Here is a 57,671-nt window from a genome sequence, read left to right as displayed (position 1 = left end):
CCAATCCAAACCTGAAGGGCTGGGTTGCTTCGGATGCGGCTGGTCCGATCGGCATTGGTCAGGCTATCGTTGAAGCTGGCAAGCAAGGCAAGGTTACGCTGGTCGGTCTCGACAATCTGCCGGAAATGCTCGACATGATCCGCAATGGCGTGGCTGACAGCTCGTCCGCATCACAGCCTGAATTGCAGGGCTACTGGTCGGTTATGACGCTCTGGGCACAGGCAACCGGCGCTCCGGTTCCTGGCTATATCGACACCGGCAATGCTTTCCTTACCAAGGAAAACGTAGGCAACTGATCCGTTCCGATCTCGTTGCTGGAGCACGGGCTCTCCCGTGCTCCCTTTTTTCCTGTTCTATCGGCTATGACCGGCAGCTTGTCGGAAACGCAGCGATAGTTTTCCAAGGTGTCCATCATGGCTTATCTTGAAACAAGCGGATTAGGCCGGGACTTTCCGGGCGTAACCGCGCTGGATGGTGTTGACCTGAAAATCGAGCTGGGTCGCACACATATTCTTGCTGGTGAAAACGGTGCTGGCAAATCAACCCTCGTTAAAATTCTGACCGGAACCGACAGCGCTTCGCGCGGTCAGGTGCTGATCGATGGGCGCGATCCGGTGGCGGATCCTGCACTCTATAAAAACGTCGCCTATGTCCCGCAGGAACTGACCTTGTTCCCGCAGATGAGCGTTGCGGAAAATCTATTCATGCCGTTCAACAGAACTGGCCATGGCGGCTTTACCGTCAACCGCAAGGCTTTGCTGGAAGAGGCAAAATCCTATCTCGACCGTTTCGGCATTGAAGCGCAGCCGGATGATTTGGTTGCCAATATTTCCGTATCCGATCAGCAGCTCTTGCAGATTGCACGCGCCTGCACCAATGCGCAGATGAAGGTGCTGATCCTTGATGAGCCAACCTCGTCGCTGACGCGTGTTGAAGTCGAGCGTGTCTTCAAAGTCATTCGCGGCCTGCTTGATCGCGACCATGCAATTGTTTTCATCAGTCATAAGATGGAAGAAGTCTTCCAGATTGGCGATGATTATACCGTTCTGCGCAATGGCACGAAGATTGAAAGCGGTCAGATCAAGGACATCACCGAAGCCGATCTGATCCGCGCCATGTCTGGCCGCGATCTTTCCTTTGATGAACATTTCCGCCCGTCAAAACCGACCACTGAAACCATCATGGAAGTGCGCGGGCTGTCCGGTTCGCGCTTTGAAGACATCAGTTTTGATCTGCGCAAAGGCGAGATTTTGGGCTTTGCCGGACTGGTGGGCGCTGGACGCTCCGAAGTGATGCAGACGATCTTCGGCTTTTTGAACGCCAAAGCGGGCACTGTGAAGATCGAGGGCGAAAGCTGGACACTCAATGATACCTCGCGCTCGGTTTCCGGCGGCATGCTCTATCTTTCAGAAGAGCGCAAGCATCACGGCATTCTGCCGCTTCTGTCGTTGCGCGAAAATATCGGCATTTCGATCCTGGAGCTGACCAGCGGCAGGTTCGGCATTTCCGACGCCCGTGAACGCAACATCGTGCAGACGATTATCGATGATTACGGGATCCGAACGTCTGGCATGGGCAAGCGCATCTCCCAGCTCTCGGGTGGCAATCAGCAGAAAGCGATTATCGGTCGCGCCATGGCGACGCGCCCACGCGTGCTGATCTTTGATGAGCCGACGAAGGGCATCGATATCCGCACCAAATCCGAGATTTATCGCATCATGAAGAATCTCGCCGAAGAAGGCGTCGGTGTCATCCTCGTCTCCTCGGAACTCAACGAATTGCAGAAATGCGCAAGCCGTATCATCACCATGCATAACGGCCATATCACCGGTGAGTTCTCCACCACCGATACCAACAATGAAACACTCGTGGGCGCGATCTTTGGAACAGAGGTAAAAGCCGATGCAAACTAATCCCCTTTCCAATCTCATCCGCACGCCGCTGGCCGGTGTCTTTGTGGCCCTTCTGGTGATCTTTGGCCTTTCGGCCATCATGTCGCCTTACTTCCTGACGCCCTATAATCTGTCGGTTGTTGCACGCGGCCTCGCCTTTGTCGGCCTCATCACCATTGCACAGTCGATGTTGATGGTGCTGGGCGAGCTCGATCTGTCGCTTGGCGTGATCGGTGGGCTTTGCGGCGTGGTCTCCGGAATCTTGATGGTCCGCATGGGTTTTGAGCCTTATTCGGCAATGTTGCTGGCCATTCTGCTTGGCCTTTGCCTTGGTTTATTTAACGGTTTCCTCGTCACCTTCCTCCGCCTGCATTCACTAGTGCTCACCATTGGTACAGCGGGCATTTTCGGCGGAGCCAATCTGGTGCTGACGCGCGGTGTTGCCATCACAGGTATTCCGCGGGATGTGCAATATCTTGGCCGTGGAGATTTGTTCGGCGTGCCGGTGCCATTCATCATCATGTTTGTGGCCCTGTTGATCGCGACATTCGTAATGCTGAAAACTCCGTTTGGACGTTACATGTATGCGATCGGCAACAATCGTGACGGTGCCCGCATGCTGGGCATTCGCGTGGATCGTGTGCGTCTGATGGTGTTCGGCGCTGCTGGCGCCATTGCAGGTCTGGCTGGTGTGTTGATGGTGGCGCGTCTCGGAACTGCACAGCCGTCGATTGGTGATAGCTGGGTTCTGGCTCCGATTGCAGCATCTGTCATCGGCGGCGTTGCCACAACGGGTGGTATCGGCAGCCCGATTGGTGCGATATTCGGTGCAGGTATCATCGCTATTATTGAAAACATTATCGTTCTGTTCGGTGTCTCCCCTTACTGGCAGGGCATTGTTTCGGGTGCAATCGTCGTGCTGGCCATCTCTTTCGATGCCATATCGCGTCGCTATCTGCGCCGGGATGCCCACTGAGCTGAACACGCGACGAGTTTTAGAAAGCTAAAGACATGAATGAAGAAGTCAAAACGAAGAAGCTGATCAACGCGCCTGAAAACATCATTGCAGAAATGATCGAAGGCATGGTTGGTGCGCATCCTGATATTCTGCGCGTTGAGGGCGAAACCGGTCGTGCGGTTGTGGCGGTCGATGGCCCGCGTGAAGGCAAGGTCGGCATCGTTGTGGGTGGTGGCTCAGGACACGAGCCAGCTTTTGCAGGCTATGTCGGACGCGGCCTTGCAGATGCAGCAGCCGTTGGCAACGTGTTTGCATCTCCATCACCTGCACATATTGCGGAAGCGGCACGCGCTGCCGATGGTGGCGCTGGCGTTTTGATGCTCTATGGCAACTACACCGGCGATGTTCTCAACTTCACCATGGCTGCGGAAGAACTCGCACAGGATGGCATGGATGTGCGTCACGTCGCAGTGGCCGACGATGTGGCCTCAGCGCCGCTTGATCGCAAGTCGGAGCGTCGCGGCATTGCCGGTGATTTCTTTGTATTCAAGGTGGCCGGTGCTGCCGCTGATCTCGGTGAATCGCTGCCGCGCGTTGAAGCGCTTGCTCAGGCTGCCAATGAAGCGACCCGTTCGATGGGCGTGGCTTTAAGCCCCTGCTCGCTGCCGCAGACCGGCAAGCCGAATTTTTCCATCGGCGACGATGAAATGGAAATCGGGATGGGATTGCATGGCGAGCCCGGCATCCGTCGCCAGAAGCTTGCACCTGCGGATGAAGTCACCGACGAATTGATGGCTTCGGTGCTGGAAGAGCTCGCGCTCAAGGCTGGAGATCGCGTAGCGGTTCTGGTCAATGGACTGGGTGCAACAACCCATATCGAGCTTTATCTGATCTTCCGCCGCGTAAAGCAGATTCTGGATGGCAGGGAAATTCAGATCCATGCTTCGTGGGTGGGCGAATATGCAACATCGCTTGAAATGGCTGGTGCGTCGGTCACGCTGATGAAGCTCGATGCGACGTTGCAAGCGCTGCTCGATCATCCATGCCATACCCCAGCCTTAACGGTTGGTGCTGTGCAGTCAGCGGATCGTGAACCGGCTTCAAGCCGCAAGGTAGCACGCGCTGTTGAACATAAGGAAGCAGCATCGGACGCGCCGCGCAAGCTCCTCACCGATGGTGATGTAACGCCTGCGCTGTTCAAAGCGATGATGATGAATGTCGGCAATCAGATCATTGCCGAGAAGAACTGGCTTTCGGAGCTCGACGGCGTGATCGGTGATGGTGATCATGGCATTACCATGGAAATCGGCTGGAAGGCCGTGCAACATGCGCTTGAAGACGAACAGGGCGATGAAACCATTGAAGCTATCTGCAAGCGCATGGCCAAGGCGTTTCTGGATGCGGTTGGCGCTTCGTCAGGTCCGCTTTATGCAACCGCGTTCCTGCGTGCGGGTACGGCTGTCAGCAATCGTCTGAATCTTGATGGCAATGGCATTGCCGAATGGTTAGCTGCGGCATCGCAGGGTATCCAGGATCGCGGCCGCGCTGCACCGGGCGACAAGACGATGATTGACGCATGGGTTCCAGCGGTCGAAGCTGCCAATCAAGCCGCGAAAGCAGGAAAATCCACGCTCGACGTGCTGATTGCGGCACGCAATGGCGCAGAGGCGGGAATGAAGGCGACGGCTGCAATGGAATCGCGTCGTGGCCGTTCCGCCAAGCTTGGTGAACGCTCGATCGGCCATATCGATCCGGGTGCAGCGTCTACATTCGTAACATTGCGCGCCATGGCAGAAGCGCTTCAAGCAAAGGCTTAATCAATTAGAACAGGGGCCGTGTTTAACGCGGCCCCTGCAACAGTGCATGCGCAACACCTTCATTCGTGACGAGACGATTGACATAACCACCGCGCAGAATGGCCCGGATAATTGGGATTTTGCTCAGCCCACCTGAAACCAGAACCGATGCCGGTTTGAGTTTGAGCTTGTCCGGTGGCAAGGCAATGATTGAATCATTGAGGAAATGGCCAATCGGTTGACCTTGAGCATCAAGAAAATATCCCAGAAACTCTCCAACGGCTCCGAGCTTCAGCACTGCATCAAGATTGTCTTTTACCACCCGGATATGGGTGAGCGACGTTTCCGATGTCAGTGCGCCACATGAGACAAGGCCGATATCGGCAATTTCGGTGCGGGCAAGCACGTCTGTCAATTCATCGCTCAGGAGTATGGCCTCGCGGCTTTCGCGGTTGGCACAATAGATCGGAGCAGTCAGATAGTGGCACTCAACACCTAGCGTGCGGGCAAAATCGGTCGCAACTTCAAACGTATTGGTTGAGGAGCCGCTGGTCACGCCGCCCGTCAGACTGACGACCCAGCTTTCCGGCTTGGGACGCGAACGCAGACTCCTGACTGCAAAGCTCAAAGTGCGGCCTGAAGCGATCCCTATCCCCATATCGCGTCCTGCAATCAGTTCGCTTGCCATGGTTCCTGCAGCTTCACCGATCACGCGTTTCTGCTCAAGATAGTCATCAAGGTCTGGTACAACTACGACATCGGCAAGGCCGTAGCGGGCTGCGACCTTTTCCGCCAAGACGATGCAATCGACAAGCGGAAGGCTGACATTGACCTGTATCTGTCCCGATTCGCGGACCTGACCAATGATCTTGTTGACCTTTAGTCGCGTTATATTGAGCCGTTGCGCGATTTCCTGTTGGGTCTGGCCACCAATGAAATAGAGCCAAGCTACGCGCGCGCGCTCCTGCTCGTCATCGACTGATGCAAAACTCTCGCTCATTGACCGCCTTTGCCCGTGGTGAAATCCGGTGCATCATCTTTTTGAAAGATTGGCCGGAGGAAACCTTTTCCTTTTGATTTCTCAACTCATTTCACAAGTTGGGGTTCGCTCGCAAGGTCTTTTTGGACATAAGGATGATGGCCATCAAAAGCGATCAGGCCGCTTCTGCCGGCGGTGCCATCGCGCCTGTCATCAGTGCAACAGCGTCCGACATGGAATATTGCTTCGGATCGACCACCGTCAGACGGCGACCAAGGCGATGAATATGGATGCGATCAGCCACTTCAAATACATGCGGCATGTTGTGCGAAATCAGCACAATCGGCATTCCACGTGCTTTCACATCCTGAATAAGCTCAAGCACACGGCGTGATTCCTTCACGCCAAGTGCGGCGGTCGGCTCGTCCATGATGACAACTTTCGAGCCGAAGGCTGCAGCGCGAGCAACGGCAACGCCCTGCCGCTGACCGCCAGACAGGGTCTCCACCGCCTGGCTGATGTTTTGAATCGTCATCAGGCCGAGTTCGGAGAGCTTTTCGCGCGCAATCTTTTCCATCGCCCCGCGATCAAGCATCCTGAGTAATGAACCAAGCGGACCCTTGCGGCGAATTTCGCGCCCAAGAAACAGGTTGTCTGCTATGGATAACGCAGGTGAAAGAGCGAGGTTCTGATAAACCGTCTCAATGCCTGCATGACGCGCTTCCATGGGAGAATTGAAGCTGACTGGCTTGCCATCAAGCAGGATTTCACCCTCGTCAGGGCGAATGGCTCCCGAAAGCGCCTTGATCAGCGACGACTTGCCCGCGCCATTATCACCAATGACGGCAAGAATCTCCCCCGGATAGAGGTCGAAATCGGCACGGTCGAGCGCCGTAACACGTCCATAGCGCTTGACGAGACCTTTAGCAGAGAGAACAGGCGTGGGTGAGGTTTTCATGCTGCAGCCTTTCTGATCCACTGGTCAATGGCAACGGCGGCAATAATAAGAACACCAATCAGGAGGTAGGTCCATTGTGGGTCTGTGCCCCACAGACGTAGCCCCAAGGAGAAAACACCAACAATCAATGCACCAAACATCGTACCAAGGATGGAACCCCGCCCGCCAAAGAGCGAAATCCCACCGATCACGACGGCTGTAATGGATTCAATATTGGCAAACTGCCCTGCCGTCGGTGATACGGAGCCAAGGCGCCCAATCATAGCCCAGCCAGCAAGCGCACAGATAAGCCCCGCCAGAATATAGACTGACATGAGGATAGGCTTCACCGAAACGCCCGACAATTTTGCGGCTTCGGGATCATCACCAATAGCATAGACGTGACGTCCCCATGCCGTATGGTTGAGCACAAACCAGAGGAACAGGACCAAAAGCACCATAGCGATCACGCCATAAGTAAATACAGCTCCGCCAATACGAATGCTTTCGCCAAAGAACTGCAAAATCGGAGCTTCTGCCGTGATTTCCTGTGCGCGAATGGTTTCATTGGCGGAGTAAAGGAAGTTCGTAGCAAGGATGACCTGCCACATGCCAAGCGTAACGATAAAGGGTGGCAGACGCACATAGGCTATCAGAAACCCGTTGATGAAGCCACAAAGCGCGCCGGTCGCAAAACCGCACAGGATGGAAAGCTCCGCCGGCAAGCCGTAGCGGAATGTGAACTGTCCCATGACAACGGAAGAAAGAACCATGATTGCGCCGACCGACAGATCGATACCGGCGGTCAGGATCACCAGAGTCTGCGCTGCGGCGACAATGCCTGTGATCGCGACTTGCTGGAGAATGAGTGTCAACGCAAATGCTGAAAAAAATTTGCCACCCAGCGTGATGCCGAAGACCAGCAACGAAATCACGAGCACAATCAATGGCACCGCTGCCGGGTTGTGATGCAGAAAATGTCTGACGCGATAAAGCACGGAATGATCGCCTGCATCGAAGGAGGCGACATCGCTTGCACTTTGCGAGAGTGATTTTTCATATTCCTGCATTGATGATTTTACGGCAGTGGTCGTTGCCTGCGGCTCACGCATGTCTGTCTCCTGCTTTATGGCGCAAGAGCATCCGGCAAAAGCTGCCGGATGCAGATTGTCACACAGCTTTTAGCCCCAGCACTTGCCCAGCGCCGTCTTGGTGTCGATTGACTCCACACCTTCGACGGGCTTGTCGGTGACAAGAGCCACACCCGTGTCGACGAAGGTTTTACCTTCGGTCGGCTTAGGCTTTTCGCCTGTATCTGCGAATTTTTTAATGGCTTCGATGCCAAGCGCTGCCATTTGCAACGGATATTGCTGCGATGTCGCGCCGATCACGCCAGCTTCGACATTTTTAACACCAGGGCAACCACCATCAATCGAAACGATCAGAACGTCCTTCTCACGACCCAAGGCCTTCAGAGCTTCATAGGCACCAGCCGCAGCAGGCTCGTTGATCGTGTGAACGACATTGATGGTCGGATCTTTTTGCAGAAGGTTTTCCATGGCACGACGGCCACCTTCTTCATTCCCGTCAGTAAGATCACGGCCCACGATACGCGGATCGTCTTCATCGCCGAGCTTCGTTCTGTCTTTCGGATCAATACCGAAACCGACATCAAAGCCCTGATCACGCAAAACATCAACACTTGGTTGCGCTGCCGTCAGATTAAGGAAGGCCACACGCGCATCCTTGGCCTTGTCGCCGAGGGTTGCAGCCGCCCATTTTCCGACCAGCTCACCCGCAAGGAAATTATCTGTTGCGAAAGTTGCATCAGCCGCATCAGCTGGTTCCAGCGGTGTATCGAGAGCGATAATCAACGCACCGGCCTCGCGGGCTTTTTGCAGTGTTGGCACAATACCTTTTGTATCTGAGGCGGTAATCAGAATGCCCTTGGTGCCATCTGCGATACAGGTTTCGATGGCGGCAACCTGACTTTCTGAATCGCCGTCGATCTTGCCGGCATATGTCTTGAGATTAACCCCAAGCTCCTTCGCTTTCGCGATAGCACCTTCCTTCATCTTGACGAAGAACGGATTGGTATCAGTCTTGGTAATCAGGCATGCGCCGACATCAGCCGCGCTGGCTGGGGCTGCAACGGAAGCAGCAACACCGAGTGTCAAGGCAGCAATCGCTGTCGAAAAAACTGTCTTCTTCATGAACTCCTCCCAGAGTGAAACCGGTTCCTCTTTCCCCCGGCGTGATGAAAACAAAACACGGCTTCATAGCAGAGTCAATTAATAAATCCACTTGATTTATTAATTTGCTGTGTCACTCTCTTGATTGAGAAATAGAAAACCCTCGTCAGCATTGGGGGTGAGAAAGGCCTCTAACCCTCTGTTTTGATTAATATGTTCTTTAAGTTTAGGCTTTCTCGACACCGAAGTTTGGGATAGGCAGGTTCAATAAATTTGCAGGATTCTGGGAGAGGATATGGTCAGGCACACTTCAGAACGTGGTTCTGAGCAACACGGCGATCTCGCCGCCGCAGGGCCAGCTTTGCCGGAATTTGCGCAAACAGGCGTCAACATCAATCGCGGGTCCAATCAGATCGGTGTCCGCGCTTATAACGAGCGTCTTGTGCTTGCTTTGGTGCGCCGACACGGTGCAATGGCGCGTGTCGATATAGCACGGAAAACAGGCCTTTCGGCGCAAACAATTTCAGTGATTATTCGCGAATTGGAGAAGGACGGCCTTATCACGCAAGGCGAACGTGTACGTGGGCGTGTCGGACAGCCTTCCATGCCTATGCGACTTGCCGCAGATGGCGTCTTCTCGTTCGGCCTTAAGATAGGCCGCCGGAGCGCTGAAATAATCCTAATGGATTTTCTGGGCCAAATACGCAAGCGCCGCCACATCACCTATGCATGGCCTGTTCCTGATATAATCCGGACCTTTGCTTTCGATAGCATCGCTGAATTTACTGCCGCGCTTGATGCTGACAAACGCGATCGGATTGCGGGCCTTGGGATTGCTCTCCCGTTTGAACTTTGGAATTGGGTTGAAGAAGTGGGCGCACCCGTTGCTGATATGAACGCCTGGCTAGATGCCGATCTGATCCATGATTTCGGTTCATCTCTGCCTTTTCCTGTCTTTTTGCAAAACGATGGCACAGCCGCCTGTGGTGCAGAACTGACTTTCGGACGCGGCCCTGAATTTACGGATTTCGTTTATTTCTCAATCGGATCATTCATCGGCGGCGGCGTTGTGTTGAACAACACACTGTATCCAGGAAGAACCGGGAATGCTGGCGCTCTGGGTTCCATGCCGATGCGGATGCGTGAAGCAGACGATAAACGTGAAGCAATCCAGCTTATTGATACAGCATCGCTTTTCGTTCTTGAACGAATGTTGCATGAACATGATATCTCGTCCGACGAGCTGTGGCTTTCGCCGGAAAGCTGGCCGGATTTCGGCGATGTGTTAGACGAATGGATTGCGCTGGCCGCACGCGGACTAGCCCATGCAGTCGTTGCCGCCGCATCGGTGATTGATTTTCCTGCTGCGATTATTGATGGTTGGCTGCCGCAAAATGTTCGGCTCAGAATCGTCGAAGCAACGAAATTGGAGCTTAAACGCATCGACCTGCAAGGGCTTTCGGCGCCCGAAATTCTGGAAGGCAGAGTCGGCATTCATGGAAAGACGATGGGCGCGGCAAGTCTGCCGCTTTCTCACCGTTATCTTTTCGATCAGAGCGTGCTTTTTAAAGAGAGATCATAGACGGGAACGATAGCTGATAGCTTTTCGGGATGCGCTACAGGGCTAAGTGCATGAATCTCGAGCCTCAGTATTAAAAGCTTCTTCTTCAGTTAATCCGTGTTTCATACACTTAAAAATTTATAAGCACCGCTGTGATAAAGCAGCGGCTCGCCCTCGCCCGTGACGATTTTAAGTGCACGGCCAATGATGATCGCATGGGTATGGCGCTCCATGACATCTTCAACAGCACAGTCAATTGATGCCAATGCGCCGTGGAGAGCTAACGCACCGCTTTCAAGCCGGTACCATTGAGCATGTTCATAGCGATCAGCGCCCTTAACGCCCCCCCTGCCAGCGAAGCGATCAGCAACCGCCTGCTGGTGAGCGGACAAGATATTGACGCAGAAATGGTTATGACGATTGATCACCGGCCAAACCGAAGAACCCACATTAATGTTCACGATGATCGTGGCTGGCTCGACCGACAAAGCTGTCGCTGATGTTACTGTTGCGCCAGTTCGGCCTTCTTCAAATCCTGCGGTGACAACACTCACTCCCCCAGCAAGATGACGCATTGCAGCTTTAATCTCAGCAGGAGCAACCCCAACATCCGATACTTCTTCAACAAGCTGAGGAAGCGGTTCGCGCAGATATGTTACTATCGAAGCCATGAGTGTCTATTACTCCAGATAATTCATTTCACACTACGGTAGCAGCCCCATTTCGATCCACCGAGAATGGGGGTTCTATATTCGATTGATTTTGTAGAAAATTAAAATCAGTGCGCTGCGAGAAAAGAAACATCAAACGGCACAAGGACGCGCCGCCCGATTATATTTCTAATAATATCAATCTGATAGGCCCAGATTGCCTTTTAATGTGTGCGTAGAATAGTCTTCACGGTATACGCCCTTTTCCTGCAAAACAGGGATGACCTTTTCGACGAATTCATCAAAGCCGCCCGGCGTGAGATGTGGTGCAAACACAAATCCGTCGGCCGCATCCGCCTGAACATAGGTATTGATTTCGTCTGCAATAGTTTCCGGCGTACCAACAAATTCCTGTCGCGCTGTCACCTTTATAATCAAGTCGCGGATACTGAGCTTATCGCGTTCAGCAAGTTCACGCCATGTACGTGCCGTATTGATGCGATCATCAAAACGGTTGGCACGCCCCAAAGCCAATTGTTCATGCTCAACGTCCGGCTCAAGTTCCGGCAGAGGGCCGTCCGGGTCATAGCTGGAAAGATCACGGTTCCAGACTTGCTCCAGAAACGTAATTGCAGATTTCGGGCTGACCTGCTGAAGACGGATTTGGCGCAGCTTGTACTGCGCATCCTCTTGCGTATCACCCAAAACAAAATTGGCTCCCGGCAAAATTTTGAGTGAATCCGGGCTGCGTCCATAATGTGCAAGGCGCTGCTTCACATCGCGATAGAACTGTTGACCGGCTTCAAGTGTGCCATGGCGCGAATAAATGACATCAGCATGACTGGCGGCCAACTCCCGTCCTTCCTGCGAGTCGCCAGCCTGCGCAATAACTGGTGCCCCTTGCGGCAAGGGTGCCAGATTTGAATGACCAGCAATGTCAAAATGCTTGCCCTTGAAAACAAAGTCACCACCGGCCCAGATTTTCCGCGCTGCATCCAAAAACTCGCGGGCACGTTCATAGCGTTCCTTGAACGGCAAATGATCACCTCGCCTAAAATTCGCCCCGGTAAATGCGCCGGGCGAAGTCACCACATTCCAGCCCGCGCGACCACCTGAGAGAATATCAAATGTCGCGAGCTGACGAGCGAGTGCATAAGGCTCGTTGAATGTAGTTGTCAGCGTGCCGATGAGTCCGACACGCTCAGTGATAGAAGACAATGCGGTGAGAATGGCCAGCGTATTCGGACGGCCTGCGACATCGAGTTCGTGCAACTTTCCTTTTTGCTCGCGCACCCGCAGGCCTTCCGCCAGAAAGATAAAATCAAACTTTCCACGTTCAATTGTTTCGGCAAAATGCCTGAAAGATGAAAACTCGATCTGGCTCCCGGCTGCCGGATCGCTCCATACGGTGAAGTTGTTGACGCCGGGAAACTGTGCTCCGAGAATTACCTGCTTCAGCTTTGTCATTGTATCCGCTCCTTCGCTCAAACCGCTGCTGAGTAACGATTGATTGCTTCCGGCAGACCAAACCGCGCCCGCAACGTGGTGCTTTCGGCCTTACGAATGAGGTCTTGAGCACGCAGTGCTGGCAGCAGCTCATTTAAAACAAAATCGCTTTGTGATTGCGGGTCGGACAACACCAGCCTTATCCCCTTCACACCGAACGCTTCGCCATGGAGAATGTTTTCAATAACGTTCTCTACAGTCGGTGCGTGTGAAAGCTCGATATCTCCAACCACGACCGGTACAGTCTCGCCTATAGCCTTGGACAAGGGGCCGCTCACTGGAACAAAAACGACATCAACGTTGTGTGCTCTGGCAACATCTTCATGGCGAGTGAGCGTTGTCGCGATAACAGGCTGTCCTTGCGGGGGGCGCGGTGTTATCGACGGTCCAAGAACCCGGAAATTATCGCTTTCAAACTTGATGTAATGAAGCTTCGAAGCATCAAGAAAGCGGTGGGTTTTCTTATCACGGATGACAGCATCATCTTCCCAGCTATCCCATAGCCTGCGAATGACCTCGATTGCGTCCTGCGTATCGCGATCAAGTGCGTCATGTTCAAGCGAAGGATAGCCATTCAAAGCGCCCAGAGCTTCGCTCGCTTCGATATTGCGTTTTTCACCAAGTGCTTGCACCAGAATGCCCGCCCGGCCCTCACTGATATAATCGAGCGTTGCAACGGCCGTTGAAAGGTGAAACGGCTCAAGAAAATTCGTTGCCGCACCGGCGATAATTCCGATATTGGCCAAGCGCGGCGCAAGCCAGTTTGCCAGCAATATGGCATCCAGCCCATCGCCATTGCCGTTGGCGAAACCATCCTCCTGTGTTAAAAATGAAAACGCGTCGTCAAATGGTTTTGTCAGCTCGGTCCAGAACTGACGCGATGGTTTCTCACTGTTCTGCGAAGGGGTGGAAACATCGATGCCGACACCGAAGAGTAAGCCTTTGGATTGCGTCATGTTATAATTCCGATCATCATTGAATAGATTGGTTGGCTAGGCGGTTCTGACCGCAGCGCCTTTGCCAGTTTTTCTGCGCGCCTATGGCTGTAATCAGCGATGGGAGCGGCATCGACAAAGTCCTCAATCAGATGCGCAAACAGCGGCACACCAACTGAAACGCCAACATTCAGCCTGCGGTTTGAGAGCAGGTCCACAGTTGCAAGGTCTTCGGCCAGACGAAACGGATTTTCATAGCCTAGCTGGATAACCGCTGTACCAAGGCCGATATGTTTTGTTCGCCGCGTTGCCGCTGCAAGAAACGTTGAAGCCGAAGAAATACCGCGTTCCAGATGGCGCTGGCGCACCCAGCCGCTGTCATAACCCAATCGCTCTCCATGTTCGAAAAGCTGAAGCGTGTCCTCTAAACCCCGTGCGGGATCATACTCGTGATGACTGCCGGGAATGAGAAAGGCGAAATGTTCGATATGTGAAAGGGGCATGGCTTGTTTCCCTTCTCACGCAGCGGTTTCGCGATAGCTTTGAAGTCGCGCAAGAATCTTTGCTTCCTGCATCGCCTTCCGTTCCCGTACGCGCTGGGTTGCCTCTTCAAATGATGTCGATGGAGGATAAAGCGGCGAAGAGCCTTGCTGACCCAGTCTGGCGCCAATGTGCTTTTCAAACGGCAGCGAACGGTAGTGCCGGACATCTGAAGATGTGTCGAAAAGCGGACGATAACCGAGTGAAATATACAGCGCTGTTGCTTCAGGCTGGCGAAAGCCGGTTGAGAGATAAGCCCGCGTATACCCCAGTTTGCCAGCTCTTTCTTCAAGAGCCAAAACGATGCGGCGCGCCAGCCCCTGTCTACGCATATGCGATGCCGTCCAGATGCGCTTAAGCTCAACCGTTTCATCATCGTGGCTCATGAAAGCGCCGCCAGCAATGGTCACGCCATCACGCTGCAAGAGCAAAAAGCCACCTAGCGGCGGCGCAAAAGCCTCAATTGGGTAGCGCAAAATTTCCGTACGTGCACCACCTGGCCGATCCAGATTCGCATAACGGCTTTCATATTCATGAACCAGACCATCAATGAGGGGATCTGCAGCAGGGTCCAAAAGCGATGACTGAGTAATAATATCTACCATAGAAGACCTCTAGAGAAATAAATACTTCTTCATCGGTGCTTTGTAGACAGCAATAACCAATGATGTGAAAGCATATTTCTCTTACGGTGCATCTTTATTGGTAAGTTTGCACGACACGAACATTTAATCATACAATAAATATTAGAAGAATATTGCTAGATTAAAACTATATAAAAAACATAGGCTACAACTTCATTGAATTTACTGATGAGGACAACATGCCCTATGTGCTTAGCTTTCTGGATAAGAGCCCAATTCACGACGGCGAAGAAGCCAACACAGCTCTTGGCCGCACGATAAAGCTTGCGCAGAAAGCAGAAGCCGCAGGCTTTCACCGTTTCTGGGTGGCAGAGCACCACAACACACCGGCGCTCGCCAGTTCGTCACCGGAGGTGCTGATCGGCTTTTTGCTGGCTCATACCCATCATATCCGGATTGGTTCGGGCGGCGTGATGCTGCAGCATTACAGCGCTTATAAAGTCGCTGAGAACTTCAATCTGCTTGCATCACTTGCCCCGGGACGGGTCGATTTGGGTGTTGGAAAAGCGCCGGGTGGCCTGCCACTTTCAACACGCGCCCTGCAAGGCGCTTATGACCCGGACCGAAAGCCAACATTCATACAGCAGCTGGCAGAGCTTGATGGTTTTCTCGATCATGGTTCTGATAAATCAGATGATGAAAACGGTATTTCCGCCTATCCGGTTCCGCCGCAAAAACCTGAACGTTTCCTGCTGGGTGCGAGCGTCGAAAGTGCTGAACTTGCGGCGCAGCTCGATTGGAACTTCGTTTATGCCGGACATATTCAGGGCGATCCGGCAGCCATCAAAGAAGCGGTTGAAGCCTATCGGACAATTACGAACCGCCCTGCCATTTTAGCGGTCAGCGTTATTGTTACTGAGAGCGATGCCGAGGCGGAAAAACTGGCTGGTGATATTCGCCGCTTCCGTGTTGCGGTCGAAGGCCTGCAGCCGGTCAATGTCGGCAGTCACGAACAGGCGCTTGAATATGTGCGACAGGCAGGTGCCACACAATACAGCATCGAAGAGCGCACGCCTCGCGTGGTCCATGGCACAGCCTTGCATGTTCACAGTGAACTTCAACGCCTGCATCGTGAACTGGGCGTCACCGAGTTCGTGATCGACTGTCCTGTTTCAGAAGGCGGCCATCGTCTCAAAACCATTGAGCTGCTCGCCAATAATCGCCCGGCAATCGCGGCATAAACTCTCCCAATTTCCCGACACTGGATATTCAACGTGGTAACAAGACGAGCTTTTCTGGCTGGCGCCAGCGCCCTTACTCTGATCATTGCTGCTGGAGCCGAAATCACTTCGGCCAAAGCAAATGCTGAACCCGTCAGCGGTGGTTCTCTCACATGGGGTGTGGAGACAGAGCCAAGCACACTGAATCCCCATTTGAACGGTCAGGCCAAAGCCAAGCTTATTCTGCGCAACAGCTATGAATCCCTTTTGGCCCGCACACCGGAGGGTAGTTATGTGCCGTGGCTCGCCAAGAGCTATGAAGTTTCAGAAGACGGCAAAACCTACACGTTTAAACTGCGCGACGGTGTGAAATTTTCGGATGGTGAGACATTCGATGCAGCAGCTGTTGCTCTCAACTTTAGCAAACTCAAAGAACCCACTTATTCGGGAAGCATCAGTGCAGGCCATGTCGCGCGTGTCAGCGAAGTCACGGCCGCTGATCCACTGACTGTCGTTATAAAACTCGACCGCGTTTACGCACCTTTTCTGGATGGTGCGGCAGGCATTGAACTGATCTCGCCCAAAGCATTTGAATCTACACAGCTGAAGGCTGGTGGAACAGAAGTCGCAGGAACCGGCCCCTTTGTTATCGACCACTATATCAAGGGTCAGGAAATCCGCTTCGTTAGAAACCCGGATTATAATTGGGCGCCCGAAAATGCCGCGCATCAAGGCCCGGCCTATCTCGACGATGTGACCTATCGTTTCCTGCCGGAATCCTCAGTGCGTATCGGCGCACTCACTTCCGGGCAGATCGATGCCGCAGAAGGTATCTCCGGCAACGATGCGCAACTTTTCAAAGATAATCCGGAATTTAGCTACCAAACTTCAATCAACACCGGAACGCCTTATACGCTCTACCTCAACATCACCCGCGAACCCACTTCCGACGTCAATGTCCGTAAAGCAGTGCTGGCTGCCGTCGATGTCGAACGCATTATTCAGTCGGTTTATCGCGGTGAACGCGAGCGTGCCTGGGGCATTCTTACGCCTGCCGATACCGACTTTTACGACAAGTCGATTGAAGGCACTTACGGGTTTAATCCAGAACTTGCCAATAAGCTTCTCGATGACGCGGGTTGGACGGAACGCGATGCCGACGGCTTCCGCACCAAAGACGGCAAACGTCTGACAATCGAGGTTGTGCAGTCACAATCCACCGTGCGCGACCAGCGTGATATTTTATTGCAGGCGGTACAGGCCCAGGCCCGACAGAATGCGGGCATCGATATTGCGCTGCAATATGTCGATGCGGGTACCTATTCCAACCGTCAGAAAGACGGCGAATACGGCATCATTCCAAACTCGACCACGACGCAGGAAAACGGCGTCACCATCTATTTCCATTATCTGCCACGCGATAAGGGCGGCTCGATCAATTATAGCCGTACGGAAGACCCTAAAGTCTCCCAATGGCTGGACGAAGGCGCTTCCACGCTCGATCCCAAAAGGCGCTTTGAGACTTACGCAGATCTGCAACGTTTTGCGTTGCTCGAACAGGCCTATGGCCTGCCGCTCTACGTGCCTGCCGATCAAATCGTCGCATCATCACGCGTTCAAGGCATTGGTTTCCGCCCTTTCAAGCGGCTTCCGGAAAACGCCTACGACATCTGGCTTCAAGATTAATTCCATCTTTTTGACGAGAGACCGATACATGCTTAATCGCCGATATTTCCTGACACTCGGAACCGCAGTTTTCGCAGCGGTCGCACTGCCAAAAATCGCATTCGCGGAAGACGCCAAACCCGTTGAAGGTGGCAAACTGGTCTGGGGCGTTGAAACCCAGCCTGCAACGCTCAATCCACAACTCAATGGTCAGGACAAAACCAAACTTCTGCTGCGCAATGCTTATGAATCGCTGCTCGCACGCACCGCTGACGGCGGTTTTGTATCCTGGCTTGCGAAAGATCATAAGATTTCAGACGACGGCAAAACCTACACATTCACACTACGCGATGATGTGAAGTTTACGGACGGCGAAAAATTCAATGCGGAAGCGGTCGTATCCAACATTACGGCGCTCAAAGACCCGGCCTATTCTGGCAGCACAAGCACCGGGCCAGTGTCGCGCATTGCAGAAGCGAAAGCGCTTGACGAAAACACCGTCAGTTTCACGCTCAAAGGCATTTACGCGCCATTTCTCGATTATATTGCCAGCCTGGAAATTCTCTCACCTGCTGCATTCAAGTCTGAAGAAATCAAATCCGGCGGACCTCAGATTTCAGGAACCGGTCCTTTCATTTTGAAGCGCTATACCAAAGGACAGGAACTCACCTTCGTCAAAAACCCGGATTACAACTGGGCACCGGCAAATGCCGCTCATCAGGGGCCAGCCTATCTGGATGAAGTGACCTACCGTTTCCTGGGCGAGTCCTCGGTCAGAACCGGCGCCCTTACGTCTGGTCAGGTTGATGTCATTGAAGGTGTCCCCGGCAATGATGCGGCCTTGTTCAAGGACAATCCTGATTTCACCTATCAGACGGCCTTGAATACCGGCACACCTTATTCGCTTTTCCTCAATGTCGAATGGGGGCCAACGCAGGAGCTGAATGTTCGCAAAGCGCTGGTTGCAGCCATTGATGTCGATGCCGTTCTCAAGTCTGTCTATCGCGGGGAGCGCACCCGCGCATGGGGCATCACCTCGCCTATTGATCCGCAGTTCTACGATAAAAGCATCGAAGGAAAGTACGGTGCCAATCCAGAGCTTGCGAACAAGCTTCTTGATGAAGCGGGCTGGACGGAACGCAATGCGGAAGGCTTCCGCACCAAGGATGGCAAGCCGCTGACCATCGAAGTTATTCAGGCACAGGCAACCGTGCGTGATCAGCGCGACGTTCTCTTGCAGGCTTTGCAGGCGCAGGCGCGTCAGAGTGCGGGCATTGATCTCAAGATCGTCTATGTGGATGCCGGAACCTACACAGATCGCCGAAAGACCGGCGAATTTGGCTCGATTGCCAATTCCAACACGCCAACCGATGCTATCGATATCGAGCTGCATTACCTTCCACTCGATAAGGGCGGTTACATCAATTACAGCCGCGCTTCAGCACCTGAATTAGCGCAATGGCTCAATGAAGCCGCCTCAACGCTCGATCAGACCAAGCGGTTTGAGCTTTACAGCAAGCTGCAAAACTTCGCCATTTTGGATCAGGCCTATGCCTTGCCGCTGTACGAGCCTGAAGATCAGGTAGCGGCTGCAAGCTATGTCAAAGGGATCAGCTTCCGCCCATTCAAACAACTTCCTGAAAGCGCTTACGACATCTGGCGCAGCGAATAAACACGCCGTCCTGCGGACTTCGGCACAGAGGAGCTACAGATCATGGATGCTGAAAATACCACGACCATCGGTCGCGCACCCGCAAGCTGGTTGCCCCGGCGTTTCGGAGTCCCGCGTAACAGCCTTACGGGACAAATCACCCTGCGCATAAGCTCAGGCCTGCTGGTTCTTTGGGCGGCGATCACTCTGAGCTTCATCAGCGTGCATTTGGCACCCGGCGACATTGTCAGCATACTGATTGGCGAGCAGTTACGCACGCCTGAAGTCGAAGCTGCCATTCGCGCTGAATGGGGGCTGGATGATCCCATATTCATGCAATACCTGTCCTATCTCGGACGTATTCTGCATGGCGATTTTGGCCGTTCCTATTATCTGCAAACAGGCGTTTCACAGCTTTTGTTTTCGCAGATGTGGCCGACGCTGAAGCTCGCGGGGGCAGCACTTTTTGTGGCAATCGTCTTTGCTGTGGGCAGCGCTGTTTTGACAGCCGGTAAAAAGCTGCCGCGTTCAATTGCTGCGGGCACAGAACTGGTGCTGATTTCAACGCCATCCTTCTGGCTTGGCATCGTTCTGCTCTTCGTCTTCTCCTTCACGCTCAAGCTGTTTCCGGTGTCGGGGGACAGGAATTTCGCAGCACTCGTTCTTCCAGCTCTATCGCTTGGTTTGTCTTTAGGTGCGGTGATCGGACAGGTTTTGCGCGAAGGTCTGGAACGCGCACTGGAAGAACCCTTTGCGCTCACAGTGCACAGCTGGGGCACCAGCAATCTCGTGCTGCGTTTAAGACATGGTTTGCGCCACGCATCACTGCCAGCCGTGACACTGACCGGCTGGCTGATTGGTGGGCTTCTTTCAGGCGCTGTTATTACCGAAGCCGTGTTCGGACGTCCCGGTCTTGGCCGCATCACGGTTGATGCAGTGCTTTATCACGACCTGCCGGTGGTGTTGGCTGTCGCTATTTTCTCGGCGTTTATCTATGTGGTGATGAGCACCATCGTTGATGTGCTCTATCTGCTGATTGATCCGCGCCTGAGAACCGAAGGCCGGAGATAGATCATGAGTGTCACCCCCGCACTTGAAACGCACTCGACGGCAAAACCAGCTGGTACAAGCTTACGTAATCTGGCGCGATTAGTCCTTTCGCGCCCGGCACTGGCATTACCATCAATCTTTCTAACGCTCATTGCCGTTGCAACGCTCTGGCCGGGTTTACTCACAACAGCCGATCCATTGCTGGCCGATCCGCTACAGGCACAATTGCCGCTTTCGGCAGAACATTGGTTTGGCACCGATCATTTGGGCCGCGACGTGTTTTCACGCGTGGTTCACGGTGCGCGCTATTCCGTTCTGATCGGCTTTAGCGCTGTGGCTATCGGAGCTACAGCTGGCTCCATTCTAGGGCTGCTGGCTGGACTATCGCGCGGCCTGATTGATGAAGCAATTTCCCGCTTTCTCGATGTGGTGTCTTCGTTTCCCGATCTGCTGCTGGCTCTTGTTTTCATCTCGTTCACAGGACCGGGCACCGTCAATCTGATCTTTGCACTTGGAGTTGCCATCATTCCACGTTTCGCCCGTGTCGTGCGCGCGCAGACCTTTGTTATTGCGCAAAGCGGTTATGTCGAGCAGGCGAAAACATTTGGGCTGAAGCGTCACATCCTCGTGTTGCGGCACGTATTACCCCACGCCATTGCGCAGGTACCAATCCTTGCAACAATCGGGCTTGGCACAGCGATCATCAGCGCTGCGGGCTTGAGCTTTCTTGGCATGGGACCGCAGCCGCCAGCTCCCGAATGGGGCGCGATGCTCTCAGAAGCGCGCAATTATCTGCGTGTTGCATGGTGGATTGGCGTCTGGCCCGGTCTGGCCATCACACTCACCGTTATATCGATCAGCATTCTCGGACGGCGCTGGCAGCTTGCCTTTGAAGGCCGGAGGCAGTCATGACAACGCCCCTTGTTGAAATCCGCAATCTATCCATTAGCTTTCAACGCGATGACCAGTTGGTCAAAGTCGTCGAAGGCATCAATTTGACCATTCACCCCGGCGAGACGGTAGCGCTTGTTGGAGAGTCCGGTTCGGGCAAGTCAGTGACGGCACGAGCACTGATCGGACTTTCAGGCCCAAGCGCAGTCGTCAAAGCTGAGCGCTTTGAGATCGATGGTCTGAATGTCCTTGACTACCGCGATAAAGAATGGCGCGGTTTGCGCGGCAACAAAATCGGCTTTGTCTTACAGGATGCGCTGGTTTCGCTCGATCCGCTACGTCGTATCTCGCAACAGCTTTCCGATGCCTTCGGGACAACACGCTTTTTCCGAAGGCCGGATGTCACCGATCGCAGCAAGGCATTGCTGCGATCGGTAGGTATTCCCGACCCTGATCGCAGATTGCTGCAATATCCGCATCAGCTTTCCGGTGGTTTGCGGCAACGCGCACTGATTGCAACGGCAGTTGCGCGTTCGCCGTCACTGCTCATTGCCGACGAACCGACGACAGCGCTTGACGCGACGGTTCAGAAGCAGATCCTCGATCTTCTTGCGGAGCGTCGCCGGGCGGGACACACACTTCTGCTGATTAGCCATGATCTTGCTGTTGTCTCAAGGCTGGCCGATCGCGTTCTGGTCATGCACAATGGCCGCATCGTTGAGGAAGGCCCGACTAACCAGATCCTCAATGCACCGAAGGAAGCCTACACGCGACATTTGCTCGAAGCCGTACCGTCCGTCGGGTCGCGCGGCTACCGGCTATCGCCAGCACAGCCGCACCAACCGCAAGTCAGGGTGGCCCTACCAGCAAAGCGCATCGATGAGAGCACCAATGTTCTGGAAGCCAAAGGGCTTTTCAAACATTATGGCAAAGCCAACACCCCTTTGGCCGTCAATGATGTCTCGTTCTCTCTGAAAGCTGGCGAAGCGCTCGGAATTGTTGGGGAATCCGGCTCTGGCAAAACCACCGTCGCAAAGATCGTTCTGGGCCTCACAGAACCCGATCAGGGTACGGTGCATATTGATGGCAGGCTCTGGAGCAATCTGCGTGAGGAGCAACGCCGCGAACAACGTGCGCATATGCAATTGATTGCGCAGGATGCGCTCAGTTCGTTCGATCCGCGTTACACGGTTGAAAAGATCGTCGGTGAAAGCCTTGATTCCGTTCATATCTATGGTGATGAACGCCGCAAGCGTGTGGTGGAAGTGCTGGATGCTGTGCGTCTGGGCGCGCAGTTTCTCAAGCGCTATCCCCGTGAATTGTCGGGCGGTCAGCGCCAGCGTGTCGCCATCGCGCGTGCCTTTGCACCGCGCCCGAAATTGCTGGTCGCCGATGAGCCTGTAAGCGCGCTTGATGTATCGGTACAAGCTCAGGTGCTCGACCTTCTGGCCGAGCTGCAAGCAGCTTCAGGCACATCGCTTCTGTTCATTTCCCACGACCTTGGTGTCGTCCATCATCTGACAGACCGCGTTCTGGTGATGAAGGACGGTCGCATCGTTGAAAGCGGCGCTGTTGAACGCGTCTTTTCCCAACCACAGCACAATTACACACGCGCCCTGCTGGATGCAGTTCCAACGATAAGCGCCGCTTAATTTACAAGGACATTACCATGACCAGAACACGCGCACGCCGCTTGAAAACCCTGTTCGGTGCCAGCAACGTTGTTTCAGCAAGCAATGATCAGGACAAGACCTTTGGGTTCAAACGCGCAATAGAGCTTGCAAAGAAGGCTGAAGCCGAGAAAATCACTGGCCTGTTTACTGCCGACCTTCTGCAACTTGATCCGGCAGGTCTTGCAGGCACCACTGGCACGCAAGACCCGGTTATCGCGCTTGCAGCGCTGGCACATGCCACATCGCATATCGGATTGATTGCGACCGTCTCAACGACATTTCTGCATCCTTACAATCTCGCACGCCAGATCGGAACGCTGGATCATTTGAGCGGTGGCAGAACGGGCTGGAATGCCGTGACATCTTCGGTCGGCGAAGAGAATTTCGGCGGCGATCTGCCAAGTCCGGAAGAGCGTTATGAACGGGCTGCGGAATTTATCGAGATCGTGAACGCGCTCTATGATGCAAATGAACGTGATGCGATTACCCGCAAAGCGTCGGGTAATATCTCTGTCCACCCGGAGAAATTTCACCCCATCAACTATCGTGGCAAGCATTTCAGCGTCGAAGGACCACTGAATGTGCCACCGCTGCCGCAGCGTCGTCCGGTTCAGTTTCAGGCGGGGCAGTCCGATGCGGGCATCACCGTTGGCGCCCGCTATGCTGAAGTCGTCTATACGTCACAGCCAAAGCTCGAAGATGCTGTGGCCTTTGCCACCGAGCTGCGCCGCAGAGCAGCGCAGTTTGGCCGTGGCAACAATCTACCATTCATCATGAACTCGCTTCACTCGCTGATTGGCTCATCGGAAGCCGATGTTGCTCGCCGTCTGAAAGACAAGCATGAATCAATCGATTATGATCAGGGACGTGTCAAACTTGCAGATATGCTCGGCGGCCATATTGATCTGAGCGACCTGCCGCTCGACAAGTCTCTACCGGAAAACCTGCTGCCGGAAATCACGAGCATTAACCGCCGCCGGGGCCGTGTTGAAGTCTTCCGCCGCTATGCGCGTGAAGGCCTGACCCTGCGTCAGTTGATTATTGAGGCACAGGAAACCGGCCACTGGTCAGTGGCGGGCACGCCGGAGCAACTTGTTGATGCGATTGAAGAACGCTTCAATACGGGTGCTGTTGACGTTCTTTCGCTGCACGGCATTGGTAATCCCGATCAGGAAGATTTACTTTTAAATGGCCTGATCCCTGAGCTTCGCCGCCGCTCGCTGATTGATACGGATTACATCGGTTCTAACTTCCGCGCCAATCTGGAACTGCCAGCCTTATCCGTTGCGACACCATCTCAAGCCCGGAGCGCCTGAAATGGCAAAGCGTGAGGGTTTTCTGCGTTTTGGCTTGTTCGTCTATCCGGTCGGCCACCATATTGCGGCATGGCGGCACCCGGACGCCGTTGCTAATGCTGGCATCAATTTCGACTATTACCGCAACGTTGCCGCGCTGGCAGAAGCAGCCAAATTCGATCTGCTGTTTCTTGCCGATGGTGCAGGCACGCGCGGCGACAACCTCGAAATTCTAAGCCGCACAGCGCATAGCTATGTAGCACAGTTTGAGCCGCTCACGCTTTTGTCCGCGCTCTCGGCTGTCACCAGCCATATCGGTCTTGTTGCAACAGCCTCATCGAGCTTCAATGAGCCTTTCCACATCGCACGAAAATTTGCCTCACTTGACCATTTAAGCGGTGGTCGCGCAGGCTATAACCTTGTGACTTCGGCCAGCGACTTTGAGGCGCGCAATTTCAATCTCGACCGTCATTATGAACATGCCGACCGTTATGAAAGGGCGGAGGAATTTGCCGATGTTGTCACGGAGCTATGGAACAGCTGGGAAGATGATGCCTTTCTTTATGACAAGGAAGATGCACGGTTTTTCGACCCTAAAAAGCGGCATGTGCTTGATCACAAAGGCAAGCACTTCTCAGTTCAGGGACCATTGAATGTGCCGCGTTCGCCGCAAGGGCATCCGGTGACGGTGCAGGCCGGCTCATCGGCAGCAGGAAAGGAACTGGCAGCAAAAAGTGCGGATGTTGTTTTCACCGCGCAGCAGACGGTTGAGGAAGCTTCGGACTTCTACAAGGATGTCAAAAAGCGTGCAGCACACTATGGTCGTAATCCTGATGATATCAAAATCATGCCGGGCATTTTTCCGGTTGTCGGTCGCACTAGGCAGGAGGCTCAGGATAAGTTCGATCAGCTCCAGAACCTCATTCACCCGTCTGTGGGGCTCAATATTCTGTCTTCGGGCTGGTCTGGCCCCGACCTTTCGCAGTTTGATCTCGACGGCCCCGTACCTGAGTTGCCGGAAACTCAAGGCAGCAAAAGCAGACAGGAGCTTCTGTTTGAATTGGCGCGACGCGAAAATCTGACCATTCGCGAACTTTATCTACGGGTTGCGGGCGCGCGTGGTCATCTGCAGATTGTTGGCACGGCGACGGACGTGGCTGACGCGCTTGAAGAGCGTTTTGAAACCTATGGCGCGGATGGCTTCAATGTGATGCCGCCGATCTTTCCGGCAGGTCTGGAAGACTTTGCCGAGCTGGTTCTGCCGGAGCTTCGTCGCCGCGGGCTTGCCCGCAGCGATTATGATGGTCTAACATTGCGGGACAATCTCGGTTTGAAAACACCGATCCATCCCGCAAACGCTGATTATAAAAACCAATTCAACACTTTAAAAACAGGCTAGTTTTAAAACCGTTCGGCCAGCCCTATTACATAAGATGGCCGACTTCTGGCATTGCAATGATGCCAAGCGACAGAGCGGTTGCAACTGCTGACGTACGATTTGAGCAATTGAGCTTGATTTTGGCGTTCTGCAAATAGGTCACAACTGTCCAACGCGCGATGCTCAAAATCTCTGCAATCTCACCGTCGGTCTTGCCGTTCGCCGCCCAGCGAAGACAATCGATTTCGCGTGGTGTCAGCAAAGATGCCACCGCACCAGCTTCTTTATGACCACACAGTGCATTCTGGATAATTCCTGAAATACTAAGCAGACGTGGACGTAACTTTGAAACAAACTGCTCACGGTCTTGGCTTTCGTCAAGGTCGAAACCAAACAGCGTGCATCCAACACCACCTTTAGAATTTCTGGCGGACACAGCGATCAGCATATTGCCCATTCCGTGTTTTTCCGCGTCTTGCAACATCTCCGCCACTGCCGGACAAACATCCGCATCTTCTTTAAGATCGCGCACGACACCACTGACGTCACTTCGAAAATATGGTGCGTCCTCCTGAAAAATTGGATCGATAACAAAGTAGTTTTTGGCGGAATATCGTGCAACCCAACTTGGTGGTATCGTCATCACGACCGTCAGATCATCAGAGTTGGGTTTGAAGCAATCGCCCATCCGTCCACGATAGGTATGAACGATATGACGACAGCCAATTTCATCACGAATGCGTGTCAATAAGGTCAGCGTATCGCTTTGGAATGAATTGCCAAAAAAGGTCTTTTTAAAATTTGGAAAGTGAATCAAATCGAGAGTCATTGGGTAAAATCCTTGGTAGCAAAGCTGGGAGAACTTTTCTAACTGGGCTCAAAAAAGCAGCGAAGAATCGACTCCATCAGATACTTAATCTTTTTTCAGTCACATAAAAAATGGGCCGTCATGCAACCCGCAATTAATAGATAGCGTCGTCTTACTCACAAGAACGACGCGAAAATGTGGCTCGTATATAGAAAAAATAAGTTGGGAGTCAAATTTCGCGCATCCCCCCACAAAAGAAGGCATATCTGTTCCATTATGGAACGTTTTTGGGAGTTTTGCCGTAAGCTTTGAAAAAGAAATCGAGTGCGGCTTCAACAGTTCGCCTGATCGTCTGTTCTGACGGTTCGTCTTCAATTACGCCAAAAAGGCGCGGACGATACAAGCCAGACAAGAAAAGGTCTGTTAACTGATAGGACATTTGCAAAGGGTCAAACGGATCAAGCTTTCCCTCGTCAATCATACGCGACAGAAAATCAGCCATGATAAGATGGCTGCGCTTGGGACCGCGCTCATAAAATCGTGCCGATAACTCCGGCTTACGTTCACTGACGCCGAGAATAATGCGCTGTGCACGAATGGCAGTCGAAGACGTAATGAGTGTTGCAAGCGTCACACCAAACTCTGCCAATTCTTCGCGATTGGAAAAGCCCTTGTCGATCTTATCGATCATCTGGCTAAAAGTCGTCTGGCGATAATGCTCGCAAAGTGCGACGAATAAATCTTCCTTACTATTAAAATAGACGTAAATCGTGCCTTTTGACACACCAGCTTCGCGTGTGATGTCGTTCATGCTCGCCGCATCAAAACCCATCCGCAAAAAGACGCTTTGCGCGCCTTCCAGTATTTGCTGACGCTTTGCAGGGTCCTGCCCCGCCCCGAGACGGGTGCGCCCGCAGTCCGCATCGGAACAACCGTCATTATGGACGGGTGTGCTTTTGCTAACCATCGATGCGTTCTCTTCTAGGCGGTGATCACAATTCATTGTACAAAACTCATAATTTTCCCGAACCAATCGGTTCGATGAGACTTGATATGGGCAAGTTATTGCTCTAAGTCAACATCGAACCAAGCGGTTCGTTGAAGCGGTTATACAGAAAGTTTGTCTCATGTCCGCCCCCAAGTCTGTTGATACAGCTGATATTCGACCATTTCCGACGTCAGTGCCGCAGGGTGAACAATCCCGCGTGAATGCCGAGCCGTTGGGCGAACGTCCCGCTCCACAGGCGACACCGGAAACATCTGCGCCCAGCGCTTCTTCCGCACCCGCAAAAGGCGGCAAGAAAAAAGGCTTCGGCAAACGTGTTGTTCTGCCAGTTGTTCTGATTGCTGCCGTGGCAGGCGGACTTTGGTATGGTTACGACTGGTGGACCGTTGGCCGCTTCATGGTTTCAACGGACGACGCTTATGTACAGGGTGATATTGCGTCCATTGCGCCGAAAGTGACGGGCTATATCGAGAATATACCGGTCGTCGCCAATCAGCACGTTAAAGCTGGCGATGTGATTTTCCAGCTTGATGCCGGTGATTATCAGATCGCGCTTGATGACGCGGAAGCCAAACTCAATACACAAAAGCAGACACTGGCACGCATCCAGGCGCAGATTGATGCGTCAAAGGCGAGTTTACAGCAAGCGCAGGCAGACGAACAGGCCTCGCAGGCTGTGCTTAAAAATGCTGAAAGCACAATGGTGCGCATTCAAAAGCTGCACGACACGCGGTTTTCCGCACAGTCCGAACTGGATAATGCGCAGTCGTCGCTTGATCAGGCCAAGGCCAAGCTTGCGGGCTCAAATGCCCAGATCGCGTCGGCCAATGCCAATATTGACGTGCTGAATGCGCAGTATAAGGAAGCGGAAAGCACCATGCGCTCGCTTGAGCTTGCACGCGATAAGGCTGCCCGCGATCTCAACTTCACCATATTGCGCGCACCCTTTGATGGCGTCGTCGGCAATCTGTCCGGCAAGAAAGGCGATCTTGTTTCGGCCGGTCAGAAAATTGCCGCGCTTGTCCCTGTGAATGCGCTCTATATCGATGCCAACTTCAAGGAAACGCAGCTCGGCCATATCAAAACCGGCGAAACAGCGCGTATCTATGTTGATGCCATTGACGGTCCCTATATTGAAGGCAAGGTTGCATCGGTAGCACCCGCATCTGGCGCGGTCTTCTCGCTGTTGCCGCCTGAAAACGCGACCGGCAACTTCACCAAGATCGTTCAGCGCGTTCCAGTTCGGATTACAATTCCACAGGAAGCGCTTGATTCCGGCAAAATCCGTGCGGGTCTGAGCGTGACTGTCGAAGTCGACACACGAACAGCACCAGAAAACTAAGCCGTCAACGCCCGTTCAAAGAATAGTTTCGTGGTGCTTTTGATAATGCACCACCTCTTTTTCCTTTTTGGAGTGCGCCTTCATGGCTGCAGACACCACGATGGGGCCGATGGCTCCCGCAGATGATCGTATCGATCCCAAGAAGGCGATTGCCTTTCTTGCGATGGTGTTCGGCATGTTCATGGCCATTCTGGATATTCAGATTGTGTCTGCATCGCTGTCTGAGATCCAGGCGGGCCTCAGCGCCAGTTCCGATGAAATATCATGGGTGCAGACCTCTTATCTGATTGCTGAAGTCATCATGATTCCGCTTTCAGGTTTTCTGGGCCGACTTGTCTCGACGCGCGTGTTGTTCACGGTTTCAGCCGCAGGCTTCACGCTTGCCTCCATGCTCTGCGCGACTGCGACCAATATCGATCAGATGATCGTCTATCGTGCTATTCAGGGCTTTATCGGCGGTGGCATGATCCCCAGCGTGTTTGCAGCCGCCTTTACGATCTTTCCGCCGTCCAAACGGTCCATCGTGTCGCCGATGATCGGCCTCGTTGCAACGCTTGCGCCCACAATCGGACCGACCGTCGGCGGTTATCTCAGTCATGCCTTTTCATGGCACTGGCTGTTTCTGGTCAATGTCGGCCCCGGCATTCTGGTGACAATCGCAGCATGGAACCTCATCGATTTTGACGAAGGCGACAGCTCGCTTTTGAGCAAGTTCGACTGGTGGGGCCTTGCTGGCATGGCCGCATTCCTTGGTTCAATGGAATATGTGCTCGAAGAAGGACCACGCAACGACTGGCTACAGGATGAAGCAATCTTCATCTTGACCGGCGTTATGACCATTGGCGGCATCGTCTTCTTTTATCGCGCATTTACCAGCGAAGAACCCATCGTTGATTTACGCGCCTTCAAGAATGTCAACTTTGCCTTTGGGTCGTTGTTCTCCTTCGTGATGGGCGTTGGTCTTTATGGCCTCACCTATCTCTATCCACTCTATCTTAGTCAGATCCGCGGCTACGACGCTCTGATGATCGGCGAAGCGCTGTTTGTCAGCGGCCTTGCCATGTTCTTCACCGCGCCCCTCGCCGGTTTCCTGTCAAACCGGATGGACCCGCGCCTGATGATGATGATCGGTTTCTTAGGCTTCGCGGCAGGAACCTGGATGGTCACTGGACTGACAGCGGATTGGGATTTTTACGAACTGCTGATCCCACAGATTTTGCGCGGCTGCTCACTGATGCTGTGTATGGTTCCAATCAACAATCTGGCGCTTGGAACCCTGCCCCCTTCGCTGATGAAAAATGCCTCTGGCCTTTTCAATCTCACGCGTAACCTTGGTGGCGCGGTCGGCTTGGCGGTCATCAACACCATCCTGATGCGCCGTAGTGATTTGCATTACGAACGGTTGGCGGAGCATGTTCGCTGGGGCAATGCCGAAGCCGAACAGATGCTGGCAAATCTTACGGCAAAATATAATTCAGCCGGACTTGATGGCCCAACCATTGCAATCTCCAAAATGTCAGGCATGGTGCGCCAGCAAGCCACTCTCATGTCATTCATCGACGTGTTCTTTATCCTGACGGTTATGTTCTGTTCGCTGGCGGTTTGCGCAATCATGCTCAGAAAGCCGAAACAAGGCGCGGGCGGCGGTGGAGGTCACTGACCTCAACTCACACCAAAAGCCGTTTTCATACGAAACCGGCTTCGCTTCGTAAAGTTTCATAGATTTTCGTTTGAAGCTGCTCTGCACGCACCATGCCGCGCGCAGGCAAACTCCTGTCGTTTTGGGAAAAGCGTCTTTTCAAATTGTGACAATGACGAAACCTTTGTCATATTTATTGTCATAAAAATGCAGATCATCCGTAAGGGTCAATTGCTAAGTCTCTGAAAACGTGTTTCACTTTCCACCGTTGATAATTTGTGACAATTCGCAAACTGTCATCCAACCGTCATCCAGGACGGCTATCGGGAGTGCGCGAACACTGGAATCGACCGGGAGCGTTCGTCCGACTTAACAGGGGAGTTTAACATGCTTGCATTTACTGCGCGTCTGCTGTCGCTTTCGACGGCAATCGCTGTCGGTGGGGTTTCGATCGCTGCCGCTGAACCATCAGCCGAACTCATCGCCGCCGCGAAAGCTGAAGGCGAACTGACCACAATCGCTCTGCCACACGACTGGTGCGGCTATGGCGATATCATCAAGAGCTTCAAAGACAAGTATGGTCTCAAGGTTAACGAACTGAACCCTGATGCTGGTTCGGGCGACGAAATCGAGGCCATCAAGGCAAACAAAGATAACAAGGGCCCACAGGCTCCTGACGTCATCGACGTTGGCTTCGCTTTCGGCACGACTGCCAAGAAAGACGGCCTGATCCAGCCTTACAAGGTTGCAACCTGGGACGAAATTCCAGACAGCGCCAAAGACCCTGAAGGTTACTGGTATGGCGACTATTACGGCGTTCTTGGTTTCGAAGTAAACAAAGACATCGTCAAGGACATCCCACAGGATTGGGAAGACCTGCTCAAGAGCGATTATGCAAACTCGGTTGCTCTCGCTGGTGACCCACGCGTTTCCGCACAGGCCATCCTCGGCGTTCACGCTGCTGGTATCGCACGCGGTGCAGAACCCGGTGCAGAAGCTGGCAAGAAGGGTCTTGAATTCTTCAAGGAACTCAATGCGGCTGGCAACTTCGTTCCGGTGATCGGCAAGGCTGCGTCGCTGGCTCAGGGCTCGACCCCAATCGTCATTCGCTGGGATTACAACTCACTCGCAGACCGTGACACGCTTAAGGGCAATCCGGAAATCGAAACCGTGATTCCGAAAACCGGCGTTGTTGCAGGCGTTTATGTTCAGGCAATCAGCGCTTATGCACCGCATCCAAACGCTGCAAAGCTGTGGATGGAACATATTTATTCGGATGATGGTCAGCTCGGCTATCTGAAGGGTTACTGCCACCCAATCCGCTTCAACGCAATGGCTAAGGCTGGCAAAATCCCGCAGGAACTGCTCGACAAGCTGCCGCCAGCAGAAGCCTATGAAAAGGCTATCTTCCCAACTCTTGAACAGATTGAAACCGCTCAGGAAGAAATCACCAAGAACTGGGACAGCGTTGTTGGCGCAAACGTCCAGTAAGCGCACTTAATCGACCCTGTTCATGATCTGTGACGACCAGCAATGGTCGTCACAGTCTTTGCTTTCACGCGATTAATCCGGAAAGCGGGTGGTCTTTTTGGGATTCAGCTTTTAAGAAAGAACATATGAGTTCAACAGCCGATACAGACGCACCATTCCAACGGGTGCGAAAGCGTCAATTGCCGCTGTCGTGGCTTGGCGTTGCTCCGTTCTTCCTCTTTGCCATTCTGTTCCTTCTCTGGCCCACGATGTATCTCATCGTCGGTGCATTTCAGGATCCAGACGGCAATTTCACCCTGAAAAACGTTCAGGATCTTTTCCAGCCGCAAATTCTGAGCGCCTACTGGATTTCGATCAAAGTGAGCCTCGCATCGGCGCTCGGTGGCGCATTGATCGGCTTCTTTCTGGCCTGGGCCGTGGTGCTTGGCAATCTGCCACGCTGGCTGCGCCCGACAGTTCTGACTTTTTCTGGCGTTGCATCGAATTTCGCTGGCGTTCCGCTGGCCTTCGCGTTTCTCGCGACCCTTGGCCGGACTGGCTTTGTAACAATCCTGTTGCGAGAGTGGTTTGGTTTCAATCTCTACTCAACCGGCTTTAACCTGTTGAGCTTCTTCGGCCTGACCATCACCTATCTGTTCTTCCAGATCCCGCTGATGGTGCTCATTCTGACCCCTGCTCTCGATGGCCTTAAAAAAGAATGGCGCGAGGCTTCCTCGATTCTCGGCGCGACCAATCTTCAATATTGGCGCATGGTTGCTTTCCCAATTCTCTGGCCAAGCCTGCTCGGCACAACACTGCTTTTATTTGCAAATGCCTTTGGCGCGATTGCAACGGCTTATGCGCTGACGGGTTCGTCGCTCAATATCGTTCCGATCCTGCTTTATGCGCAGATCAGAGGTGACGTGCTGCACAACCAGAATCTTGGCTATGCACTGGCGCTCGGCATGATCGTGATTACCGGCATTTCGAACCTTATCTACATCTGGCTGCGCATGCGTGCCGAAAGGTGGCAGCGATGAAAAAAGGCTTCAACGCCCAGAAAATCGGTGCATGGATCGCCTTTTTCATTGGCGCGATCTACTTTCTGGTTCCACTCATCGGCACGTTTGAATTTTCGCTGCGTATGCGACGTGGTGAATATTCTTTCGATGCCTATCGGGTGGTTTTCAGTGATCCGAACTTTCAGGCAACCTTCAGCTATTCAATCGTTCTGGGCATTTTGACGATTATCTTCGGGGTGCTGCTGGTTGTGCCGACTGCCTATTGGGTGCGTCTGCGCCTGCCGCATCTGCGCCCATTGATCGAGTTTATCACCTTGATGCCGCTGGTTATTCCGGCCATCGTCATCGTGTTCGGCTATCTGCGCATCTATAATTCGTCGTCATGGCTGCCATTCACCTCATCGACGCGGGCCACCGACCTGCTGCTGATGTTCGGCTATATGACACTCTCGCTGCCTTATATGTATCGCGCCGTCGATACAGCAATGCGCACGATTGATGTTCGCACTTTGACCGAAGCAGCCCAGAGCCTTGGCGCTGGCTGGGGACGGATCATGTTCAAGGTTATCTTCCCGAATGTGATTTCTGGTGTCATGAGCGGAGCTTTCATCACTTTTGCCATCGTGATTGGCGAGTTTACGCTGGCTTCGCTGCTCAATCGTCCGGCCTTTGGTCCTTATCTTCAGCTCGTTGGCGCCAACCGCGCTTATGAACCATCGGCGCTGGCGATTATCTCGTTCGGCATTACGTGGCTTAGCATCATCATGTTGCAGCTCGTTTCACGCCTCAATAAATTCAAGACGAACGCCGGGTAATAGTCATGGCTTTTCTTAATCTCAAGCATCTGAAAAAAAGCTTCGGCGCCAATACGGTTGTCCACGACTTCAACCTGGCTGTCGAAAAGGGCGAATTCGTCTCGTTCCTCGGCCCATCGGGCTGCGGCAAGACAACCGTGCTGCGCATGATTGCCGGATTTGAAACGGCGGATCAGGGCGCAATAGAAATCGACGGAAAAGACGTCGTTGACCTCAAGCCAAACCAGCGCAATATCGGCATGGTCTTCCAGGCCTATGCACTGTTTCCAAACATGACCGTCGCGCAGAACGTCGCGTTCGGTCTTCGCGTCTCTGGCAAATCGAAAGCCGAAATCGACGCAACCGTCAAAGAAATGCTTGGTCTGATCCGGCTTGAGCATCTTGCGGATCGTTATCCTTATCAGATGTCCGGCGGCCAGCAGCAGCGTGTGGCCTTGGCGCGTGCGCTGGCAACAAAGCCGCAAGTGCTTCTGCTCGACGAACCACTGTCAGCGCTCGACGCGAAAATCCGTATTTCGCTGCGTCAGGAAATTCGTGCGATCCAGCAGAAGCTCGGCATCACCACGGTTTTCGTAACGCACGATCAGGAAGAAGCATTGTCAATCTCTGACCGTATCGTCGTCATGCATGAAGGCAAGGCAGATCAGATTGGAACGCCTTTCGACATTTATAACCGCCCTGCATCACGCTTCGTCGCTTCCTTTGTCGGCACGCTCAATATGCTTGAGGCATCAGTCGCCGAACCCGGACAGAACAGCATTGAGCTCGACGGGCGCATGATCAGAGTGAATGAAGAACTTGGCCATCACGAAAAGGGAAAAGCGATTACCCTGGCGCTGCGTCCGGAAGCAGTCAGTCTCGAAGCGCGCAAAAGCCACGATACGTCGCTTGATGCGACCATCCAGGATGTGCATTTCCTCGGCTCGGTTATTCGGACACGTGTAGCACTTGGTAAGAACCAGTTGTCCTTCGATACGTTCAATGATCCGGCACACACTCCGCCGCAGCGTGGTGATAAAGTGACAGTGCATTTTGCGGCCCATGATTTGCTCGTTCTGGCCGATTAAAGTGCACCGCAAAAGCATAAACTGCGCTTAAAACGTGCTTTTAACGCCAAAAACCAACAAAAAAGCCGCCAAAACTGGCGGCTTTTTTGTGAAACCTGTGTTCAACTGGTGTCAAAAATACGCCTCTTTTGTGGTTACGCACATTTAGAGGGATAAGTTTAAGCGCTTAGTTGCCCCATGGACCATGGAAATCGCCATCTTTGTCGATACGCTTGAAGCCATGTGAACCAAAGAAATCGCGCTGCCCCTGAATCACGTTGGCTGTACCCTGCGACTGCGTAAAGCCGTCGAAATAGCTCAATGCAGAACCAAGCGCCGGGAGCGGCAGACCTGCGAGAGCTGCCTGTGCAACGACTTTTCGAAGGCCCTTCGATGCCTTGCCCATACGTTCAACAAAAGCAGGAACCAGCAGAAGATTCTCGATTTCCTGGCCTTCAAAAGCCTGCGCAATATCGTCGAGGAACAGCGAACGGATGATGCAACCTTCGCGCCAGATGCGGGCGGTTGTTGCAAGCGGGATGTTCCAGCCATGTTCCTTGGACGCTGCGGCCAGAACGGCAAAGCCCTGTGCATAGGCAACGATCTTGCCCGCCAGCAGCCCCTGCTCCAGATCAGCAAGAAACTGCGCCTGATCAGCAATATTAAGCGTGCGCGGTGCCGGCTTATAGGCCTTTTCAGCAGCTTCACGTTCCGCTTTCAGCGAAGAAATCGAGCGTGCGTCGACCGCTGCTTCAATGCCCGTTGCAGGAACGCCGAGCATCTGTGCTTCAATCGCCGACCAACGGCCAGTGCCCTTCTGTCCGGCCTGATCGAGGATCATGTCGACCATCGCCTTGCCAGTTTCAGGATCAGTGGCTTTCAGAACTTTTGCTGTGATTTCAATGAGGTAGGAATTGAGCGGGCCCGCATTCCACTTCTCGAACACATCACCGATAGCAGGCGCGGAAAGGCCAAGACCGTCGCGCAAAATGCCGTAGATTTCGGCAATCATCTGCATATCGGCATATTCAATACCATTGTGAATGGTCTTTACGAAATGACCTGCGCCATCCGGCCCAACCAGCGCACAGCAAGGCTCGCCTTTATATTTTGCAGCCGCAGCCAGAAGAATCGGCGCGATACGATCATAGGCTTCCTGCGTGCCGCCAACCATCATTGATGGGCCATGACGAGCGCCTTCAGCGCCTCCCGATACACCCATGCCGACAAAGGTTGGATCGTTGGGGCCGAGCGCCTTGAGGCGGCGCATCGTGTCACGATAGTCGGAGTTACCAGCATCGATCATGATATCGCCCGGCTCAAGATAGGCCTTGAGGCGGGTTGTTTCGGCATCAACGGGTGCGCCGGCTTTGATCAGGAAAATGATTGGACGTGGTTTGCGGATATTGTCAGCCAGTTCTTCAAAAGTGGCGCAAGGGATAATCTTGCCACGCAGCGCGCCAGCTTTTTCGACGAATGCTTGCAGGACGGGCTCGTCGCGGTCATAGACGGCTACCGTGTAGCCCTTCTCGGCGATGTTCAGCGCAAGGTTCGAACCCATAACGCCGAGGCCGACCATTCCGATATCTGCTTTTTCCATTTTTTGCCCTTTTGAAACACAGCCATCCGGCTTGTCATACAGAATTAGAGAGCCGACAGACTGGACTGTCTTGGCTTTGACTTTCGCACTCTATAGCGCCAGTCTTTATCCTATTTCTGGATGATCTAGGGCATATGACGCAAATTTGATAGGCCTTTTTCTAAAAACTAACCGATTTAAATGCTCAGACCTTTTCCAGTTTCGCATGCGGCAACGGCGGAAGTTCAATCTCGATAACATCACCGGCCCGCACATTTCCGCCCGCTAGAACGATCGACATCACGCCTGATTTTCGTATCAACACGCCATCTTCTGTTTTATCCAGCACAGCGTTCAAAAGTCCCTTCTCATATTTCTCAATCTGTGAGCAAGGATTGCGCAACCCCGTGATTTCCAGAACCACGTCATTACCGATTTTGAGAATCGCAGATTTTGGCAGTGCGAGCAGATCAATGCCGCGCGTCGTGATGTTTTCACCCAGATCGGCGGGTGAAATATTAAACCCTTTGCCAGCCAACTCTTCAAAAAGCTCGGACTGAATGAGATGAACCTGACGCAGATTGGGCTGTGTTGGATCAGCTCTCACGCGCGAGCGATGCTTAACCGTGACGCCCTTATGCGCATCACCCTCAACACCCTCTCCCGCAACAATGCTGATCTCTGAAACAAGCTGTTTCGAAAAGCGATGCTTGGCGTCACGCGCAACAGCTACAACAATTCCACTCATATTTTTACCTTGATCTCATGAAGATGCAGACGGCAGGCAAAGCCGGTCGTAATCGCGCATATCATGCGGTATATAACACAGAATTGACAAGGGTATCGCGAAGGGGTTGGCGGTAAAATCATGACGAGCAAATACGACGGCAAGAGTTTTCGCTGGGGCATCTGGGGAACAGGCACAATTGCCAAAGCGTTTGCCACCGATATTAACGCAAGCACCGCTATGCGCGTAACCGCCGTTTGCTCGCGCTCGCTAGAAAGTGCCGCAGAGTTCAAGAACAAAATTGGCGCAGATCACGCGTTTGATGATGCAGCGGCATTTCTAAGCAGCCCCGATTTCGATGCCGTCTATATTGCCACGCCAAACGCGATGCACGTGCCACAAACGCTACAGGCCATTGCTGCTGGCAAAGCATGCCTTACCGAAAAACCGCTGACGCTCGATGCAGACGGCGCAAACGCGATTTCAGCCGCAAGCCAGGCGCATAATGTCTTTGCGATGGAAGCAATGTGGAGTCGCTTTCTGCCAGCGATCCATGCCACCCGTGAACATGTCAAAGCCGGGCGGGTCGGCACGGTTAAGCGTATAAAAGCAGACCTCTCCTACTTTCGTCAAGAAGACCCGAAAAGTCGCTTTTTTAATCCGGCATTGGGCGGTGGCGCCGCCTTCGATCTCGGTGTCTATCCGGTTTCACTCGCGCTCAGTTTTCTGGGCCTGCCTGATGCTGTGAGCGGACGCTGGACAAAAGCAAAGAGTGGCGTCGATATGCGGACGGAAATCACGCTGAACTATGCAACTGCCACAGCTGAGATCTCATGCGGTTTTGACCGGGACGGTCAAAACCAGATGCTGATTGAAGGAACAGACGGCGCAATCCTCATTCATGCACCATTTCTCAAAGCACAGCGTTTGACGATTTTTTCCGCAAAAGTGCTGAATTCAGCCCTTGGTCCGAAAGGACCGGGCGGGGTGATTGGCAAGGTGCTTAACCGTCTGCCACTTCCGGGCAGAATTGTGGAGCATCATCCATTTTCTGGCAATGGCTTGCAGTTTCAGGCGCAAGCCGTGCGCGATGCCGTGACACGCGGCAAGTTTTCAAGCCCGATCATGCCGCTTGAACACAGTGCTGCGGTGGCAAATATCGTTAGCACTGTGCTTGCTCAAAAGCCAAATTAGAAGGTGCTCTGCATCTTATAGGGCGCTGCATTTTCTCCGGCATTGTTGAGTGCGAGTGCTACTTCGGTGATGTGCAGAGCCACCGCACCGGAGAAAAAGGCCGTCTTACCGGTTTCAATGGCGCGCGCCTGATCAGCCACGCCACGCATGAAATCAATCTGCGATGGGAATGAAGGCAGGCTTAACGCATCGCCTTTTGGATAGGCGAGCTTGCTGCCGACAGCCGGTTTCCATGGCAAAGTCTTGCCGAGTTTGGCTTCCAGCCTTCCAAAGACACGCGACAGGATAGAACGCTTTCGGTCCGTTGATTCAAGCCGGACCGCCGAACGGTTATCCCATAGATCATCGACCGTGATGGAACCTTTGTCGGCCACGATTGTCAGGCTGCGGTCCTTCGGCATTGCAAGGCCGGACGTGAGACGTGCAACAAGACCGGATTTAAACCGCAAGCAACCGACCGAGAAATCCGGCGCCATGTGCAGATGCTCTGTTCCCGGTCCCTTGTTCTGGAAGGCGATAGAAGAGAAGGCAGTAACGCTTTCAACGGGACCAAAAAGCGACACAAGCCATGAGAGCGCATAGCCTGCATGTTCCAGTGTGCAACCGATCTCGAACTCATGCAGACCCGGCCATGGAGCGCCCGATTGCGAGCGCCATGTCGCCCATTTGTCGCGAAAAACCGGGCCGTCTTCCATTTCGGCATAAACCAGACGTGGCGTGCCGATCTCGCTCATTGAACCTGAAACCAGCTTCTGCGCGTCACTGAGACCATTGGCTGGTGCGGCTGCCAGTGTTAGTCCGTTAGCGGCTGCAAATTCGACAAGCGCCTTGGCATCATTGAAATCCATGGCCAGCGGTTTTTCGGAATAGACATGCTTACCCGCCTCAAGAGCGGCGCGCGAAATCGCATAATGATTTTCCGGCGTCGTCAGATTGAGGACAATCTGAACGTCTTTATCGGCCAGCACCGCATCGAAGCTCTCATAAGCACGGACATTGTAATGCGCAGCAAAAACTTTCAACCGCTCATCCGAACGATCAAAAACCCCAAGCAGCTTTAGCTGCGGGTAATTGCGAAGCGTCGTCATGTAGTAATCGGACACAAAGCCGGTGCCAACAATTGCAATATTCATGAAAAGCTCCGCTTGGGTATGGTGACTTTGGCCGTCATCCGCAGACCAAAAATTGCAAAAACGAGCATGAGCCAGACAGGATCCATGCGACGGAAAAAGAAACTTTCCAGCATCGCATTCAGCGTGCCGAAAAAGACGAACATCAGGAAAAAATCGGCAAGCAGCAGGTTTTCACGTGTTGGTCTGCACCGCATATAGTTCACAAGCGGCATAATGATAATGACAACAATCGCACAGATGAGGCCAATAAGCCCCATCGAAAGCGTAATATCGAGATAGCCATTATGCGCATGGACAATGCCGCGTACATCCCACTCCAGATAATAAGGATTTGCAGCTTCTTTTGCGGCACCGGTACTCCAAAAACTTTCAAACCCGAACCCCGTCCACGGCCGACTATGCAAAGCTTCAATCGCAAAGGCCCAGATCGACGTTCTGCCCGTAAAGGTCGGATCAACTGAGACCTTCAAAACCATTTGATGGAGTGGTTCAAACAGCACCGTTCCAATTGTGAACAATGCGAACATCAATTGAATGACAAAAATCATCAGCGGCGCAAGTCCACGAAGGCCAAACAGGCCCGGCCCAACGACCAACAGCATGGCGAAGGGCACCAGTGCCACCGTAGTTTTAGAACCTGTATGCGCGACAAAGAACAATGCAAGTAACGCAATCACGGCTCCACTGATGCGCCAGCCCCGCCGCCACAGATAAATACCTGCGAAAGCAAAAGTGGCCATAACCGGCCCGGCAATGTTCTTATGTGTAAATACGCCACGCCAGAGGAAAGAATTCTGTGGCTCGACGGCATCAGCGCCATGTGTGCCGAGATTGGGTAAGAGCACCACACCCGCATAGGAGACAATGATAACGATAGACGCCACAATAAGCAGCATCCATGAATAGCTATCTGCATCCTGTGGCAAAGCAAGCACCGCGATGATTGCGAGCACACCGATCAATGTCAGCATGATCCCGCGAATGGCCGTTGACGGATCAGGGCTGACAAAGGCTGAGGCCAGAAGAATAGCAAACATCAGCACCCAGCCGATGCTAACCAAGCGCACGACCTTTCCTGGCTGCGCAAACATGGCCAAAGACACGAGCGCGACGGCCCCAACAATGCCAAAGCCTAGCTGATTAATCGTATCACCAGCTGGTTGACCATCCGTAACCACGACCGGCGTGAACGGGCGAAACGAAACCAGAAGAATGCACAGAATCGCCGTAGCGATGACGAGCGCTATTTGGCGCATCGCCATTCGCGTCGGATCGGAAGCACTATTATGCGTGCCTATCCGGGTTGCGATACCGCTCATTCAGATATCCAAGCCAAATTACGCAACAACAGCTTAACTCTAACACTGAAGACAAGCTGTTATTTTCTTTGAGTTTAGAAAATCCATACAATCGAATTGATTGGAGAATCGTTAAACTTCATAAGTTGTTGCTTATTTGGGGGCTCGTACAGCTGTTTCCCGCAAGATAAGCTCAACTGGCCAAAGCTCGTTAACGTCCGACGCAACGCGGCCATCAAGCATATCCATCAACAGATCGGCACAGCGCTTGCCAGCAGCACGCATGGAAGAGCGTGTGGCAGTAAGCGAAGGGACCATATTGTCTGCACTTAGGAAGGAGATAACGTCATCATGAGCGATGACTGAAAGGTCTTTGCCAATTGTCAGGCCGAGCGACCGCGCTGCGCGATAAATACCCAAAGCCGTCATCATCGAACCCGCAACAAACGCCGTTGGGCGGGGATTTCGCTCCAGCAATTTTTTGGCAAGGCGATAACCGACCTCATCGGTGAAATCGCCATGTTCAACAAGCTCTGGATCGAAGACAACGCCTTTTTCTTCAAGCGCCTTGCGATACCCTGCATCGCGGTGAAGTGAGAAAGTAAAACCATATCGCCCATTGATCATGGCGATATGCGTGTGGCCGAGATCGAGCAAATGTGCGGTCGCACGATAAACTGCGCCTTCATTATCGATGTCCAGCCACGCATGCGGGATATCAGTGTCCGAGCGTCCATGGACAAGAAATGGCATGCCAAGTTCATGAAGTAATCTTATGCGCTCGTCATTTGGTTTGGGCGACGTGATGATAATCGCATCGACCCGCCTGCTGGTTGCAAGCCTGCGGCAGAGCTGCACCTCGTCGTCAGTGCCAGTGCTTGCCGTCGGACTCACCAGAATATCGACCTCATCGACACTCAGACGCTCAGCCATTCCGCGCATGAATTCTGCAAAGTGAAACTCACTGTTGCGCCCCATCACAACGCCAATTGCTCCGGCACGGCCAGTCACCAGCCGTACAGCATTGACATTCGGCCTGTAGCCAAGGCGGACAGCTTCGTCCATTACGCGCTTGCGTGTGCTTTCGGCAACCTCCGGATAACCGCTCAGCGCACGGCTGACAGTAGTGGCAGAGAGACCGACTTGTTTGGCAAATTCGCGAAGTTTCATGTGGGTTATCGATTTAGAGACATATGAGGCAGACGATTATTGCAGAGTTGCAGCTACTAATATTTGGCATATCCAGAGTTGATTGTAACGACAATGACGAATTTTGAAAGCGTTTTCAATAATTTTGAAAAACTTATCGTGAATCATCACGCGATTGCATCGCAGAAAACAAAGCTCCGCTTTTCAGAAACATTGGTATAGCATTGAATTCAAATAGTAAAAGCTTATAAAATTAATTCTTGTTGAGCTGCAACAATGAGTGGGTTGACAGAAAAGCTCTCGTCTGCAACCTTTTCTCTATCCAAACCGTTTTCGATTTTATCAAACCGCTTGCAGAATGGATGGGAGGAGGAACCAATGAAAAAGATAACCAGTGCTCTGGCAGCATGTGCAGTTTTTGGGCTGGCAACGACGTTTGCTCAGGCTGACGAGATTTCAATTGCTGCAAATTCGACCGGCAATAACATCAAGTTTCTACAGGAACAGATTTCCAAATTTGAGAAAGACACTGGCCACAAGGTCAACATCGTTGCGATGCCGTCGTCCAGCAGCGAGCAATTCAGCCAGTATCGGTTGTGGCTTGCGGCAGGCAATGCGGATATTGATGTTTATCAAACCGATATCGTGTGGGCACCACAGCTTTCGGACCAGTTTGTCGATCTGAAAGAAGCAACAAAAGACGTCACTGGCACGCATTTCCCATCAATCATCGCATCGCAGACAGTAAACGGTAAACTGGTCGCACTGCCATTTTATACGGATGCACCAGCGCTGTTTTATCGCAAAGACTTGCTGGAAAAATATGGCAAGCCCGTCCCGAAAACATGGGATGAAATGACGACGACCGCCAAAGAAATCATGGATAAAGAGCGTGCCGACGGCAAGGCTGATCTTTGGGGCTTTGTGTTCCAAGGGAATTCTTATGAAGGGTTGACATGCAACGCACTTGAATGGGTTAAATCGTCAGGTGGTGGTCAGATTGTTGAAGCCGATGGAACGATTTCGATCAACAATGAACAGGCCGCAGCAGCCCTTGATCGCGCAAAAGGCTGGATCAATTCCATATCACCACAGGGTGTATTGGCTTATCAGGAAGAAGAGTCGCGCGGTGTCTGGCAGACGGGGAACGCCGTCTTTATGCGCAACTGGCCTTATGCTTATGCACTCGGAAATAATGACGATAGCGCAGTTAAAGGCAAATTTGACGTCGCGCCTCTGCCAGCTGGCACGGAAGGTGAAGCGCCCTCCTCTGCACTGGGTGGCTGGAACCTGGCTGTATCCAAATACTCAACCAAGCAAGATGCTGCGGTTGAACTGGTGAAATATCTCGCTTCCCCGGAAGTGCAGAAAATGCAGGCCATCGAAATCTCGCGTCTCCCGACCATTGAAGCGCTCTATGATGATCAGGAAATCATCGCAGCGCAGCCATTTATGGCCAACTGGAAACCGATATTTCAAAACGCAGTACCGCGCCCATCGGCAGCCACAAAGGTGAAATATAACGAGGTTTCTGCCAAGTTCTGGAATGCTGTCCACAAGACCCTTTCTGGCAATGGCACCGCGGCTGAAAACCTTGAATTGCTTGAAGTCGAACTGACAGAACTTGAAGGTTCTGGCTGGTAAGCACTGTTCAAGCGGCGTTCGGATTATGGTCCCAAGCAATCCGAACGCATTTTTCCCAAGCGAGAAAGTCCCAGAGGAAAATCATGACGGAGACCTCTCTTGATGGTTCAAGGGTGGCATCGGGGAACCGACGCCACTCGGACCTCCACAAGCAGCGAATTCGCTCGGCCTGGTTGTTTCTTGCACCGACACTGCTTGTCTTGGCGCTCGTTGCCGGATGGCCGCTGCTCCGCACTATCTATTTCAGCTTCACCAATGCGTCGTTGACGAGCTTAGCGACAGCTGAATTTGTCGGCTTCAAGAATTACCTGACATGGATCACACTCAAGAGTGGCAAAACCGTCTATCGCGGGCTTCTCGTTGATCCGGCATGGTGGGGGGCAGTCTGGAATACCATCCGTTTCACCATTTTCTCCGTCAGTCTTGAGACTCTATTCGGCCTCATCGTGGCATTGGTGCTAAACGCGCAGTTTCGTGGCCGTGGGCTCGTCCGCGCAGCCATTCTCATCCCATGGGCGATACCGACTATTGTTTCGGCCAAAATGTGGGGCTGGATGCTCAACGACCAGTTCGGCATTCTCAATCACATTCTGCTTAATCTTGGCATCATCAGCCAGAAAATCGCTTGGACGGCAAATCCTGATACGGCGATGATTGCGGTTCTGATTGTGGATGTCTGGAAAACAACGCCCTTCATGGCGCTGCTTATCCTTGCGGGTTTGCAAATGGTCCCATCAGACATTTATGAAGCCGCAAAAATAGATGATGTCCATCCAATCAAGGTCTTCTGGCGCGTTACACTGCCACTTATCCGCCCTGCACTGATGGTAGCCGTGATTTTCCGTATGCTGGATGCATTGCGCATCTTCGACCTGATTTACGTACTGACGCCCAACAACGCTCAGACAAAAACAATGTCGGTGTTTGCCCGTGAAAATCTCTTCGACTTCGATAAGTTCGCTTATGGGGCGACAGCGTCTACGATGCTTTTTCTCATTATCGCAGCGATCACAGTCCTCTACATGTTTTTTGGACGTGTAAACCTCAGCGGCAAGGGAGAGTAGCATCATGCATTATGTGAAAAGCCTTAGCTTTTATCTGCTGGTTGCGTTCATCATCCTGATTGCGGTGTTTCCGTTTTACTATGCGATCATCACGAGCTTCAAATCAGGAACGGCGCTGTTTCAGGTCGATTTCTGGCCAGAAAGCTTCTCGGTCGCCAATTATACGGGCGTGCTGACCCATGGAAGCTTCGTTCAAAGTCTCGGAAACTCGCTTCTTGTTGCAACGGTTGTGGTCGCAATCTCGCTGCTGCTTGCCGTGACTGCCGCCTATGCGCTGGCGCGCGTTAATTTCCGTGGCCGCGGGTTGTTGCTGCTGACCATCTTGTCGGTCTCGATGTTCCCGCAAATTGCGGTGCTGGCCGGCCTGTTTGAACTGATACGCTTTCTCGGCATCTTCAACACGCCGCTGGCGCTCATTTTCTCTTACATGATCTTCACGCTGCCATTCACCGTCTGGGTGCTTACCACTTTCATGCGTGATCTACCTGTCGAAATCGAAGAAGCCGCAATTGTCGATGGTGCCTCATCATGGGTGATTATTACGCGCGTTTTCATGCCGCTGATGTGGCCCGCTCTCGTCACAACCGGGTTGCTCGCGTTCATTTCTGCATGGAACGAATTCCTTTTCGCGCTGACCTTCACCTCTTCAGCAGGGCAGCGCACGGTTCCGGTCGCCATCGCACTTCTATCTGGCAGCAGCCAGTTTGAAATTCCATGGGGCAACATCATGGCCGCATCGGTCATTGTCACCGTTCCTCTTGTTGTCCTCGTTCTCATCTTCCAGCGGCGGATCGTTTCCGGTCTCACGGCTGGCGGTGTCAAAGGCTAGGAGTTTAACCAATGGCCGAACTTCAACTGCGCAATGTGCGCAAATCTTTTGGCAATTTTGACGTCATCAAGGGCGTCGATCTCGACATCCGCCCGGGCGAATTTATGGTCTTTGTCGGACCGTCTGGCTGCGGAAAGTCTACACTGCTGCGCCTGATCGCGGGTCTCGAGGAAATTACCGACGGCGAATTGTCCATAGACGGAACGGTGGTTAACAGCCTCAGCCCATCCAAGCGTGGCATTGCGATGGTGTTTCAATCCTATGCGCTTTATCCGCATATGACGGTGTATCAAAACATGGCCTTTGGTATGCAACTTGCCGGAAAAACCAAGCAGGAATGCAAAGACCGCATTCAAAGTGCTGCTGAGATGCTCCAACTCACCCCCTATCTGGAGCGTCTCCCCCGCCAGCTTTCGGGTGGCCAGCGTCAGCGTGTTGCCATCGGTCGCGCCATCGTGCGAGATCCCAAAGTCTTCCTGTTTGATGAGCCTTTATCCAATCTCGATGCAGCTTTGCGCGTAGCAACGCGGCTTGAAATCGCAAAGCTCCATCAGAGCATGGAAAACACCACCATGATCTATGTGACCCACGACCAGGTGGAGGCTATGACACTGGCTGATCGCATCTGTGTTTTGCGTGATGGTCGTGTAGAGCAGATCGGAACGCCGCTCGAGCTTTATGAAAAGCCGAATTCGCTGTTCGTTGCCGGGTTTATCGGATCACCCAAAATGAACTTCCTGACTGGCGACCATGCGGGAGGTTTCAATGCACACACTATCGGACTGCGCCCTGAACACCTTAAAATTGTGCCAAAGGATGGACGCTGGACCGGGCGCGTAATTCATACAGAAGTTCTGGGTTCAGACACCTATGTCTATATCGATCTCGGCCTTGAGGAGCCGCTTGTGGTTCGTGAAAACGGCGTGGTAACGCGCAAGTCTGGCGAGACACTTTCCATCTCCCCCTCTGGAGAAAATATTCATCGCTTCGATGAAAAAGGCCGCGCATTTGACGCAGACCTCCCAAGTTCAATGACCAATGCGGCAACGCCAAAACAAGGAGAATAATCGTGCCTATTCGCACTATCGTCTGGGGTGAAAATGTTCACGAAAAGATCAACGAAACCGTCCGCTCGATTTATCCGGATGGTATGCACAACACAATTGCTGCAAGCCTCAATGGCGATGCAGATATTGAAGCGACAACCGCAACCTTGCAGGAGCCGGAGCACGGCCTGAGCGAGGAACGACTTGCGCAAACCGATGTGCTTGTCTGGTGGGGCCATAAGGACCACGGCGGCGTTAATGACGAGATCGTTGAGCGTGTTGCGAAGCGTGTGTTTGAAGGCATGGGCCTTATCGTTTTGCACTCCGGCCATTTTTCAAAAATATTCAAGCGTCTCATGGGGACTCCATGCGCTTTGAAATGGCGTGAGGCTGGCGAGCGTGAGCGTGTGTGGGTCGTCAATCGCGGCCATCCGATTGCACAAGGTTTGGAAGAAAACTTCGTCCTTGAAAACGAGGAAATGTATGGCGAGCAGTTCTCGGTGCCAGAACCACTCGAAACGGTGTTCATTTCATGGTTTGCAGGTGGCGAAGTGTTTCGCTCCGGCATGACCTGGCGTCGTGGCGCTGGCAACATTTTCTATTTCCGCCCCGGCCACGAAACCTATCCAACCTATCATGACGCCAATGTGCAGACTGTTCTGCGCAACTCGGTTAAATGGGCTTACAATCCACAACCTGCCTGGACAGGCATTCATACGGCACCAAACGTGCCCGTCGACAAAGCACCAGAACCCATCGAAGAACGTGGCCCGAAACTGCACAAAGCTGGCGAAGCCGGTTATCGCTGAGGTGGATGATGAGGCTTCTTATTCTTGGAACAGGCGGCATGGCAAAAAGCCATGCCGAAGCCTTCAAAGCGATTGAAGGCGTCGAACTCGTTGCCGCTTGCGATGTATCGGCAGAACGCGTTGATGCGTTTTCTGAAAATCACGATATCCAGAACCGCTTCACCCGGCTTGAAGATGCGATTGAATGGGGCGAGTTTGATGCAGCGGCAAATGTCACGCCCGATGCAATCCACCACCCAACAACCTTGGCGCTCATCGGCGCGGGGAAGCATGTTTTCTGCGAAAAGCCATTGGCCGAAAACTATGCGCTGGCAGCAGAAATGGCGGATGCAGCCGAACAGGCTGGCATCATCAATATGGTCAATCTCACCTATCGCAACGTCGCTCCTCTCCAAAAAGCCCGGGAGATGGTGCTCGCTGGAGAGATCGGCCAGATACGCCATTTTGAAGCATCTTATCTACAAAGCTGGCTGGTATCAAAAGCATGGGGCAACTGGAAAACCGAAAGCAAATGGCTTTGGCGGCTTTCCACAAAACATGGCTCCAATGGTGTTCTGGGCGATGTCGGCATTCATATTCTCGACTTCGCATCTTATGCCATCGGCAGTGATGTCGAGCGTGCTTCTGCACATCTAAAGACATTTGAGAAAGCCGAGAACAACCAAATCGGCGAATATCAAATGGATGCGAATGACAGCTTCGTCATGAGTGCCGAATATGCCAATGGAGCATTGGGCGTCATCCATGCAAGCCGCTGGGCAACCGGCCATCTCAACGAGCTGCGCCTGCGTATCCACGGCGACAAAGGTGCGCTTGAAGTTCTTCACACACCAACAGGCTCAAGCCTGCGCGGCTCGATTGGTGATGATATTGAAACAGCGACATGGCGTGATATCGATGCAGGACAAGTCGAAACGAACTATCAGCGCTTTGCCAAAGCTGTTGCCAATGGCATTGCATTGCAGCCCGACTTCCGTCACGCGGCTAATCTGCAACGTGTGCTGGACCATGCCATGAGTGTTGATGGGCCTTTGCCTTCAATTTCCGGTATCTAAACTTCTACATGCGGGCAGCACCTTTTGTGAAGCTGCCCGCATAAAATTTATCAATATGCCAGACCCAAATGCTGCGCAAATGTATCGCCAGCATAGTCAGAACGCAGCAGGCCCACTTCAGACAAACGCGGCATCAACTCATCAAGCGCAAGATGCATTGACGATGTAGAACCGCCGGGCGCGGTGATAAATCCATCGATCGCTCCCGCATCTGACCACTTCTCGATTTCTTCTACCGCATCATCGACCGTCCCAATCACCTGCCAATGTGCCGCGCTGATAACTTCCGGGCGGCGCAAAAGGTCGTTGATATAGAGCGTTTCTTTCAAAAGAAGCCGCTGCAACAATCCAGCGTGAGTTTTGCTGCGCGTTTTTTCCGGCGGCGGCGGTAAATCCGATGGGCTGATAGGCCGATCTTCAGGCCAATCAGTCAGGTCGAGCCCTGTCATGTCCCGGATATAGGTAATCTTGCGCGTGCGGTCGCCGCGCTTATGCGTATCGTGAAACAGCTCCCAAGCCTCTGCGCGTGAAGCGGCAAGATATAGGCTCAAACCGGGAAGCAGGCGAACATCGTCAGCTTTACGACCTTGCGCTTCAGCCAGCGAACGCAAATCATTGCGTAAGCTGGTTGCCGCATCAATATTAGGCGTTGCAGAGAATATGCCATTTGCGACCGAAGCTGCAAAATGGCGTCCCGCTGTTGACGCTCCAGCCTGAAACAGTGGAATTGGAACCTCTCCAAGCGAAGGAATATTGAGTGGGCCTTTGACTTTAAAGAAATCGCCTTCGTGATCTATCGGCTTGATTTGCGATGGGTCGGCGTAATGCCCAGTGACACGGTCGCGCTTCAAAGCGGAGCCCGGAAAACTCCGCCACAACTCTTTCACGATTTGCGTGAACTCTGCGGCGCGCGCATAGCGCTCGTCTGAGGTTGGCATTTCATCAAGACCGAAATTTACATTGCCGTCGAGCGCGGTAACGATATTCCAACCCGCCCGGCCTTTGCTCAGATGATGCAGCGACAGAACCTGCCGCGCAACCACATAGGGTGTCATAAAGGTGGTTGAAACAGTGGTCAGAAGTCCAATTTTTGAGGTCTCGCGCGCAAGTGCTGCCATCAGCACAGTGGCGTCAAGACTTGCGAAACCCGGTGTCGTTTCCATGATCTGACTGTTGAGAAACAGATTGTCAGGCCGAAATACGAAATCGAGTTTGGCTGCTTCAGCGCGCTGCGCAATATCGACATAAAAATCAGAACCAAACACGCCTTCAATGTCACTGTTGTCATGCCGCCAGCCATCATTGCTCAGCCAGGTTGGGGCGAGAGACATACCAATATGGAGCTTTTTGCGCGCAGTCATGTTTAACTCCGATTTCTTTTCAAGACAAAAACCGCGGGCCGTGAAGCCCGCAGTTGATCAAGCATTACACTACCACTTTAAAAGCTGCCTTTAAGGCCGATGCCAAAAGTACGTGGCATTGTCATGCTTGCCTCTAATCCGCCGATGCCGCGGTTTTGCTGTAAATAAGTTGGTGTGCGCTCATCAAAAATATTCTTCACAAAACCATAGAGTTGAACTGATTCATGGAAGTCGTAACTCACACGAGCATCCGCAATCGTGTACGCATCAACAATATAGGTAGAGGTGTTTGCGATATCTGAATAATACCCATCGGTATGACGAACTTGCCCCGACACGTTCAACTTCTCTGTCGCATCCCAGCTCGCGCCGACGCTGAACATATATCCCGGAGATTTTGCAAACTCGTTGTCCTTGTAGGAATTGTTGCTCGTGATCTCGTCGATTTTCGTCCTGAGAATACCTGCACTGGTTTTCAAAGCAAGATTATCCATTATCTGATAATCGAGACCGAGCTCAAGTCCGTAAGCGTGCGCTTTTTCAGCATTGATTGTATAGGATTGAACAAGATTATCAGGCAGGACAACAGGAATATTGTACTGCGCATTCTTGAAATCCATATAGAAGACGTTGCTCGTAAGCGTTAGCTTGTCATCAAGCAAATTGGCGCGCGTGAAAAGCTCATAGTTCCAGAGCTTCTCTTCTTCAAAATAATGCCAGTTACGCGAAGAAAGATTAAGAGAAACGCCCCCTGGATTATAACCTTTGCTCACCATGGCGCCGACGGTTAATTCAGGCGTAACCGCGTATGCCAGAGAGATCTTGGGCAAAACTGCCGAGAACGTTTCGTCATAGTTCAGCGGTTTTGTTGTCAGCGCTGAAATGCCAACGCGTTCAATGCTATCCTGCTGGAACCGCAAACCGCCGGTTAAAGTCCACTGCTCTGTGATGCGGTAGCTTGTTTCAGCAAAGAGACCGAGATTTGTCTTCGTGTCATCAAATGTCGTGGTTCCCTGAAGCAGGAGCAATTCATCCGATTTTGTATGAGCATAGAAAATGCCCGCAACACCGCTCATCGTGTCTTCCTGATCGCCGTATGTTACACGCGCCTCATTCGAAATATTCTTCTGATTAATATCGGCTTTCCCATAGGTCGGAGTGCCTGTATGGCGATGTACACCGGAAGCCGAGAATTGCGTCTGATTATACAGCTTGAAACCATTTTCCAGATCATAACTGATGTCGAGAATGCCAGTATTGGTGTCCTGTTTCCAGCTTGGCATTGAGGTTGTCGAATGCTCAAGATCTTCAAAATTACCTGAAGAGGCTTCCTGACTAGGGCGATTGCTTCGCGCATGTGAGTAAGTGAGTTTCGCTACCAATCCGGGAATTTCTGCTGGCTCCCAAAGGAGCTTCAGGCGACCAGTGAACGCTTTGAAAGCTTGATCAGTGCCTTCAGTTTGGAAGGCGGGACTGATATAATCGATAAATGTATCGCGCCCCGAATAGTCTAATGCCAAACGTGCTGCCAGCTCCTCCTTGTAAATGGGGCTATTGAGCATGATCGACGTGCGCTTGGAATTATAATTTCCAATTTCGACCTGATAAGCGCCTTCACGTTCAAAGGTAGGATCATTGGTATTCACTATAATCGTTCCGGCAATGGCATTTGCACCTTGGGAGGTGGTCTGAGGACCACGGAACACTTCAATATTGTTTATATCCCAAACAGACGTACCGCCGTAATAAAACTCGTTATAATTCAGATAATGGCCGTCCATATTGATAGTTGCACGCGGAACAGTGCCACCCCAGAATACATTCTGACCATTGTGCGGCCCCTGCGTGTCTTGTCCACGAATAACAGGGGCGCTGACCGTATCCGTGTAAACGACATTCGGCGTACCGCGCACAACTTCGGAAACCGAATTGTCGCCTGTTTTTTGGCGACTAATTTCTTCGCCGGTGATGACCGTTACTGAAGAAGCCGTATTTTTGATGTCGCGGGCGACCTTTTCGCCAGTGATGACCAGAGTATCGAGAACCAATCCTTTGGATTCCGTCGTCTTCTGGCGATCCTGTGCGAAAGCGGTCGTTGCAGACATTGCGACCAGTGTCAGTGCACTGACACCATAGAGAAAGCCGCGGGTACAATGAATATTCATAGGTCGCCCCAAAACATGAGTATACAGTTCATGTTCTGTTATCTGCGTTATTTCAATTCCGCAATAAGGAATGCGTACCGCAATACAGTATGAATGCAAGCTGATTTGGGGCTGTTGCTCTTCGGCAACATTTCGAATTTTCACTGCCAATAGGCACAGGGGTTTGCATGTCGTGATCGCATGCGCATTGTGTCGCGTATGATTTTCAACGCAGTTCGCGCTACACATGGCGCCAGCGGAATAGAGGATGACGGATGGGCATACGCCTGTCTGGCGGGAGGCTAAGCATTTGAAAGAGCAAGATGGCGTTTCGATCAATGAAGCGGAAAGCGTGAGCGATAAACGGTCGGGTACAATTCAGTCTGTATCCATTGCTGCGAAATTTCTGAAGATTCTGGCCAATGCTGAAAATGAGCTTCCGCTTGGCGAAGTGGCCAAGCGTGCAGGCACCGGCGGATCAACCGCGCATCGTTATATGCAGAGCCTCGTCAAGGAAGGGCTTGCAAAGCAAGATCCGGTCAGTGGCTTTTACGATCTTGGGCCAACTGCTCTGAGCATCGGCATTGGTGCATTGAAGCGGGTCGATGCTGTCGAAATCGCAGCGCAGCATATGAAGGCTCTGTCGCAGCGCCACGCCATGAGTGGTGGGGTTGCGATCTGGACAGATCGCGGCCCGACTTTGGTGCGCTGGTATCGCAGCGCTTATTTCTCGGTCAATCCTCTGGCGCTCGGTGATACGCTGCCGGTGGACAACACGGCTTGCGGATTAGTTTTCCAGTCCTATCTGCCAAAGAGCAGCATTGATGCGGTGCGCAAGGTGCAGCCCGCGAATTTTCGCGGAACGCCGCCGTCGAAAGCCATTTTGGAAAAGGTGCGTGCAGATCGATGGTATGAGATGACCAGTCACCTCCTATCAAACGTCACGGGTCAGGCGTCCCCCGTGCTCGATGCACAGGGCGAAATCGTGTGTGTGATGACAACGGTTGCTGATCTTGGGCAATTGCGCACCGACGAAGAACGCCGGGCGCTTTTTCATGAGGCCTGTATGGTCAATGAATCAACTGGCGGATTGCTCGTCGATACAAAGCTGGAGATGCCTGAAGCTTAGGCTACTTCGTCAATGGAGGCACTGCTTTTCGGCACAATCAGTGGTGTGCCGGAAACAGGGTCGGCGATGATAACCGATGCCAGCCCGAAGACCTCTTCGACCAGTTGTTCTGTCACAATATCGGCGGGCTTCCCCTGCGCAATCAATGCACCATCGCGCAAGGCGATCAGATGCGATGCATAACGACATGCATGATTGAGTTCATGTAGAACCGCAACAACAGTGCGTCCCTGCTTGTTCAGCTGGGCCAGGAGATCCAGCAACTCAATCTGATGTGCAATGTCGAGATAGGTCGTTGGCTCATCAAGCAACAGGATTGGCGTGTCTTGCGCCAGCACCAGGGCGATCCAGACACGCTGCCTTTGCCCACCCGACAACTCGTCGACCAAACGATTGGCGAGCTCGGTTATCTTGGTCGATGCCATGGCTTGAGCAACGGCGGCCTCGTCGGCTTCCGACCATTGCCGCAAAAATGACTGATGCGGATAACGTCCGCGTGCAACCAGATCAGCAACCGTGATCCCTTCCGGCGCAATCGAGCTTTGTGGCAATAGACCAAGACGACGCGCCGTTTCTTTTGCTGGCAAGCTTGCAATGTCACCGCCATCCAGCACAATCTTGCCCGTTGAAGGTTTCAGCAGACGCGACAGCGCCCGCAACAGCGTTGATTTTCCGCAAGCATTCGGGCCAACAATCACCGTAAAAGATGCATCCGGAATAGCCACAGAAAGGTCCCGCGCGACAGTGCGTTCATCATATTTCAGCGTAACAGTATCGGCGCGAAGGCGATGATTCATGTCTGGAGTCCTAACGGCTGTAAGTAGAAAATCGGCGGCGCGTCATGAATGCTCCGTATTGCATTGTAGAATGCGTTCTGCAATATGGAGCGCAACATTCATATTTTAGCAAAGTGTCCTCACTAGCCAGAACCGCAGAATAACGATCTCAGATAAGGATCGGTCGTGAAACCCTTAAAAATCATCGCCTCAGTTCTCGTTATGCTTGCAATACTCATGCTGCCGTTTAAAGTTGCCCTCGCCCAAAATGACAGTTGGCCCCGGACGATAAAGCACTATTCGGGCGAACTGACATTAAAGTCAAAGCCATTGCGTATTGTCTCGACCGCGCCGAGCCTGACAGGCATTCTGCTGGCGATCAATGCACCGTTGATTGCAACTACTGCGACCACACCGAGCATTCTTAGTGATGATAAGGGCTTTTTCTCGCAATGGGCTAAAGTTGCTGACGAGCGGGGCGTTGAGGTTCTCTACTCCAATCTCGATTTCGATATTGAAGCGATTATTGCCTTTGAACCTGATCTCGTGATTGCATCGGCAACCGGCGCCGACAGCGTGTTGCAGCATTATCCTGAGCTGAAAGCGCAGGGCATTCCAACGATGGTTGTCAATTATTCCAACCAGAGCTGGCAGGACATTGCAGCCGAAATCGGCAGAGCGACAGGTCTTGAACAGGAGGCCGTGGCAGCGTCAGCCCGTTTTGACGATTATGCCGCCAAAGTGGCCGCAGAAATGGTTGCTCCCAGCGAGCCAATTACGATCGTGGGGTATAACATCGGCAACAGCTATTCGATTGGCAAAACTGATAGTGCTCAGGGGCAGCTTCTTCAGGCTCTTGGCTTTAAGGTCGAAGGGCTTCCCGCATCACTCGCCGGACAGGTGACACGCAGTTCGGATTTTGATTTTATCTCGCATGAGAATCTTTCAGCCGCCATTACCGGCAAAAGTGTATTCCTGCTACGTGGTCTTCATGCCGATGTGAACGCATTTTTGAAAGATCCGGTGCTAGCCAATCTTGATCCTGTGAAAAGCAAGCAAGTCTATCCGCTTGGCGCAACCTCGTTCCGGATCGACTACTATTCTGGTATTCAGCTGATCGATATTGTGGCTGCCAATTTCCGTCAATGACCGCCGTAAACACCACTTCCGCCAACGCCTTTAGAGTAACAGCAACATATCTGCGTAAGCGTCGGATGTGGGGATTGGGTGTTGGGTTGCTGGTGTTGTTTATCGCTATCATTTTGAGCTTTACGCTCGGCTCCCGCACGATCCCACTTGGCGATAGTTTGCAGGCTTTGTGGAAGCCCGATCTGCATAATGATCAGCATCTGATCGTTCGCGAATTGCGTATTCCGCGCACGATGGTTGCCATTTTTGCAGGTCTTGCACTGGGCGTCGCAGGCGCAATCATGCAGGCGGTGACGCGCAATCCACTCGCAGAGCCCGGGCTACTCGGCATCAATTCGGGTGCAGCAGTGGCTGTGATCCTAGGGATCGTGGCATTCAATCTGACAAGCATGGTGCAATATGTCTGGTTCGCTTTTGCTGGTGCGGGTCTTGCAGGCGTGGCCGTGTTCATTCTGGGACAAGCCAATGGCACGGGCACCAATCCAGTGCGTCTGGTGTTGGCTGGTGCGGGGCTTTCCGTTGTGCTGGCCTCGATTACCGGCATTGTCATCATCAATGCGCCAACGGACGTGCTGGACCAATTCCGAAACTGGTCGGCCGGGTCGGTTGAAGGCCGAAACTATGATGTCATTCGGGTATTGGCTGTCTCCGTCGCAATTGGCTTGCTGATTGCTTTCTCGCTTGCGGGCAAATTGAATGCCATTGCGCTTGGCAAAGAACTGGGTGCTGCACTTGGCGTCAATGTCTATGCCACATGGTTCCTGTCGTGCCTTTCAGTCATGCTTCTTGCAGGATCAGCAACGGCGGGTGCCGGACCGATTGGTTTTGTCGGTCTGGTTGCACCCCATCTTGCAAGAACCATTGTCGGGCCAAATTACCGCTGGATATTGCCTTATTCGGCATTGTTTGCAGCAATTTTGTTGCTCGGCGCGGACATTGTAGGGCGCGTCGTCGCCGCGCCCGCAGAAGTCGCAGCAGGGATCATAGCGATGCTGATTGGCGGGCCATTCTTCATCATCATCGTGCGCCAGCTTCGATTGTCAAAACTATGAGCAATCGCCACAAATCCGTTTTCAGACTTGGAAATATCTCTATCCAATGGAGATCACGCACGCTGGTCGTTTGCTTTAGTCTGATATGTGTTTTGATTTTGCTTGGCATCTTGCACATTGGCACCGGCACGATGTCGTTTTCGCCCGGCGAAATCATAAAAAGTCTGTTTGGAGATGCAACGAACCCGACCGCAGAGCGCATTATTATGCGTGTTCGCTTGCCCCGCCTTGTAACAGCGATTTTCGTGGGGGCATCGCTTGGCATGGCTGGATCGATTTTTCAGTCGATCTCGCGCAATGCGCTCGGCTCGCCCGACATTATCGGCTTTACGACGGGTGCTGCGACCGGAGCCATCGTTCAGATCATTCTTTTTAACGCTGGCCCCTTTGAAACAGCGCTTGCGGCGGTGCTTTCGGGTTTGGGAACGGCCATGATTGTGTTCCTGCTGGCTTTGAAAGGCAGGACGACTGGCGGTTACAGGCTCATTCTGATCGGGCTTGGTGTTGGCGCGGTTCTCTCAGGTATCAATACTATATTGCTTGTCGCCGGAGATCTTGATCAGGCCGCCTCCGCTCAGCTCTGGCTCGCCGGATCGCTGAATACCAGAACATGGTCCCATGCGATCCCGGCAGTAATTGGCTTTTTCCTTGTTGTTCCAATTGTCATCTATTTTGCTCCACGCATCAGCTTGCTTGAAATGGGCGATGATGCGGCACGTCAATTGGGTATCTCTGTTGAGACAACACGTCTTGCGATGGTGCTTGTTGCAGTGGCGCTCACTTCAGTTGCCACTGCCGCCACAGGGCCGATCGCTTTTATTGCGCTGGCGGCCCCGCAGCTTGTGCGTCGGCTGACACACGCTCCGGGCGTCCCGTTGATTGCGAGTGCGCTGATGGGAGCAGTGTTGCTTGTTGGAGCGGATTTATTTGCGCAGCATTTTCCATTAAACATCAAAATGCCGATTGGACTAACCACAGGCCTATTGGGAGGCCTGTATCTATTAAGGATACTTTATAAGAAGAACAAATTTTAATATAATAAATCAAATTGAACAAATATAACTTTTACTGCAATCTTCGTATTTGACATCATTTTTGTTTCTTAAAATGATCCAATAATCCTTAGCATTGGCTCGGAAAATCTGCATAGCTAGGCTCAGTGGAAATTCTGCCTGACTTCGGCTTAGATGCTGGAAACGGGAGATACCATGACAAGACGTCTACGCCGAAACAATAGCCCAGCTTTCAAGGTAAAGTTGCGCTTGCTGCAATCCGAAGCGAGTATACGCCAGTGGAATTATCCCTGCAGTTTGACGTGCACGCGAACCAAATAATGCAATAGAAAGATCAGCTTCTTGAGGGAGCGATCAGTGTTTTCAGCGACGAGACCAAGGCGGAATTGCTGGGTGCAAGGAAATGATCGCGCGTACTCACAAGCTTTCGGTCGCACGACAGGCAAAGCTCCGGGGGGCAGCCGTAGCCGTGTCTACTATTCACCGCACGCTGCATCGGATGGCGATCTGGCATTAAGGCGCCGGATTGATGAATTGCATCCGGAATATCCATTCGCGGGAAGTCGGATGTTGCAGGGATTTTGAAAGGAGAAGGGCTTGAGTTTGGGCACTCCATGTCGCTACTCTAATAAAGAAGATGAGCATCGAGACGATTTACCGTCGACCCAACACTTCGAAGCCAGCACCAGGGCATAAAATCCATCCCTATCTCCTGCGTAAGCTAGAGCTCATCCCGAAAAGTGTAAAACGGTTTTCGGAACAAGATGCGCGTAAAACAAACAAAGAGATTGAGCATTTTTAATGATTCAATGAAACCTGGAAACGCTCTAGCGCTCACCAGACCCAATCAGGTGTAAGCAACGGACATAACGTATATTCCGGCGACATCAGACGGACCTCGTGGCCTTGTGCCGCAAACAGCCGACCAAGATGAAGAGCTCCACAGCACGCTTCCATCGCTACAATGCAAGTCGGAAGTTTCATTACGTAATCAATTAGGGTCTGACGACGCATCGTCC

General features: G+C 52.6%; 48 protein-coding genes and 3 pseudogenes (2 of these 51 cut by a window edge). 31 read left to right on the top strand and 20 right to left on the bottom strand.

Annotated features, from left to right (window positions below):
- The 4 genes from RI570_RS15265 to dhaL all read left to right on the top strand — a co-directional run.
- A protein-coding gene (locus RI570_RS15265; protein ID WP_313829415.1) for a substrate-binding domain-containing protein crosses the window boundary here: on the top strand, positions 1-296 show its final stretch. The gene continues 649 nt to the left of window position 1, outside the view; 296 of the gene's 945 nt are visible here — the last part of the coding sequence; its start codon lies off the left edge, out of view; it ends in the stop codon at positions 294-296.
- 117 nt (positions 297-413) lie between these two features.
- Positions 414-1,913 (top strand): sugar ABC transporter ATP-binding protein, encoded by a 1,500-nt coding sequence (locus tag RI570_RS15260; RefSeq protein WP_313829414.1) that lies wholly within the window; start codon positions 414-416, stop codon positions 1,911-1,913.
- Positions 1,903-2,868: an ABC transporter permease gene (locus RI570_RS15255; protein WP_313829413.1), complete on the top strand. Its 966-nt coding sequence runs from the start codon at positions 1,903-1,905 to the stop codon at positions 2,866-2,868. Before RI570_RS15260 ends, RI570_RS15255 begins: the two co-directional genes overlap by 11 nt.
- 35 nt (positions 2,869-2,903) lie before the next feature.
- The gene (dhaL, locus tag RI570_RS15250; protein WP_313829412.1) at positions 2,904-4,667 is read left to right on the top strand and encodes a dihydroxyacetone kinase subunit DhaL; all 1,764 of its coding nucleotides are present in this window, start codon (positions 2,904-2,906) and stop codon (positions 4,665-4,667) included.
- A gap of 22 nt (positions 4,668-4,689) precedes the next feature.
- Here the strand turns inward: dhaL and RI570_RS15245 are convergent, their stop codons facing one another.
- The 4 genes from RI570_RS15245 to RI570_RS15230 all read right to left on the bottom strand — a co-directional run bounded on the left by RI570_RS15245 (position 4,690) and on the right by RI570_RS15230 (position 8,775).
- Positions 4,690-5,646 carry a sugar-binding domain-containing protein gene (locus RI570_RS15245; RefSeq protein WP_313829411.1) on the bottom strand — a complete coding sequence of 319 codons (957 nt, stop codon included), beginning with the start codon at positions 5,644-5,646 and terminating at the stop codon, positions 4,690-4,692.
- A 154-nt stretch (positions 5,647-5,800) separates the two neighbouring features.
- Positions 5,801-6,583 carry an ATP-binding cassette domain-containing protein gene (locus tag RI570_RS15240; protein WP_313829410.1) on the bottom strand — a complete coding sequence of 261 codons (783 nt, stop codon included), beginning with the start codon at positions 6,581-6,583 and terminating at the stop codon, positions 5,801-5,803.
- Positions 6,580-7,674 (bottom strand): ABC transporter permease, encoded by a 1,095-nt coding sequence (locus RI570_RS15235; protein ID WP_313829409.1) that lies wholly within the window; start codon positions 7,672-7,674, stop codon positions 6,580-6,582. Before RI570_RS15235 ends, RI570_RS15240 begins: the two co-directional genes overlap by 4 nt.
- A gap of 69 nt (positions 7,675-7,743) precedes the next feature.
- Positions 7,744-8,775 carry a sugar ABC transporter substrate-binding protein gene (locus tag RI570_RS15230; RefSeq protein WP_313829408.1) on the bottom strand — a complete coding sequence of 344 codons (1,032 nt, stop codon included), beginning with the start codon at positions 8,773-8,775 and terminating at the stop codon, positions 7,744-7,746.
- A 274-nt stretch (positions 8,776-9,049) separates the two neighbouring features.
- Here RI570_RS15230 and RI570_RS15225 point away from each other — a divergent pair, with 274 nt between their 5' ends.
- The gene (locus tag RI570_RS15225; protein WP_313829407.1) at positions 9,050-10,336 is read left to right on the top strand and encodes an ROK family transcriptional regulator; all 1,287 of its coding nucleotides are present in this window, start codon (positions 9,050-9,052) and stop codon (positions 10,334-10,336) included.
- A gap of 101 nt (positions 10,337-10,437) precedes the next feature.
- Here RI570_RS15225 and RI570_RS15220 read toward each other — a convergent pair whose 3' ends face one another.
- From RI570_RS15220 to RI570_RS15200, 5 genes and pseudogenes are all read right to left on the bottom strand, one after another.
- Positions 10,438-10,986 carry a flavin reductase family protein gene (locus RI570_RS15220; RefSeq protein WP_313829406.1) on the bottom strand — a complete coding sequence of 183 codons (549 nt, stop codon included), beginning with the start codon at positions 10,984-10,986 and terminating at the stop codon, positions 10,438-10,440.
- Between the two features lie 177 nt (positions 10,987-11,163).
- Positions 11,164-12,432, bottom strand: coding sequence for an LLM class flavin-dependent oxidoreductase (locus RI570_RS15215; protein WP_313829404.1), 1,269 nt, complete (start codon positions 12,430-12,432; stop codon positions 11,164-11,166).
- 17 nt (positions 12,433-12,449) lie between these two features.
- The gene (locus RI570_RS15210) at positions 12,450-13,427 is read right to left on the bottom strand and encodes an LLM class flavin-dependent oxidoreductase (protein ID WP_313829403.1); all 978 of its coding nucleotides are present in this window, start codon (positions 13,425-13,427) and stop codon (positions 12,450-12,452) included.
- A 35-nt stretch (positions 13,428-13,462) separates the two neighbouring features.
- Positions 13,463-13,909, bottom strand: a pseudogene (locus tag RI570_RS15205) (LLM class flavin-dependent oxidoreductase); the annotation flags it as partial.
- 15 nt (positions 13,910-13,924) lie between these two features.
- A complete protein-coding gene (locus RI570_RS15200; RefSeq protein WP_313829401.1) occupies positions 13,925-14,551 on the bottom strand; it encodes a GNAT family N-acetyltransferase in 627 nt (208 codons plus the stop codon).
- 218 nt (positions 14,552-14,769) lie between these two features.
- Here RI570_RS15200 and RI570_RS15195 point away from each other — a divergent pair, with 218 nt between their 5' ends.
- The 8 genes from RI570_RS15195 to RI570_RS15160 are packed head-to-tail and all read left to right on the top strand — an operon-like array spanning position 14,770 to position 25,374.
- Positions 14,770-15,771, top strand: coding sequence for an LLM class flavin-dependent oxidoreductase (locus RI570_RS15195; protein ID WP_313829400.1), 1,002 nt, complete (start codon positions 14,770-14,772; stop codon positions 15,769-15,771).
- 33 nt (positions 15,772-15,804) lie between these two features.
- Positions 15,805-17,436, top strand: a complete 1,632-nt coding sequence (locus tag RI570_RS15190; RefSeq protein ID WP_313829398.1) for an ABC transporter substrate-binding protein — start codon at positions 15,805-15,807, stop codon at positions 17,434-17,436.
- Between the two features lie 28 nt (positions 17,437-17,464).
- Positions 17,465-19,087 (top strand): ABC transporter substrate-binding protein, encoded by a 1,623-nt coding sequence (locus RI570_RS15185; RefSeq protein ID WP_313829397.1) that lies wholly within the window; start codon positions 17,465-17,467, stop codon positions 19,085-19,087.
- Between the two features lie 42 nt (positions 19,088-19,129).
- Positions 19,130-20,137 carry an ABC transporter permease gene (locus tag RI570_RS15180; RefSeq protein ID WP_313829395.1) on the top strand — a complete coding sequence of 336 codons (1,008 nt, stop codon included), beginning with the start codon at positions 19,130-19,132 and terminating at the stop codon, positions 20,135-20,137.
- Between the two features lie 3 nt (positions 20,138-20,140).
- Positions 20,141-21,028 (top strand): ABC transporter permease, encoded by an 888-nt coding sequence (locus tag RI570_RS15175; protein ID WP_313829394.1) that lies wholly within the window; start codon positions 20,141-20,143, stop codon positions 21,026-21,028.
- The gene (locus tag RI570_RS15170) at positions 21,025-22,659 is read left to right on the top strand and encodes an ABC transporter ATP-binding protein (RefSeq protein WP_313829393.1); all 1,635 of its coding nucleotides are present in this window, start codon (positions 21,025-21,027) and stop codon (positions 22,657-22,659) included. The genes RI570_RS15175 and RI570_RS15170 overlap by 4 nt, the downstream gene beginning before the upstream one ends.
- 17 nt (positions 22,660-22,676) lie before the next feature.
- Complete coding sequence (locus RI570_RS15165) at positions 22,677-23,996, top strand: NtaA/DmoA family FMN-dependent monooxygenase (protein ID WP_313829392.1); 1,320 nt, start codon at positions 22,677-22,679, stop codon at positions 23,994-23,996.
- A 1-nt stretch (position 23,997) separates the two neighbouring features.
- Complete coding sequence (locus tag RI570_RS15160) at positions 23,998-25,374, top strand: LLM class flavin-dependent oxidoreductase (RefSeq protein WP_313829390.1); 1,377 nt, start codon at positions 23,998-24,000, stop codon at positions 25,372-25,374.
- A 25-nt stretch (positions 25,375-25,399) separates the two neighbouring features.
- Here RI570_RS15160 and RI570_RS15155 read toward each other — a convergent pair whose 3' ends face one another.
- Positions 25,400-26,182 (bottom strand): LuxR family transcriptional regulator, encoded by a 783-nt coding sequence (locus RI570_RS15155; protein ID WP_313829389.1) that lies wholly within the window; start codon positions 26,180-26,182, stop codon positions 25,400-25,402.
- Between the two features lie 253 nt (positions 26,183-26,435).
- Positions 26,436-27,128: a TetR/AcrR family transcriptional regulator gene (locus tag RI570_RS15150; RefSeq protein ID WP_313829388.1), complete on the bottom strand. Its 693-nt coding sequence runs from the start codon at positions 27,126-27,128 to the stop codon at positions 26,436-26,438.
- A 160-nt stretch (positions 27,129-27,288) separates the two neighbouring features.
- Here RI570_RS15150 and RI570_RS15145 point away from each other — a divergent pair, with 160 nt between their 5' ends.
- The 6 genes from RI570_RS15145 (at position 27,289) to RI570_RS15120 (ending at position 34,522) form a co-directional block, all read left to right on the top strand.
- Positions 27,289-28,509, top strand: coding sequence for an HlyD family secretion protein (locus RI570_RS15145; protein WP_313829387.1), 1,221 nt, complete (start codon positions 27,289-27,291; stop codon positions 28,507-28,509).
- Positions 28,510-28,591: 82 nt separating this feature from the next.
- Positions 28,592-30,169 (top strand): DHA2 family efflux MFS transporter permease subunit, encoded by a 1,578-nt coding sequence (locus RI570_RS15140; RefSeq protein WP_313829386.1) that lies wholly within the window; start codon positions 28,592-28,594, stop codon positions 30,167-30,169.
- Positions 30,170-30,535: 366 nt separating this feature from the next.
- Positions 30,536-31,639, top strand: coding sequence for an ABC transporter substrate-binding protein (locus RI570_RS15135; RefSeq protein ID WP_313829385.1), 1,104 nt, complete (start codon positions 30,536-30,538; stop codon positions 31,637-31,639).
- Positions 31,640-31,764: 125 nt separating this feature from the next.
- Positions 31,765-32,658 carry an ABC transporter permease subunit gene (locus RI570_RS15130; RefSeq protein ID WP_313829384.1) on the top strand — a complete coding sequence of 298 codons (894 nt, stop codon included), beginning with the start codon at positions 31,765-31,767 and terminating at the stop codon, positions 32,656-32,658.
- Positions 32,655-33,455, top strand: a complete 801-nt coding sequence (locus RI570_RS15125; protein ID WP_313829383.1) for an ABC transporter permease — start codon at positions 32,655-32,657, stop codon at positions 33,453-33,455. Before RI570_RS15130 ends, RI570_RS15125 begins: the two co-directional genes overlap by 4 nt.
- 5 nt (positions 33,456-33,460) lie before the next feature.
- Complete coding sequence (locus RI570_RS15120) at positions 33,461-34,522, top strand: ABC transporter ATP-binding protein (RefSeq protein ID WP_313829382.1); 1,062 nt, start codon at positions 33,461-33,463, stop codon at positions 34,520-34,522.
- A 166-nt stretch (positions 34,523-34,688) separates the two neighbouring features.
- Here the strand turns inward: RI570_RS15120 and gndA are convergent, their stop codons facing one another.
- The gene (gene gndA / locus RI570_RS15115) at positions 34,689-36,101 is read right to left on the bottom strand and encodes an NADP-dependent phosphogluconate dehydrogenase (RefSeq protein WP_313829381.1); all 1,413 of its coding nucleotides are present in this window, start codon (positions 36,099-36,101) and stop codon (positions 34,689-34,691) included.
- A 184-nt stretch (positions 36,102-36,285) separates the two neighbouring features.
- Complete coding sequence (locus RI570_RS15110) at positions 36,286-36,828, bottom strand: MOSC domain-containing protein (protein WP_313829380.1); 543 nt, start codon at positions 36,826-36,828, stop codon at positions 36,286-36,288.
- Between the two features lie 120 nt (positions 36,829-36,948).
- Here RI570_RS15110 and RI570_RS15105 point away from each other — a divergent pair, with 120 nt between their 5' ends.
- Positions 36,949-38,001 carry a Gfo/Idh/MocA family protein gene (locus RI570_RS15105; protein ID WP_409558681.1) on the top strand — a complete coding sequence of 351 codons (1,053 nt, stop codon included), beginning with the start codon at positions 36,949-36,951 and terminating at the stop codon, positions 37,999-38,001.
- Here the strand turns inward: RI570_RS15105 and RI570_RS15100 are convergent.
- The 3 genes from RI570_RS15100 to RI570_RS15090 all read right to left on the bottom strand — a co-directional run bounded on the left by RI570_RS15100 (position 37,998) and on the right by RI570_RS15090 (position 41,602).
- Positions 37,998-39,134, bottom strand: a complete 1,137-nt coding sequence (locus RI570_RS15100) for a Gfo/Idh/MocA family oxidoreductase (RefSeq protein WP_313829379.1) — start codon at positions 39,132-39,134, stop codon at positions 37,998-38,000. The two genes, RI570_RS15105 and RI570_RS15100, sit on opposite strands and share 4 nt — an antisense overlap.
- Positions 39,131-40,453 carry an O-antigen ligase family protein gene (locus RI570_RS15095; protein WP_409558680.1) on the bottom strand — a complete coding sequence of 441 codons (1,323 nt, stop codon included), beginning with the start codon at positions 40,451-40,453 and terminating at the stop codon, positions 39,131-39,133. The genes RI570_RS15100 and RI570_RS15095 overlap by 4 nt, the downstream gene beginning before the upstream one ends.
- 132 nt (positions 40,454-40,585) lie before the next feature.
- Positions 40,586-41,602, bottom strand: a complete 1,017-nt coding sequence (locus RI570_RS15090) for a substrate-binding domain-containing protein (RefSeq protein ID WP_313829378.1) — start codon at positions 41,600-41,602, stop codon at positions 40,586-40,588.
- A 357-nt stretch (positions 41,603-41,959) separates the two neighbouring features.
- Between RI570_RS15090 and RI570_RS15085 the strand changes: the two genes are divergently transcribed.
- The 6 genes from RI570_RS15085 (at position 41,960) to RI570_RS15060 (ending at position 48,028) form a co-directional block, all read left to right on the top strand.
- Positions 41,960-43,225, top strand: a complete 1,266-nt coding sequence (locus tag RI570_RS15085) for an ABC transporter substrate-binding protein (protein WP_313829377.1) — start codon at positions 41,960-41,962, stop codon at positions 43,223-43,225.
- 83 nt (positions 43,226-43,308) lie between these two features.
- Entirely contained in the window at positions 43,309-44,289 is a 981-nt protein-coding gene (locus RI570_RS15080) for a sugar ABC transporter permease (RefSeq protein ID WP_313829376.1), read from the top strand.
- A gap of 4 nt (positions 44,290-44,293) precedes the next feature.
- Positions 44,294-45,118 (top strand): carbohydrate ABC transporter permease, encoded by an 825-nt coding sequence (locus RI570_RS15075; RefSeq protein WP_409558679.1) that lies wholly within the window; start codon positions 44,294-44,296, stop codon positions 45,116-45,118.
- Between the two features lie 11 nt (positions 45,119-45,129).
- A complete protein-coding gene (locus tag RI570_RS15070) occupies positions 45,130-46,185 on the top strand; it encodes an ABC transporter ATP-binding protein (RefSeq protein ID WP_313829374.1) in 1,056 nt (351 codons plus the stop codon).
- Positions 46,186-46,187: 2 nt separating this feature from the next.
- On the top strand, positions 46,188-46,973 hold the full coding sequence (locus RI570_RS15065) for a ThuA domain-containing protein (protein WP_313829373.1): 786 nt from the start codon (positions 46,188-46,190) through the stop codon (positions 46,971-46,973).
- A gap of 8 nt (positions 46,974-46,981) precedes the next feature.
- Positions 46,982-48,028 carry a Gfo/Idh/MocA family oxidoreductase gene (locus RI570_RS15060; RefSeq protein WP_313830062.1) on the top strand — a complete coding sequence of 349 codons (1,047 nt, stop codon included), beginning with the start codon at positions 46,982-46,984 and terminating at the stop codon, positions 48,026-48,028.
- Positions 48,029-48,078: 50 nt separating this feature from the next.
- On the opposite strand, the gene RI570_RS15055 is transcribed toward RI570_RS15060, so the two are convergent.
- Together RI570_RS15055 and RI570_RS15050 are read right to left on the bottom strand one after the other, a co-directional pair.
- Entirely contained in the window at positions 48,079-49,389 is a 1,311-nt protein-coding gene (locus RI570_RS15055) for an NtaA/DmoA family FMN-dependent monooxygenase (protein WP_313829372.1), read from the bottom strand.
- A gap of 77 nt (positions 49,390-49,466) precedes the next feature.
- A complete protein-coding gene (locus RI570_RS15050) occupies positions 49,467-51,554 on the bottom strand; it encodes a TonB-dependent receptor (protein ID WP_313829371.1) in 2,088 nt (695 codons plus the stop codon).
- A 247-nt stretch (positions 51,555-51,801) separates the two neighbouring features.
- Here RI570_RS15050 and RI570_RS15045 point away from each other — a divergent pair, with 247 nt between their 5' ends.
- Positions 51,802-52,662, top strand: coding sequence for an IclR family transcriptional regulator (locus tag RI570_RS15045; RefSeq protein WP_313829370.1), 861 nt, complete (start codon positions 51,802-51,804; stop codon positions 52,660-52,662).
- Here the strand turns inward: RI570_RS15045 and RI570_RS15040 are convergent.
- Positions 52,659-53,459, bottom strand: a complete 801-nt coding sequence (locus tag RI570_RS15040) for an ABC transporter ATP-binding protein (RefSeq protein WP_313829368.1) — start codon at positions 53,457-53,459, stop codon at positions 52,659-52,661. The two genes, RI570_RS15045 and RI570_RS15040, sit on opposite strands and share 4 nt — an antisense overlap.
- A 165-nt stretch (positions 53,460-53,624) precedes the next feature.
- Here RI570_RS15040 and fepB point away from each other — a divergent pair, with 165 nt between their 5' ends.
- The 4 genes and pseudogenes from fepB to RI570_RS15020 form a co-directional block, all read left to right on the top strand.
- Entirely contained in the window at positions 53,625-54,587 is a 963-nt protein-coding gene (gene fepB / locus RI570_RS15035) for a Fe2+-enterobactin ABC transporter substrate-binding protein (protein WP_313829366.1), read from the top strand.
- Complete coding sequence (locus tag RI570_RS15030) at positions 54,584-55,639, top strand: iron ABC transporter permease (RefSeq protein WP_313829365.1); 1,056 nt, start codon at positions 54,584-54,586, stop codon at positions 55,637-55,639. Before fepB ends, RI570_RS15030 begins: the two co-directional genes overlap by 4 nt.
- Complete coding sequence (locus RI570_RS15025) at positions 55,636-56,673, top strand: iron chelate uptake ABC transporter family permease subunit (RefSeq protein WP_313829363.1); 1,038 nt, start codon at positions 55,636-55,638, stop codon at positions 56,671-56,673. Before RI570_RS15030 ends, RI570_RS15025 begins: the two co-directional genes overlap by 4 nt.
- Before the next feature lie 153 nt (positions 56,674-56,826).
- A pseudogene (locus RI570_RS15020) lies at positions 56,827-57,376 on the top strand (transposase); the annotation flags it as partial.
- A 149-nt stretch (positions 57,377-57,525) separates the two neighbouring features.
- Here the strand turns inward: RI570_RS15020 and RI570_RS15015 are convergent.
- Positions 57,526-57,671: pseudogene (locus tag RI570_RS15015) on the bottom strand (IS110 family transposase); its annotated part runs 88 nt beyond the window's last position; the annotation flags it as partial.

Origin of the sequence: Brucella pseudogrignonensis (assembly GCF_032190615.1) — a bacterium.
GTDB lineage: Bacteria > Pseudomonadota > Alphaproteobacteria > Rhizobiales > Rhizobiaceae > Brucella > Brucella pseudogrignonensis_B.
The sequence above is the reverse complement of the archived record's forward strand: the minus strand, read 5'-3'. Positions and strand labels throughout refer to the sequence as shown.

Coding starts and splice junctions, on each gene's coding strand:
- RI570_RS15260 (WP_313829414.1), top strand. CDS start 414: ATGGCTTATCTTGAAACAAGCGGATTAGGCCGGGACTTTCCGGGCGTA.
- RI570_RS15255 (WP_313829413.1), top strand. CDS start 1,903: ATGCAAACTAATCCCCTTTCCAATCTCATCCGCACGCCGCTGGCCGGT.
- dhaL (WP_313829412.1), top strand. CDS start 2,904: ATGAATGAAGAAGTCAAAACGAAGAAGCTGATCAACGCGCCTGAAAAC.
- RI570_RS15245 (WP_313829411.1), bottom strand. CDS start 5,646: ATGAGCGAGAGTTTTGCATCAGTCGATGACGAGCAGGAGCGCGCGCGC.
- RI570_RS15240 (WP_313829410.1), bottom strand. CDS start 6,583: ATGAAAACCTCACCCACGCCTGTTCTCTCTGCTAAAGGTCTCGTCAAG.
- RI570_RS15235 (WP_313829409.1), bottom strand. CDS start 7,674: ATGCGTGAGCCGCAGGCAACGACCACTGCCGTAAAATCATCAATGCAG.
- RI570_RS15230 (WP_313829408.1), bottom strand. CDS start 8,775: ATGAAGAAGACAGTTTTTTCGACAGCGATTGCTGCCTTGACACTCGGT.
- RI570_RS15225 (WP_313829407.1), top strand. CDS start 9,050: ATGGTCAGGCACACTTCAGAACGTGGTTCTGAGCAACACGGCGATCTC.
- RI570_RS15220 (WP_313829406.1), bottom strand. CDS start 10,986: ATGGCTTCGATAGTAACATATCTGCGCGAACCGCTTCCTCAGCTTGTT.
- RI570_RS15215 (WP_313829404.1), bottom strand. CDS start 12,432: ATGACAAAGCTGAAGCAGGTAATTCTCGGAGCACAGTTTCCCGGCGTC.
- RI570_RS15210 (WP_313829403.1), bottom strand. CDS start 13,427: ATGACGCAATCCAAAGGCTTACTCTTCGGTGTCGGCATCGATGTTTCC.
- RI570_RS15200 (WP_313829401.1), bottom strand. CDS start 14,551: ATGGTAGATATTATTACTCAGTCATCGCTTTTGGACCCTGCTGCAGAT.
- RI570_RS15195 (WP_313829400.1), top strand. CDS start 14,770: ATGCCCTATGTGCTTAGCTTTCTGGATAAGAGCCCAATTCACGACGGC.
- RI570_RS15185 (WP_313829397.1), top strand. CDS start 17,465: ATGCTTAATCGCCGATATTTCCTGACACTCGGAACCGCAGTTTTCGCA.
- RI570_RS15180 (WP_313829395.1), top strand. CDS start 19,130: ATGGATGCTGAAAATACCACGACCATCGGTCGCGCACCCGCAAGCTGG.
- RI570_RS15175 (WP_313829394.1), top strand. CDS start 20,141: ATGAGTGTCACCCCCGCACTTGAAACGCACTCGACGGCAAAACCAGCT.
- RI570_RS15170 (WP_313829393.1), top strand. CDS start 21,025: ATGACAACGCCCCTTGTTGAAATCCGCAATCTATCCATTAGCTTTCAA.
- RI570_RS15165 (WP_313829392.1), top strand. CDS start 22,677: ATGACCAGAACACGCGCACGCCGCTTGAAAACCCTGTTCGGTGCCAGC.
- RI570_RS15160 (WP_313829390.1), top strand. CDS start 23,998: ATGGCAAAGCGTGAGGGTTTTCTGCGTTTTGGCTTGTTCGTCTATCCG.
- RI570_RS15155 (WP_313829389.1), bottom strand. CDS start 26,182: ATGACTCTCGATTTGATTCACTTTCCAAATTTTAAAAAGACCTTTTTT.
- RI570_RS15150 (WP_313829388.1), bottom strand. CDS start 27,128: ATGGTTAGCAAAAGCACACCCGTCCATAATGACGGTTGTTCCGATGCG.
- RI570_RS15145 (WP_313829387.1), top strand. CDS start 27,289: ATGTCCGCCCCCAAGTCTGTTGATACAGCTGATATTCGACCATTTCCG.
- RI570_RS15140 (WP_313829386.1), top strand. CDS start 28,592: ATGGCTGCAGACACCACGATGGGGCCGATGGCTCCCGCAGATGATCGT.
- RI570_RS15135 (WP_313829385.1), top strand. CDS start 30,536: ATGCTTGCATTTACTGCGCGTCTGCTGTCGCTTTCGACGGCAATCGCT.
- RI570_RS15130 (WP_313829384.1), top strand. CDS start 31,765: ATGAGTTCAACAGCCGATACAGACGCACCATTCCAACGGGTGCGAAAG.
- RI570_RS15125 (WP_313829383.1), top strand. CDS start 32,655: ATGAAAAAAGGCTTCAACGCCCAGAAAATCGGTGCATGGATCGCCTTT.
- RI570_RS15120 (WP_313829382.1), top strand. CDS start 33,461: ATGGCTTTTCTTAATCTCAAGCATCTGAAAAAAAGCTTCGGCGCCAAT.
- gndA (WP_313829381.1), bottom strand. CDS start 36,101: ATGGAAAAAGCAGATATCGGAATGGTCGGCCTCGGCGTTATGGGTTCG.
- RI570_RS15110 (WP_313829380.1), bottom strand. CDS start 36,828: ATGAGTGGAATTGTTGTAGCTGTTGCGCGTGACGCCAAGCATCGCTTT.
- RI570_RS15105 (WP_409558681.1), top strand. CDS start 36,949: ATGACGAGCAAATACGACGGCAAGAGTTTTCGCTGGGGCATCTGGGGA.
- RI570_RS15100 (WP_313829379.1), bottom strand. CDS start 39,134: ATGAATATTGCAATTGTTGGCACCGGCTTTGTGTCCGATTACTACATG.
- RI570_RS15095 (WP_409558680.1), bottom strand. CDS start 40,453: ATGAGCGGTATCGCAACCCGGATAGGCACGCATAATAGTGCTTCCGAT.
- RI570_RS15090 (WP_313829378.1), bottom strand. CDS start 41,602: ATGAAACTTCGCGAATTTGCCAAACAAGTCGGTCTCTCTGCCACTACT.
- RI570_RS15085 (WP_313829377.1), top strand. CDS start 41,960: ATGAAAAAGATAACCAGTGCTCTGGCAGCATGTGCAGTTTTTGGGCTG.
- RI570_RS15080 (WP_313829376.1), top strand. CDS start 43,309: ATGACGGAGACCTCTCTTGATGGTTCAAGGGTGGCATCGGGGAACCGA.
- RI570_RS15075 (WP_409558679.1), top strand. CDS start 44,294: ATGCATTATGTGAAAAGCCTTAGCTTTTATCTGCTGGTTGCGTTCATC.
- RI570_RS15070 (WP_313829374.1), top strand. CDS start 45,130: ATGGCCGAACTTCAACTGCGCAATGTGCGCAAATCTTTTGGCAATTTT.
- RI570_RS15060 (WP_313830062.1), top strand. CDS start 46,982: ATGAGGCTTCTTATTCTTGGAACAGGCGGCATGGCAAAAAGCCATGCC.
- RI570_RS15055 (WP_313829372.1), bottom strand. CDS start 49,389: ATGACTGCGCGCAAAAAGCTCCATATTGGTATGTCTCTCGCCCCAACC.
- RI570_RS15050 (WP_313829371.1), bottom strand. CDS start 51,554: ATGAATATTCATTGTACCCGCGGCTTTCTCTATGGTGTCAGTGCACTG.
- RI570_RS15045 (WP_313829370.1), top strand. CDS start 51,802: ATGACGGATGGGCATACGCCTGTCTGGCGGGAGGCTAAGCATTTGAAA.
- RI570_RS15040 (WP_313829368.1), bottom strand. CDS start 53,459: ATGAATCATCGCCTTCGCGCCGATACTGTTACGCTGAAATATGATGAA.
- RI570_RS15030 (WP_313829365.1), top strand. CDS start 54,584: ATGACCGCCGTAAACACCACTTCCGCCAACGCCTTTAGAGTAACAGCA.
- RI570_RS15025 (WP_313829363.1), top strand. CDS start 55,636: ATGAGCAATCGCCACAAATCCGTTTTCAGACTTGGAAATATCTCTATC.